The organism is Sphingomonas populi (genome assembly GCF_004208535.1).
GTDB lineage: Bacteria > Pseudomonadota > Alphaproteobacteria > Sphingomonadales > Sphingomonadaceae > Sphingomonas > Sphingomonas populi.
In genome coordinates this window covers 1-56089 of sequence record NZ_SGIS01000021.1, presented here as the reverse complement: position 1 = coordinate 56089, position 56089 = coordinate 1, and the positions used below count along the sequence as shown (strand labels likewise).

At 67.7% G+C, this 56089-nt stretch carries 54 protein-coding genes, 1 tRNA gene and 1 other RNA gene; 31 read left to right on the top strand and 25 right to left on the bottom strand.

Annotation, left to right across the window (positions count from 1 at the left end; all coding sequences use genetic code 11):
- Positions 1 to 10: 10 nt before the first annotated feature.
- On the top strand, positions 11 to 1441 hold the full coding sequence (locus EWE75_RS14340) for an LTA synthase family protein (protein ID WP_130158656.1): 1431 nt from the start codon (positions 11 to 13) through the stop codon (positions 1439 to 1441).
- 2 nt (positions 1442 to 1443) lie between these two features.
- Here EWE75_RS14340 and EWE75_RS14335 read toward each other — a convergent pair whose 3' ends face one another.
- Positions 1444 to 2214, bottom strand: a complete 771-nt coding sequence (locus EWE75_RS14335; RefSeq protein WP_130158654.1) for an SDR family NAD(P)-dependent oxidoreductase — start codon at positions 2212 to 2214, stop codon at positions 1444 to 1446.
- A 166-nt stretch (positions 2215 to 2380) separates the two neighbouring features.
- Here EWE75_RS14335 and EWE75_RS14330 point away from each other — a divergent pair, with 166 nt between their 5' ends.
- Positions 2381 to 2992 (top strand): sterol desaturase family protein, encoded by a 612-nt coding sequence (locus EWE75_RS14330; RefSeq protein ID WP_130158652.1) that lies wholly within the window; start codon positions 2381 to 2383, stop codon positions 2990 to 2992.
- 3 nt (positions 2993 to 2995) lie between these two features.
- Here the strand turns inward: EWE75_RS14330 and EWE75_RS14325 are convergent, their stop codons facing one another.
- The 5 genes from EWE75_RS14325 to EWE75_RS14305 all read right to left on the bottom strand — a co-directional run bounded on the left by EWE75_RS14325 (position 2996) and on the right by EWE75_RS14305 (position 8253).
- Positions 2996 to 4186: a glycosyltransferase family 4 protein gene (locus EWE75_RS14325; RefSeq protein WP_130158650.1), complete on the bottom strand. Its 1191-nt coding sequence runs from the start codon at positions 4184 to 4186 to the stop codon at positions 2996 to 2998.
- Positions 4183 to 5760: a capsular polysaccharide export protein, LipB/KpsS family gene (locus EWE75_RS14320; protein ID WP_130158648.1), complete on the bottom strand. Its 1578-nt coding sequence runs from the start codon at positions 5758 to 5760 to the stop codon at positions 4183 to 4185. The genes EWE75_RS14325 and EWE75_RS14320 overlap by 4 nt, the downstream gene beginning before the upstream one ends.
- 72 nt (positions 5761 to 5832) lie before the next feature.
- Positions 5833 to 6429, bottom strand: a complete 597-nt coding sequence (locus tag EWE75_RS14315) for a histidine phosphatase family protein (protein WP_130158646.1) — start codon at positions 6427 to 6429, stop codon at positions 5833 to 5835.
- Positions 6420 to 7265 carry a 3-deoxy-manno-octulosonate cytidylyltransferase gene (locus EWE75_RS14310; RefSeq protein ID WP_231708358.1) on the bottom strand — a complete coding sequence of 282 codons (846 nt, stop codon included), beginning with the start codon at positions 7263 to 7265 and terminating at the stop codon, positions 6420 to 6422. The genes EWE75_RS14315 and EWE75_RS14310 overlap by 10 nt, the downstream gene beginning before the upstream one ends.
- Positions 7258 to 8253, bottom strand: a complete 996-nt coding sequence (locus EWE75_RS14305) for a KpsF/GutQ family sugar-phosphate isomerase (protein ID WP_130158642.1) — start codon at positions 8251 to 8253, stop codon at positions 7258 to 7260. Before EWE75_RS14305 ends, EWE75_RS14310 begins: the two co-directional genes overlap by 8 nt.
- Positions 8254 to 8409: 156 nt before the next feature.
- On the opposite strand from EWE75_RS14305, the gene kdsA reads away from it, so the two are divergent.
- Positions 8410 to 9264, top strand: a complete 855-nt coding sequence (gene kdsA / locus EWE75_RS14300; RefSeq protein WP_130158640.1) for a 3-deoxy-8-phosphooctulonate synthase — start codon at positions 8410 to 8412, stop codon at positions 9262 to 9264.
- Between the two features lie 35 nt (positions 9265 to 9299).
- Positions 9300 to 9608, top strand: coding sequence for a hypothetical protein (locus EWE75_RS14295; RefSeq protein WP_130158638.1), 309 nt, complete (start codon positions 9300 to 9302; stop codon positions 9606 to 9608).
- A 94-nt stretch (positions 9609 to 9702) separates the two neighbouring features.
- Here EWE75_RS14295 and EWE75_RS14290 read toward each other — a convergent pair whose 3' ends face one another.
- Positions 9703 to 10221, bottom strand: a complete 519-nt coding sequence (locus tag EWE75_RS14290) for a phosphoribosyltransferase (RefSeq protein WP_130158636.1) — start codon at positions 10219 to 10221, stop codon at positions 9703 to 9705.
- A gap of 68 nt (positions 10222 to 10289) precedes the next feature.
- Positions 10290 to 11228: a LysR family transcriptional regulator gene (locus tag EWE75_RS14285; protein ID WP_130158634.1), complete on the bottom strand. Its 939-nt coding sequence runs from the start codon at positions 11226 to 11228 to the stop codon at positions 10290 to 10292.
- 322 nt (positions 11229 to 11550) lie between these two features.
- On the opposite strand from EWE75_RS14285, the gene EWE75_RS14280 reads away from it, so the two are divergent.
- The 8 genes from EWE75_RS14280 to EWE75_RS14245 all read left to right on the top strand — a co-directional run bounded on the left by EWE75_RS14280 (position 11551) and on the right by EWE75_RS14245 (position 19643).
- Positions 11551 to 14019 carry a TonB-dependent siderophore receptor gene (locus tag EWE75_RS14280; RefSeq protein WP_130158632.1) on the top strand — a complete coding sequence of 823 codons (2469 nt, stop codon included), beginning with the start codon at positions 11551 to 11553 and terminating at the stop codon, positions 14017 to 14019.
- Positions 14020 to 14080: 61 nt separating this feature from the next.
- On the top strand, positions 14081 to 15163 hold the full coding sequence (locus tag EWE75_RS14275) for a purine nucleoside permease (RefSeq protein ID WP_130158630.1): 1083 nt from the start codon (positions 14081 to 14083) through the stop codon (positions 15161 to 15163).
- A gap of 120 nt (positions 15164 to 15283) precedes the next feature.
- On the top strand, positions 15284 to 16645 hold the full coding sequence (locus tag EWE75_RS14270; protein WP_130158628.1) for an 8-oxoguanine deaminase: 1362 nt from the start codon (positions 15284 to 15286) through the stop codon (positions 16643 to 16645).
- A 118-nt stretch (positions 16646 to 16763) separates the two neighbouring features.
- On the top strand, positions 16764 to 18137 hold the full coding sequence (locus tag EWE75_RS14265; protein ID WP_130158626.1) for a uracil-xanthine permease family protein: 1374 nt from the start codon (positions 16764 to 16766) through the stop codon (positions 18135 to 18137).
- Positions 18138 to 18387: 250 nt separating this feature from the next.
- Positions 18388 to 18666, top strand: a complete 279-nt coding sequence (locus EWE75_RS14260) for an antitoxin of toxin-antitoxin stability system (protein ID WP_130158624.1) — start codon at positions 18388 to 18390, stop codon at positions 18664 to 18666.
- Positions 18663 to 18950 carry a type II toxin-antitoxin system RelE/ParE family toxin gene (locus EWE75_RS14255; protein ID WP_130158622.1) on the top strand — a complete coding sequence of 96 codons (288 nt, stop codon included), beginning with the start codon at positions 18663 to 18665 and terminating at the stop codon, positions 18948 to 18950. Before EWE75_RS14260 ends, EWE75_RS14255 begins: the two co-directional genes overlap by 4 nt.
- Positions 18951 to 19041: 91 nt before the next feature.
- A complete protein-coding gene (locus EWE75_RS14250; RefSeq protein ID WP_130158620.1) occupies positions 19042 to 19362 on the top strand; it encodes a type II toxin-antitoxin system RelE/ParE family toxin in 321 nt (106 codons plus the stop codon).
- Entirely contained in the window at positions 19362 to 19643 is a 282-nt protein-coding gene (locus EWE75_RS14245; RefSeq protein ID WP_130158618.1) for a helix-turn-helix domain-containing protein, read from the top strand. Before EWE75_RS14250 ends, EWE75_RS14245 begins: the two co-directional genes overlap by 1 nt.
- Positions 19644 to 19822: 179 nt before the next feature.
- On the opposite strand, the gene EWE75_RS14240 is transcribed toward EWE75_RS14245, so the two are convergent.
- The 3 genes from EWE75_RS14240 to EWE75_RS14230 form a co-directional block, all read right to left on the bottom strand.
- A complete protein-coding gene (locus EWE75_RS14240; RefSeq protein WP_130158616.1) occupies positions 19823 to 20104 on the bottom strand; it encodes a hypothetical protein in 282 nt (93 codons plus the stop codon).
- A gap of 160 nt (positions 20105 to 20264) precedes the next feature.
- Positions 20265 to 20699, bottom strand: a complete 435-nt coding sequence (locus EWE75_RS14235) for a hypothetical protein (RefSeq protein ID WP_130158614.1) — start codon at positions 20697 to 20699, stop codon at positions 20265 to 20267.
- Positions 20700 to 20753: 54 nt separating this feature from the next.
- Positions 20754 to 21224 (bottom strand): Lrp/AsnC family transcriptional regulator, encoded by a 471-nt coding sequence (locus tag EWE75_RS14230; protein ID WP_130158612.1) that lies wholly within the window; start codon positions 21222 to 21224, stop codon positions 20754 to 20756.
- A gap of 98 nt (positions 21225 to 21322) precedes the next feature.
- On the opposite strand from EWE75_RS14230, the gene putA reads away from it, so the two are divergent.
- On the top strand, positions 21323 to 24919 hold the full coding sequence (gene putA, locus EWE75_RS14225; protein ID WP_130158610.1) for a trifunctional transcriptional regulator/proline dehydrogenase/L-glutamate gamma-semialdehyde dehydrogenase: 3597 nt from the start codon (positions 21323 to 21325) through the stop codon (positions 24917 to 24919).
- A gap of 378 nt (positions 24920 to 25297) precedes the next feature.
- Entirely contained in the window at positions 25298 to 26848 is a 1551-nt protein-coding gene (locus EWE75_RS14220; protein ID WP_130158608.1) for an MDR family MFS transporter, read from the top strand.
- A gap of 93 nt (positions 26849 to 26941) precedes the next feature.
- Here the strand turns inward: EWE75_RS14220 and EWE75_RS14215 are convergent, their stop codons facing one another.
- Entirely contained in the window at positions 26942 to 27187 is a 246-nt protein-coding gene (locus EWE75_RS14215) for a DUF6894 family protein (RefSeq protein ID WP_130158606.1), read from the bottom strand.
- A 140-nt stretch (positions 27188 to 27327) separates the two neighbouring features.
- A complete protein-coding gene (locus EWE75_RS14210; protein ID WP_130158604.1) occupies positions 27328 to 27819 on the bottom strand; it encodes a MarR family transcriptional regulator in 492 nt (163 codons plus the stop codon).
- Positions 27820 to 27890: 71 nt separating this feature from the next.
- On the opposite strand from EWE75_RS14210, the gene EWE75_RS14205 reads away from it, so the two are divergent.
- On the top strand, positions 27891 to 29018 hold the full coding sequence (locus tag EWE75_RS14205) for a branched-chain amino acid aminotransferase (RefSeq protein WP_130158602.1): 1128 nt from the start codon (positions 27891 to 27893) through the stop codon (positions 29016 to 29018).
- 68 nt (positions 29019 to 29086) lie between these two features.
- A tRNA-Gln gene (locus tag EWE75_RS14200) sits at positions 29087 to 29161 on the top strand.
- A gap of 121 nt (positions 29162 to 29282) precedes the next feature.
- Here the strand turns inward: EWE75_RS14200 and EWE75_RS14195 are convergent.
- Positions 29283 to 30221, bottom strand: coding sequence for a cation diffusion facilitator family transporter (locus EWE75_RS14195; protein ID WP_130158600.1), 939 nt, complete (start codon positions 30219 to 30221; stop codon positions 29283 to 29285).
- Between the two features lie 303 nt (positions 30222 to 30524).
- On the opposite strand from EWE75_RS14195, the gene hrpB reads away from it, so the two are divergent.
- Both hrpB and EWE75_RS14185 read left to right on the top strand, forming a co-directional pair.
- Positions 30525 to 33071, top strand: coding sequence for an ATP-dependent helicase HrpB (gene hrpB / locus EWE75_RS14190; protein WP_130158598.1), 2547 nt, complete (start codon positions 30525 to 30527; stop codon positions 33069 to 33071).
- 32 nt (positions 33072 to 33103) lie between these two features.
- Complete coding sequence (locus tag EWE75_RS14185) at positions 33104 to 33385, top strand: ETC complex I subunit (protein WP_130158596.1); 282 nt, start codon at positions 33104 to 33106, stop codon at positions 33383 to 33385.
- 201 nt (positions 33386 to 33586) lie between these two features.
- Here EWE75_RS14185 and mscL read toward each other — a convergent pair whose 3' ends face one another.
- Complete coding sequence (gene mscL / locus EWE75_RS14180; RefSeq protein ID WP_130158594.1) at positions 33587 to 34027, bottom strand: large conductance mechanosensitive channel protein MscL; 441 nt, start codon at positions 34025 to 34027, stop codon at positions 33587 to 33589.
- An 81-nt stretch (positions 34028 to 34108) separates the two neighbouring features.
- Here mscL and EWE75_RS14175 point away from each other — a divergent pair, with 81 nt between their 5' ends.
- Genes EWE75_RS14175 through EWE75_RS14160 form a run of 4 tightly spaced genes read left to right on the top strand, consistent with a single transcriptional unit; the run spans position 34109 to position 36729 of the window.
- On the top strand, positions 34109 to 34687 hold the full coding sequence (locus EWE75_RS14175) for a LemA family protein (RefSeq protein ID WP_130158592.1): 579 nt from the start codon (positions 34109 to 34111) through the stop codon (positions 34685 to 34687).
- Between the two features lies 1 nt (position 34688).
- The gene (locus EWE75_RS14170; RefSeq protein WP_130158590.1) at positions 34689 to 35552 is read left to right on the top strand and encodes a TPM domain-containing protein; all 864 of its coding nucleotides are present in this window, start codon (positions 34689 to 34691) and stop codon (positions 35550 to 35552) included.
- Positions 35552 to 36217 (top strand): TPM domain-containing protein, encoded by a 666-nt coding sequence (locus tag EWE75_RS14165; RefSeq protein ID WP_130158588.1) that lies wholly within the window; start codon positions 35552 to 35554, stop codon positions 36215 to 36217. Before EWE75_RS14170 ends, EWE75_RS14165 begins: the two co-directional genes overlap by 1 nt.
- Positions 36214 to 36729, top strand: coding sequence for an NUDIX hydrolase (locus EWE75_RS14160; RefSeq protein ID WP_427915786.1), 516 nt, complete (start codon positions 36214 to 36216; stop codon positions 36727 to 36729). Before EWE75_RS14165 ends, EWE75_RS14160 begins: the two co-directional genes overlap by 4 nt.
- Before the next feature lie 154 nt (positions 36730 to 36883).
- On the opposite strand, the gene EWE75_RS14155 is transcribed toward EWE75_RS14160, so the two are convergent.
- Positions 36884 to 37315 (bottom strand): RrF2 family transcriptional regulator, encoded by a 432-nt coding sequence (locus EWE75_RS14155; RefSeq protein ID WP_130158584.1) that lies wholly within the window; start codon positions 37313 to 37315, stop codon positions 36884 to 36886.
- A 42-nt stretch (positions 37316 to 37357) separates the two neighbouring features.
- Between EWE75_RS14155 and ssrA the strand changes: the two genes are divergently transcribed.
- Positions 37358 to 37705, top strand: a transfer-messenger RNA (tmRNA) gene (gene ssrA, locus EWE75_RS14150).
- A gap of 165 nt (positions 37706 to 37870) precedes the next feature.
- Here the strand turns inward: ssrA and EWE75_RS14145 are convergent.
- From EWE75_RS14145 to EWE75_RS14120, 6 genes are all read right to left on the bottom strand, one after another.
- Entirely contained in the window at positions 37871 to 38356 is a 486-nt protein-coding gene (locus EWE75_RS14145) for a hemerythrin domain-containing protein (RefSeq protein WP_130158582.1), read from the bottom strand.
- 69 nt (positions 38357 to 38425) lie between these two features.
- Complete coding sequence (locus EWE75_RS14140) at positions 38426 to 38797, bottom strand: hypothetical protein (protein WP_130158580.1); 372 nt, start codon at positions 38795 to 38797, stop codon at positions 38426 to 38428.
- A 106-nt stretch (positions 38798 to 38903) separates the two neighbouring features.
- Positions 38904 to 42302 (bottom strand): chromosome segregation SMC family protein, encoded by a 3399-nt coding sequence (locus EWE75_RS14135; RefSeq protein ID WP_130158578.1) that lies wholly within the window; start codon positions 42300 to 42302, stop codon positions 38904 to 38906.
- A 25-nt stretch (positions 42303 to 42327) separates the two neighbouring features.
- Positions 42328 to 43074, bottom strand: coding sequence for a DsbA family protein (locus EWE75_RS14130; RefSeq protein ID WP_130158576.1), 747 nt, complete (start codon positions 43072 to 43074; stop codon positions 42328 to 42330).
- A 28-nt stretch (positions 43075 to 43102) separates the two neighbouring features.
- Positions 43103 to 43777, bottom strand: a complete 675-nt coding sequence (locus tag EWE75_RS14125) for a thioredoxin domain-containing protein (RefSeq protein ID WP_130158574.1) — start codon at positions 43775 to 43777, stop codon at positions 43103 to 43105.
- On the bottom strand, positions 43774 to 44316 hold the full coding sequence (locus tag EWE75_RS14120; protein WP_130158572.1) for a DUF721 domain-containing protein: 543 nt from the start codon (positions 44314 to 44316) through the stop codon (positions 43774 to 43776). Before EWE75_RS14120 ends, EWE75_RS14125 begins: the two co-directional genes overlap by 4 nt.
- Positions 44317 to 44357: 41 nt before the next feature.
- Here EWE75_RS14120 and EWE75_RS14115 point away from each other — a divergent pair, with 41 nt between their 5' ends.
- Genes EWE75_RS14115 through nudC form a run of 3 tightly spaced genes read left to right on the top strand, consistent with a single transcriptional unit; the run spans position 44358 to position 47583 of the window.
- Complete coding sequence (locus tag EWE75_RS14115; protein ID WP_130158570.1) at positions 44358 to 45383, top strand: A/G-specific adenine glycosylase; 1026 nt, start codon at positions 44358 to 44360, stop codon at positions 45381 to 45383.
- Positions 45380 to 46714, top strand: coding sequence for a serine hydrolase domain-containing protein (locus EWE75_RS14110; protein WP_130158568.1), 1335 nt, complete (start codon positions 45380 to 45382; stop codon positions 46712 to 46714). Before EWE75_RS14115 ends, EWE75_RS14110 begins: the two co-directional genes overlap by 4 nt.
- The gene (gene nudC, locus EWE75_RS14105) at positions 46711 to 47583 is read left to right on the top strand and encodes an NAD(+) diphosphatase (RefSeq protein WP_130158566.1); all 873 of its coding nucleotides are present in this window, start codon (positions 46711 to 46713) and stop codon (positions 47581 to 47583) included. Before EWE75_RS14110 ends, nudC begins: the two co-directional genes overlap by 4 nt.
- 185 nt (positions 47584 to 47768) lie before the next feature.
- On the opposite strand, the gene EWE75_RS14100 is transcribed toward nudC, so the two are convergent.
- On the bottom strand, positions 47769 to 48659 hold the full coding sequence (locus tag EWE75_RS14100) for a prephenate dehydratase (protein ID WP_130158564.1): 891 nt from the start codon (positions 48657 to 48659) through the stop codon (positions 47769 to 47771).
- Between the two features lie 107 nt (positions 48660 to 48766).
- Between EWE75_RS14100 and EWE75_RS14095 the strand changes: the two genes are divergently transcribed.
- Positions 48767 to 49432 carry a c-type cytochrome gene (locus EWE75_RS14095; RefSeq protein ID WP_130158562.1) on the top strand — a complete coding sequence of 222 codons (666 nt, stop codon included), beginning with the start codon at positions 48767 to 48769 and terminating at the stop codon, positions 49430 to 49432.
- Positions 49433 to 49590: 158 nt separating this feature from the next.
- On the opposite strand, the gene EWE75_RS14090 is transcribed toward EWE75_RS14095, so the two are convergent.
- Both EWE75_RS14090 and EWE75_RS14085 read right to left on the bottom strand, forming a co-directional pair.
- Positions 49591 to 50475, bottom strand: a complete 885-nt coding sequence (locus EWE75_RS14090) for an LOG family protein (RefSeq protein WP_130158560.1) — start codon at positions 50473 to 50475, stop codon at positions 49591 to 49593.
- A gap of 121 nt (positions 50476 to 50596) precedes the next feature.
- Complete coding sequence (locus EWE75_RS14085; RefSeq protein ID WP_130158558.1) at positions 50597 to 51277, bottom strand: extensin family protein; 681 nt, start codon at positions 51275 to 51277, stop codon at positions 50597 to 50599.
- 169 nt (positions 51278 to 51446) lie between these two features.
- Between EWE75_RS14085 and EWE75_RS14080 the strand changes: the two genes are divergently transcribed.
- The 4 genes from EWE75_RS14080 to EWE75_RS14065 all read left to right on the top strand — a co-directional run bounded on the left by EWE75_RS14080 (position 51447) and on the right by EWE75_RS14065 (position 55858).
- Entirely contained in the window at positions 51447 to 52607 is a 1161-nt protein-coding gene (locus tag EWE75_RS14080) for a phosphoserine transaminase (protein WP_130158556.1), read from the top strand.
- Between the two features lie 101 nt (positions 52608 to 52708).
- Positions 52709 to 54286 carry a phosphoglycerate dehydrogenase gene (gene serA, locus EWE75_RS14075; RefSeq protein ID WP_130158555.1) on the top strand — a complete coding sequence of 526 codons (1578 nt, stop codon included), beginning with the start codon at positions 52709 to 52711 and terminating at the stop codon, positions 54284 to 54286.
- A gap of 34 nt (positions 54287 to 54320) precedes the next feature.
- Positions 54321 to 54758: an endonuclease domain-containing protein gene (locus EWE75_RS14070; RefSeq protein WP_427915785.1), complete on the top strand. Its 438-nt coding sequence runs from the start codon at positions 54321 to 54323 to the stop codon at positions 54756 to 54758.
- Positions 54755 to 55858, top strand: a complete 1104-nt coding sequence (locus EWE75_RS14065) for an ATP phosphoribosyltransferase regulatory subunit (protein ID WP_130158553.1) — start codon at positions 54755 to 54757, stop codon at positions 55856 to 55858. Before EWE75_RS14070 ends, EWE75_RS14065 begins: the two co-directional genes overlap by 4 nt.
- Positions 55859 to 56089: the final 231 nt, after the last annotated feature.

The window sequence follows — 56089 nt, the reverse complement described above, 5'->3', positions numbered from 1 at the left end:
GGCAAAGGCGATGATGTATCTGCTGGCAACGCTGGTCGTGTCGCTGTTGCTTGATTCGGTCGTGAGGCCGCGCCCGGCTGGCGGGCGGCGCGGTGTCGGCGTGGCGCTGCATGTGCTGGTGATGACGGTCGCGTTCGGGGTGTTCCTGACGCTAGCGGGTAACGCCGCGGTCTCGGCGGTGCTGGTATGCGCGCTCATGGCGGTTTTGACGGTCGCCTCGAACGCCAAGCACAAGATGCTCGGCGAACCTCTGGTCTTCTCTGATCTGGCACTGCTCGCGGCGGTGGTGCGCCACCCGCGCTTCTATTTCACCGCGATCTCGGCACGGCAGCGCGTGTTGATGGCGCTCGGCGCGGTGGCGGCGCTGGTCGCCCTGCTGTTCCTGATCTCGCTCGATGCGTCTCCGCATGTAACGGGTGCGGTGATCTTGCTGGCGGCGAGCGGGGGATTGTGGCTGGCGTTGCGGAGCGGATGGGTGAACGGCGTAATGCGCGTGCCCGATCTGGAGGGCGATCTGGTGCGCTTCGGGCTGGTCGCGACGTTGCTGGTTTATTGGCGGCGCTGGCGCGAGACCGCCGATCCGCCGGCTTGCCCGCCGCGCACGGTCGCCGCCCCCGCCCCGCCCGAGCTGATCGTGATCGTGCAGTGCGAATCGTTTGCCGATCCGGTCGAGATCGGCGGCGATGCCAGCCTCGCCCTGCCCGGTCTGACACAGGCGCGTGCCAATGCGTGGCAGCATGGCGAGCTCGCGGTGAGCGGGTTCGGCGCTTATACGATGCGGACCGAATATGGCGTGCTGTTCGGCCGCAGCGAGGCGGACCTCGGCTTCCGCCGCTACGATCCGTTCCTCACCGCACATGGCGAGACGACCCTCGCGCTGTCGGCGCGGCTGGGCGTGGCCGGGTATCGCGGCACGTTTGTCCATCCGCACGATCTCGGCTTCTACGGGCGCGACCGGTTGATGCCGGCGATCGGCTTCGACAAGGTGATCGGCGAAGACGGTTTCGCGCCGGTGCCGCCGGGCGCCGGGCGTTACGTCGATGATCGTACGTTGGGTGCGAAGCTCGGCGAGCTCGTCGCGGCCGCGCGCGAGCCAGCCTTGCTCTACGCGGTGACGATGGAGAATCACGGCCCCTGGGATGCCGGACGCGTGCCGGGGTCGCCGGGTGGCCTCGATGCCTATCTCCAGCATGTCCGCAGCAGCGACGCGATGCTGACAGGTCTGATCGAGCGGCTCGCCGCCGATGGCCGGCCGGCGCTGCTCGTTTTCTTCGGCGATCATCGGCCGAGTATTCCTGGCGTCAGCATGCCCGGCGCGGCGCGGCATACGCCGTATGTGATGATGCGCTTCGCCGCTGGCGGCGTGCCGGTGCGCGGACCGGGCAGGATCGACCTGACGCCCGACGAACTCCACCACACGATCCTGCGCTGCGTGCTGTGACGTTAGCGATCCGGCGGCGTGAGGCTCAGCAACAGCCGGTCACGCAAGACAGCGGGCAATAGCCGGTCGAACCAGCGCAGCAGCGCGAACGGCCACGGCAGGATCGCATGCGCGCGCTCCTGCTGCACTGCATGCGCGATTCGCGCGGCCGCTTCGGCAGGCTGCATCAGGAACGGCTTGGGACCGGGCGTGCGCCGTCCCGCTGCGGTATCGATGAAGCCGGGCGAAACGAGCGTGACGCGGACACCGTGCGGCTTCACGCCGATCCGCAATGCCTCGGCGAAGCGCGCCAGCCCCGCCTTCGCGCCCGAATAGCCCGCCGCGAACGGCAAGGCATGGAAGGCAGCGGCCGATCCGACCAGCACGATCCCCCCGCCCCCGCGCCGCGCCATGCGGTCGGCAAGCGCCGCCGCCATCGCCGATGGCGTAACGAAATCGACAAGCCCGAGTCGCACGATCTGCGCGGCATCCTCAACCAGCGCGCCCGGTGCGCGGGTATCGCCCAGCCCCGCCGCGAAGATCGCGAGATCGATCGCGCGCGCCGCATCGTCCGTTTCCAGCGCGACGACTGCCGCCGCGCTGTCGGAAAGATCGAGCATACGGATCGCCACGGTCGCGCCGGTGGCACGGCACGCCACGGCAACCGCCTCAAGACGCGCCGCGTCTCGCCCCCACAACAGCAAGCGGCGACCCGGCGCTGCATAGTGCCGCGCCAGCGCGCTTCCGAGACCACCCGACGCGCCCGTGATGAGAATGTGGTGCGGCGGCGTCATGGACCTGTCATGCTATTGATATTGGGAAGTGTTGCTTTTGTGCATTCGGCTCTGGACCAATGCATATCGACGGGTTTTTGCTGCATCGCAACTTGACAGCGGACGCCCGGCAGTGCCCATACAATCCGAACGTGTACGCGTCGATCCGGGAAGAGCGAAACTGTCAATGATGAAGCCCGGGTCCAGTCCCCCCCGCGTCAGGCTGTTCCAGAACGATCTGCTCGAACGCTTTACGTTGATTTCGCCGCTCTCATTCGCCGCGACATGGGCCGTTTTTCTCGCGATCGCATTACGGGCGAGTTGGGGCGTGGCAAGCTTCCTTCCCTCCGTGGCACTCGTCGCGGCAGGGCTGCTGATCTGGTCGCTGTTCGAATATGCGATGCACCGCTTCATTTTCCACCTCAAGCTGCGCTCGAAATTCGGTCAGTGGCTGATCTTCCTGACCCACGGCAACCACCACATCGTCCCCAATGACGGGATGCGTAACATCATGCCGCCGATCGTCAGCGTGACGATCTCGTGCGGGGTGTGGGCGTTGCTGTACGCGGCGTTCGGACCGGCGGGATCGGTGATCTTCCTCGGCTTCGGCATCGGGTATGTGGTGTACGACAGCGTACACTACGCCTGCCATCAATTCCCGATGCGCGCGCCGGTGCTGCGCCAGTTGCGCAAGCACCATATCCGGCATCATTACGCCAAGCAGGAAGGCAATTTCGCGATCACCGCGATCTTCTGGGACCGCGTGTTCGGCACCGAGGTTCCCACCAAGAAGCGCTGACGCTTACCGTCGCAGCGCTTCGATCGCGCTGCACAGGATGGCGACATGGTCTTCCCAGGTGGGCGCCAGCCATCCCGACAGACGCTCCCGTTGTGCGGTGTGAAGCGGTCCACCGCGATAATGGTCGAGGATCGCCGCACGCCAGCCGGGGCCGTCGAGCGGATCGATGAAGTCGGGCGCATCGCCGCCGGCTTCGCGCAAGGCGGGCAGATCACTGCAGATCACCGCCGTGCCGACCGATAAAGCCTCCGTCACCGGCATGCCGAACCCTTCCGCGAATGAGGGCAGCAGCAGCGCGCGCGCGCCGCGCAGCAGATCGCGCAGGGCGCCGTCGGAACAGCCGTTACGCTCCTCGACATGGCCGACCAGCGCGGGGCAGCGTTCGAGCATGTCGATCACCTGCTCGTTCTCCCATCCGCGCCGCCCGACGATGACCAAGCGTGGCACTGCGCTCGCCGGCAGCGATTCGGCCATCGCGCGCCACAGGTTGAGCAGCAGCAGATGGTTCTTGCGCGGCTCGATCGTGCCGACGCAGAGAAAATAGGGATCGGCTGGGACGGGTTCAGGAGTCGGCGCCAACGGCATGTCATGCGTACCAAGCAGCGCGACATGCGTTGGGACATCCCGCCCCGCCTTCTCCAGCCACGGCCGCATCGATTGGCCGGTGGCGGCAGAATTGACGATGACGCCATCCGCGAGCGCGGCGATGGTCTCGATCCGGCGCTGATGGAGCGCGGCGCCGTTCGGCCGGGCATATTCGGGATAGTCGATCGGGATCAGATCATGGACGAGGCACAGGAAGCGCGCCTGTTCGCGCGTGAGGATACGCCGCACCAGATCGGGTTTGGTGAGGTGATGCGGCGAGGCCTGCACATAGACGCTACCCGGCACGGGACGCGGCGCTTCGGGCAACAGATCGACCAGTGCCGGCAGCACGCTCGCGATCGACCGCGGCTTGGCATCGCCGTCCTCAAGCGCCCAGCGCGCTTCCAGCATGTCGAGGAAGTGCAGCGCCTTGGCGTTGGGTAGCCGACCGTAGCGCCCGACCGGATGGACGATCGCGAAGCGCAGCCGGTCCCCGTACCGAGCATGCAATCCCCGCGCATAGGCCATCTCGACACGGTCGACCCCCGACGGCGTATGGTGCCGCACCCGCGACACCAGCCGCGACAGATCGAGAATCACGTCGCTCATGGCCGGCGCCTCACCAAGCGGCCCTGCACCTGCTTGAGCCGGCTGACCCAGCCGAGCCGGTTGTGCGCTACGCCGCCTTCCATGCGGCGGATCAGCACCTCGGGCGCGCAGGGCAGCCCGGTCACCGGATCAAGGTAGCGCGGATAGGCGATCAGCACGCCGGCGACGAGCGCGTCGAGCGTCAGCGCGCGACCGCGCCGGTCGGGCACGGCGGCGAGATCGCGCGTTAGGCCCCAGCCCGCGTAGAACGGTACGCCGTGGCAGGTCACCTCGCACCCGCGCAGCAGCGCCTCGAACCCGGTCAGCGAGGTGAGGACATGGACCGCATCGACCGTGTCGAGCAGCGGCGCCATGCCGCCACCGCGCACGATCCGGTCGGCGTGGAGCAGCGCATCGGTATCGCGCACGGCGCCGACACGGTGGCCGGCATCAACATCGGGGTGCGGGCGGAACCAGATTTCCGCATCGGGTTCGAGCAAGCGCGCACGCCGCAGCACTTCGAGATTGCTCGCCAGTCCCGCCCCGCCGAGCCGCACCGACATATCGTCCTCTACCTGCCCCGCCACCAGCACGAGGCGGCGGTTGCCATCGCGCTCCGGCGCGGGCTGCGCGGCGTCCTGACCATATTTGCTGATCCCGGCCCTGACGATCGTCTCGCGCAGCCGCGCCGCGCGGGCGAGCATATCGGGCGCGAAATCCGCGTTTGCGAGCAGGCTTTCGAGGTCGCTCGGATGCGCAGGATCATAATGGATGCCAATCCGGTCGACCGCGATCGAGGACGGCGGCACGAGGTTGCTGCCCAGCCCGACCGAGCGCACGAAGCCGTCCTCGACCCGCACCAGCGGCACCCCGCGCGCCGCCGCGTCCGCGACCAATGCCGCCGAAACGCGCGACGGCCACACCGCCAGCGCACCGCGCCGCCGCTCGGCATACGCCAGCGCCGCGCGTTCGGAACGGAAGAAGCGCAAGGGGTGCTCGGGCGTCCACAGGAAGCGCGCGATCTCGCGCCGCTTCCACCAACTAAAGCCGCAGCCTGCGACGATGGTGCGGTTGGCGGTGAAGATGCGCCGCCACGCACCGAGCAGCGCGATCGTCGCGTCGAGCGTGGCATCCTCGCCCGTATATGGGTCGCGGTAGCGCGTGCCCGCGAGGGTGCCGGCGACGCGGCGGCGTAGCGTCGGCAGGTCGTCGCCCGGCATGCCGAAGCGACCGGCGGAGAGAATCCGCACCTGGCATCCCGCGATGATCGCGAGCGCTAGCCATTCATCGTCGCCATGCGCGACCAGCATCGATTCCCCGTCGAGCAGCGACCACGGATCGACCGCCGCCGCCGGATCGACCAACAGCGCATCGGCCACGTCTGCCGGCGCAGCGCTGGCGCGCACGATCACCGTCTCGTCACCCCGCTCGACCGGCCGTGCCCAGAACGTCCCGCCTACGCGGGCTGCTCTTATAGCGTTGAACAGGTGGTCGATCGCTGCCGGCGTGAGCGTCTCTGGCGTCGCGGCGCCTGATCGCGTCACGGCGGCGTCGATCCCCGGAAACGGGGGCGCGCGAAGCAGCGGCGCGTCCATAAGGTCAGGCGAGACGCACGCGGATCATGACCGGCGCTTTCGGGGAAGCGCAGCGACGATGCAAGCGCCGCATCACGGTCGCCGGTCCCAATCAAGCAGATGCAGCCCGTCTGCACGGCGCACGATCACGCCGTAAGCTCCGGTGCGCAACTTGAGTGTGGGCAGCGCAGCAGCCTGCGGCCACAGCGCCGCGTCCGAGCGAAGCGCGAAGCGCGCGGCGCCGTTGCTGGTGACGATCAGCACTCGGCCCGCCCCGTGTGCCCACAGATCGCGCCACCCCGCCAGCCGGCGCTCCGCATCGACGCTCCACCCGTCGGGTACGCGCGCCTCGGCGTCCCAGGCGGCGAGCGCGTCGTGGCCGATGCGGGCGAGCACCGCATCTTCGGTCGCGCCTTCGTCGGGGCCGTGATCGATCTCTGTGAGCCAGTCGGCGTGTTCGACCACGGGCGCATCGGGCTGCGCGGCGAGGATCGCCTCGGCGGTCGCGCGCGTACGCAGCAGCGGCGCTGCCAGCGCGCGGTCGAACCCCTGCAAGGCCACGCCCAGCGCCCTCGCCTGCGCCTGCCCGCTCGCGACCAGCGGCAGATCGGTGCGCGCGCCGATCCGGCGTGGTGGCTCGCCCGGTTCGAACGTGTTGCCGTGGCGGACGATCGTGACGATCAGGTCCATGATAGCTGCGGCTCGCCATGTTCGGCGATCAGCCGCTCTGCCATCGCAACATCCTCGGGCGTGTCGATCCCCGACATCGCATGGCGCGGCGGCGCGACGGCGACGGTGAGGATATCCTCACCGGTTTCGAGGAAGCGCAACTGCTCTAGCCCCTCCAGCACTTCATAGGGGGTCGGCTTGGTCTGCTCGAAGCGTTGCAACGCCGCGAAGCGATAGGCGTAAAGGCCGATATGGCGGAACACCGGCGACACGCCGCTCGCACCACGCAGCCGTGCCTCGTCGCGGATCGCCGGAATGATGGTCTTCGAGAACCACAAGGCGCGATCGTCAGCGCGCCGCACGCAGGTCGTGCCGCTGAACGGCGACATCAGCTTGTGCGCGCGCAAAGCATCGAGCGCAGCCCAGTCGAGCTGCACGACCGGCGTCGCCACCCCGCACGGTGAGTCACGCAGCGCCGCGATCAGCGCCGCGATCATATCGGGCGCTGCGAACGGCGCATCGCCCTGCAGATTTACGACGATCGGCGGCGGCACCGTCCGTCCGCGTGCGACCGCCCAGGCACGACCCGACCCGGACGTGATCGCCGCGTCGGTCATCACCGCCGCACAGCCGAGGTCACAGGCATGGTCGAGAATGCGCGGATCGTCGGTCGCGACCACCACCTCGGCATTGCCGACGCGCGCCGCGCCCTCACGCGCGATCGCGACGACGCGGGACAACAGGGTGCGTCCGGCGATCGGCACCAACGGCTTGCCCGGCAGCCGGGTCGAGCCGTAGCGGGCGGGAATCACGATCAGGTCGGGCGGTGCGCCCTCGTCCGCACGCGTGTCAGGCAACGCCGGCCCGCAGCATGTCGTGGAGATGGACGACGCCGACCAGCCGCTCATCCTCGCAGACGAACAGCACCGAGACCGCCTTCTCGTTGAGGATGCGCAGCGCGTCCGAGCTCAGCGTCTCGGGCGTGATCACGATCGGCGTTTGAGTCATATGGTGGCGGATATCGTTGCCGAGATGTGTGTTGGCGAAGCTGCGTCGCAGATCGCCGTCAGTGAACGCGCCGATCAAACGGTCAGCCTCATCGACGACGGCGGTGCAGCCGTACCGCTTCCGGCTCATCTCGATCATCGCGTCCTGGAGCGTCGCGCCGATCCGCACCACCGGCACCTCCTCGCCACGCGCCATCAGGTGCGCGATGGTGACGAGTTGCGCGCCGAGCCGGCCGCCGGGATGAAAGGTTAGGAAATCGGACCGGGTGAACCCGCGCCGCTCAATCAGCGCGACCGCGAGCGCATCGCCCAGCACGACCTGCACGGTCGTCGAGGAGGTCGGCGCGAGCTGGTTGGGGCATGCCTCCTGCACCATCGGCAGCGCGAGACAGATGTCGGCGGCGCGCCCGGCAGTGCTGTCGGGGCGCGCGGTCGCCACGATCAGCTTGACGCCGAAGCGGCGGCAATAGGCGATGATATCGCCAAGCTCGGTGGTCTCGCCCGACCAGCTCATTGCCAGCACGATGTCGTCGTGGCCGATCGTGCCGAGATCGCCGTGGCTGGCATCGCCGGGGTGGAGGAACAGCGCCGGCGTGCCGGTGGAGGTCATCGTCGCGGCGATCTTGCGCGCGACGAGACCGCTCTTTCCCATGCCGGTGACGATCAGCCGGCCAGCATGACCGCTGATCGCGCTGACGGCGGCGATGAAACCTTGCCGGAGCGGGGCGACATGCAACGCCTCCGACAGCGCGCGAAGCGCATCCATTTCGATGCGCGTGGTGCGCAGGGCGGACAGCAGGCCGGGTTCGTCCGCTCCGCTGGTGGCAATCGCCGGCATAACATTCCCCAATGGCGGCGCTTTAAGCGTCTCGCGGTCGTCCTATAAGGCCATCGCATTGACTTCCAGCGCTTTCGCGGCGCAGGGGACCCAATACGCGACCGTCTGTTGTTCCTGAGAGACAGTTTCCCGCGTGGCAAGCCTAATGAGGTCGTGATGCGTCTGTGTGGTCAAGAAATTGGTCCGAATCAGAAGATGTTCTTCATCGCCGGCCCCTGCGTGATCGAAAGCGAGTCGTTCGCGCTTGAGACCGCAACGCGGCTGCGCGCGATCGCCGACCGGCTCGGCGTTCTGCTGATCTACAAGAGTTCGTTCGACAAGGCGAACCGCAGTTCGGGGGCGTCGTTCCGCGGCCCCGGCATCGAGGAGGGCTTGCGCATTCTCGAAAAGGTCCGCGCCGAAACCGGGTTGCCGGTGTTGACCGACGTGCATGACGAGAGCCAGGTGCCCGCCGTCGCCGAGGTGGTCGACGTGCTGCAAACCCCGGCTTTCCTCGCGCGACAGACCGATTTCATCGCTGCGGTCGCCGCTGCGGGCAAGCCGGTCAACATCAAGAAGGGGCAGTTCATGGCGCCCGGCGACATGGTGCATGTCGTCGCCAAGGCACGCGCGGCGGCCGGGAGCGCAGGCGTCGCCGCCGATTTCATGGTGTGCGAGCGTGGCGCAAGTTTCGGCTACAACAACCTCGTCTCGGACATGCGCAGCCTGGCGATCATGCGCGAGACCGGCTGCCCGGTCGTCTACGACGCGACGCATTCGGTGCAATTGCCCGGCGGACGCGGCACCACCTCGGGCGGGCAGCGCGAGCATGTGCCGGTGCTGGCGCGCGCCGCCGTCGCTGCGGGCATCTCCGGCCTGTTCATGGAAACCCATCCCGACCCCGACAATGCGATGTCGGACGGCCCGAACAGTTGGCCGCTCGACCGGCTCGAAGCGCTGCTCGCGCGGCTGCTCGCGATCGATGCCATCGTGAAAGACGGCGGCTTCGAGGAGCAGGCGCTGGTCGCCTGACCATGCGACCCTGCGCGTGCGGAGGTTAGGACAGCATGTTCGCCCATGTTCCCGTCGCGATCGGCATCCAGCTTGCGTGCTGGGCGCTGGGCCGCTGGCTCGGCGCCTCCACCAAGGCGTCGCTGTGGCTAGGCTGCTTCGCGGGCGCTGCGGTATGCATCATGCGCGAGATCACGCAGCGCGAATACCAATGGATCGAGCAATTCGGCGGTGGCCGCCGCGCCAACATGCCGGGCTATGCCGGGCTTGAGGTGTGGCAATGGAACGCGCATTCGCTGAGCGAGACGGCGGTCGCGATCGCCGCGTCGGTCGCGCTGGCGGCATTCGTCACGCGGCGGCGATAAGCCTGCCCTAAAACCGTTCGTCCCGAGCGAAGTCGAGGGACATGCCCCAAGCGCAGGTGTCTCGACTGCGCTCGACACGAACGGTTGGTGGGTGTCAGGCGAACCGCTCCGGCACCGACAGCGCTTCCTCGACGATCGTCGCGCTCATGCCGACCGCTTCCCACGGGAACACGAACCAGCGCTTGTCGCTGTCGCGGTCAATCATCTCCGCGCGGTAATCGACCCGCGCCTGCGAACGGACATTGTCCAGCACCACCGCGAAGCGCAGATTGCCGCTGTCGCAGCCGGTCTCGGCGAGCAGCTTGCGGATATAGGCGATCGTGCCGCCGCTATCGTTGATATCATCGACGAACAGCAGCCGCTCGCCGGCCGCGCTCTTCTCCGCGACCTTGCGTAGCAACTCGTCGGCGAAGCCCGGCACCTTGGAGGAATGATCGACCGACAGCATCGGCAGGTTGAGCTGGTGCGAGATGAACACCGCCGGCACCAGCCCGCCACGCCCGATGCCGATCACGAAATCGGGCTTCCAATCGTCCGCCGAAACGCGCGCCGCGACCGCGCGGACATCACCGAGGAAGGTCTCGTAAGGGATGTAATAGAGGTCCGGGCTCATGATCGGGCGAATCCAGAATGCTGGGAGAAAGCGCCCCGGATATCGTCTCGGGGCGGTCGCGGCAATCGTTACGCCTCTGAAGCAGTCGTCTGGATCGCGCCCGGATAGCCGAGCTGCGCGAAATCGTTCTCGATCTCGGCCAGCACGATGCTCGCCGCATAGGACGGCGTGCGCGCGGTCGCGGTGCCGAGCGCCAGCGTCATCGGCCGCAGGATCGAATCGGAAATGCGCGTGAAGCCGAGCAGACCGCGCTTGACCTCGGTGAACACGTCGATCGAGGTGAGGATGCCGATGCCGACCCCCTCCAGCACCAGCGATACGATCATCTGGATGTTGTCCGACGTGACGGTACGATCGAGCACGACGCCGGTGATCCCCTCCAGCACGGCGATCTGCTGGCTGACCGCGAGCGGTTCGGCGGGGACGATCAGCGCGGAGCCGGTCACCGCCGAAAAGCGGGCTTCTTTCTGCTGCCCGAGCGGGTGATCGGGCGGGGTGATCAGCCCCAGCACCACCTCGACGAAGGCGCGCACGGTGATGCCGCGATAGGATTGCGGTTCGAAGAAGATGCCGAAATCGACCTCGCCGTTCATGATCGCGGCGCGCACCTTGTCGTTCTCGATCACGCGCACGCCGATCGTGATGCCGGGATAGCGGCTCTGGAGCGACCGCACGATGCCGGGCAGATAGCCCTTCGCGAGTGCGTCGATCACGGCGATGTCGACATGGCCACGTTTGAGCCCGCGCAGATCCTCGATCTGCGCGCGCACATCGCTGAGGTTCTTCTGCCATCGCCCTCCAGCCGCCATCATGATCTCGCCCGCCGCAGTGAGGCGCAGGCCGGTCGGGAGCCGCTCGAACAGCGGCATGCCGAGATCCGCCTCGACGTTGAGGATCTGCCGGTCGATCGCCGATGCCGACACGTTGAGGACATCGGCCGCCTTGCGGATCGAACCGAGCCGGCCGACGGCCATGAAGTACCGCAGGAACCGCGAAAAAGCTGGCATCGACACCCCTCTATTTTTTGCAACGCTCCGTGGGATTCATTGCGTTTGATGGAGCTACGTCAACCCCCTACGCACCATAAATGCTGCGATGCCGCGAGCATTTGGCTTTTGAAACCGTGTGGCATGGGTCGGGTGTAACCGAATCTCATGACTTACGATTTCCGAATGAGAATAGGATTTTCTTTACAATATTGCGTTGGCGTCATTACTATGACGCACTGCAACATCCGGGGAATTGGATGGGCAGGCGGGGCAGGAACATAATCGGGTCGGCAGCGGGCGAGACAAAAGCCGCCCGCCGCGAAATGGGGGACATTCATTGATGGCACAGACTTACCTTCTTGGTTTCAGGAACGATTCCGCCGCGCGGCATCGTCGCACCTACACGTCGCTGACCGCGCTCGCGGCGGCATTGCTGTCCTGCCAGGCGGTTGCGGCGCCCGCGTGGGCGGCCGATGCGCCAGCTCCGGCACCGGCACCCGATGCGGCGCCCGACGAGGACAAGGACATCGTCGTCACCGGCGCGCTCAACGCGCTGCCGAACCAGGATGTCAGCTCGATCTTCGGCTTCAACAAGAGCGTGCTGGAAACGCCGCGTTCGGTCTCGACGATCAGTTCCGAGCAGATGGAGCGCTACGGCGTCACCGACATCTACGATCTCGTCGCGCAATCGCCGGGCACGTTCACCAACTCGTTCTTCGGGGTCGGCGGCGCGCTCGATATCCGCGGCACGCCGGGCGAAGTGTTCTTCCGCGGCATGCGCCGGCTCGACAACCCCGGCAATTACCCCACGCCGATCGCCGCTGCCGACCGCATCGACATCGTGCGCGGCCCGTCCTCGCCGATCTACGGCCCGTCCAAGACCGGCGGCTACATGAACTTCGTGCCCAAATCGGCGCGCGTGAAGGGCGGCGCGCTGCTCGATCACGCCGAGGGCCAGCTCAGCTACACCGGCGGCAGTTGGTCGTACAACGACATCAAGGCCGAACTGCGCGGTCCGTTGCGTTTCGGCGGCACCGAATTCGGCTACAGCCTGTACGGCGAGGTCGAGGATTCGGGCAGCTATTACCGCAACATGTCGACGCGCAACGTCGTGCTGCAGGCGGCATTCGACAACCAGATCACGGATAGCCTGCGCGTCGAGTTCGGCGGCATGTACCAGAAGTACGACGGCCAGCAGAACGGCGGCTGGAACCGCCTGACCCAGGCGCTGGTCGACAACGGCACGTACATCACGGGTACGCCGGTCTCGCTCGACACCAACGGCGATGGCCAGATGTCGCCGGCGGAAATCAAGGCCGCAGGCGGCACCGGCGTGTTCAACCCGTTCCGGCCATCGCCGACGATGTTCACCGACGCCAGCTTCTCGCCGCTGCTCGCGCTCACCAACCCCGGCACGACCACGCTCAGCCGCAAGGACGTGCTGACCGGGCCGAACGATTTCCTCAAGAACAAGCAGTCGACCGGGTATTTCGACATCATCTGGGATGGCGGCAACGATCTCGAGATCAAGAACCAGCTCTTCTACGACGGCACCCGCAACAAGAACAACAACGACTACGGTTTTTCGCAATTCCATCAGTCCTATGTCATCGAGGACAAGATCGTCGCGGCGAAAACCTTCAAGACCGATATCGGCAAATTCGGCCTGCAACTATCGCCGTCGATCCGCTATACGCATTTCCTGCACGGCGATGATTTCACCTACGAATATTTCCACCGTGTCGACCTTTCGCAAGGTTACACGCCGGCCTCGAACCGGTTGCTGTCGAACGAATGCGGCTGCGACTACACCAACTACATCAAGGGCCATTCCACCGATTACGGCTTCGCCGGCCTGCTCGACGCCGATTTCGACTTCGGCCTCGATGTCATCCTCGGCGGTCGGTACGACAAGGTCGATGTCACCTCGTCCTACAACCCGAGCAAAATGGAATTCGCGCCGAGCGACGCCGTGTCCGGGTCGGGCAGCAACGATGGCTGGTCGTGGAACGCCAGCGTCTCGTACAAGCTGCCGTTCGGGCTGATCCCCTACGGCACGATCTCACGCCAGACGACGATCATCGCCGGCCAGGGTTCGGAAATCGACCCCGACACCGCGATCGCCGGCACCTTCATGACCGCATCGAAGCTCTACGAAGGCGGCATCAAGGGAAGCTGGCTCGGCGGGCGGCTGTACGGTGCGCTGTCGGTCTACAATCAGGAGCGCGTCGATCACAACATCCAGTCGTCGACCGTCAACCAGTCAGTGCAGACCAAGGGCATCGAGGCGGAAATGCGCTGGTCGGTCGACAAGCATCTGCTTCTCACCGGCTCGTACACCCACCTCAAGGTCTACAACCTGACCTTCTTCGATGCCGGTTCGACCTTCAGCTTCTTCGGGGTCGGCGATCTCACCAACGTCACCAATCCGGCGCTGATCTTCGGCGGCCAGCCCGGCGGCTTCGTGTCGATCCCCGACAAGGAAGCCTCGCGGCGGCAGGGCATCCCGACCAACACCTACACCGCCACCGGCACCTACAAGTTCGACAACGGCGTCGCCTTCAATGCCAGCCTCGTCCATGTCGACTCGGTGTTCTCGGGCCAGTCGCGCACGGTCAAGCTGCCGGAATACACGCTGCTCGACATCGGCGCGTCCTACGAGACCGGACCGTTCCTGTTCCGTGTCATCGTTAAGAACGCGACCGATGCGACCTATTATCGCGCCAACTTCACCGAATTGTTCGGCGGCACGATCGTGCTTCCCGAACGGCCGCGGAGCTTCCAGGCGACGATCCAGTACAAGTTCTGATCTCTTCAGGGGCGCCGGCTGCGGTCGGCGCCCCTGTGTTTTTGATTGTGGAATGCCGCCCATGCGCCTGCTGACCCGCGCCACGCTTTTCGCCGCCGCGTTGCTCGGCCTTGGCACGCCCGCGCTTGCCGCCCCGGCGGACTGCCAGCCCGGCGGCGCCTGCGCGCATCCCCTGCCCGTCAAGGTCGTGATCGTCACGATGTTCGAGATCTGCAAGGACAGCGGCGACGTGCCCGGCGAGTTCCAGCTCTGGAAGGAGCGTCGTCACCTCGACACGCGCATCCCCTTCCCGCAATCCTATCACGATCTGTACTACAATCCCGACACCCAAACGCTCGGCATGGTCACGGGGATGGGCAGCATCCGCTCGGCGACCGCGACGCTCGCGTTGGGGCTCGACCAGCGGTTCGATCTCACCCACGCCTATTGGCTGGTCGCGGGCATCGCCGGGGTCGATCCCGCCAAGGCGTCAATCGGCTCGGCGGCATGGGCGCGCTATCTTGTCGATGGCGATCTCGCGCATGAGATCGACGCGCGCGAAATCCCCAAAGACTGGAAATCGGGCTATTTCCCGCTCCACAGCAAGGGGCCGAACGACCCCAGCCCGCCGGTCGGCCAGGGCGAGGTGTTTGAGATCAACGGTGCGTTGCGCGACTGGGCGTTCGCGCTGACCAAGGATATCGCGCTGCCCGACGAAGCTGGCCTCAAGGCCGCGCGCGCGCGCTTCACCGGCTATCCCGAAGGGCAACGCCCGCCGTTCGTGCTCAAGGGCGACAATCTCGCCGCGATGACCTTCTGGCACGGCAAGCTGATGACCGGCTGGGCTGAAGATTGGGTGAAATACTGGACGCGCGGGCAAGGCGCGTTCGTCACCTCGGCGATGGAGGAGACGGGCACGTACCAGTCGATCGAATACCTCGACACAATTGGCCGGGTCGACAAGCGGCGCTTCATGGTGCTGCGGGGTGCGAGCAATTACACGATGCCGCCGCCGGGCGTCGATGCCGCGACCTATCTGCTGCGCGAGAACGAGGGCTATGCCGGCATGCACGCGGCGCTGGAGAACCTCTACACCGTCGGCTCGAAGGTGGTGGACGAGCTGACCGCGCACTGGGATCGCTATGAGAAGAGCGTGCCGGAGTGAAGCCACACGCCGCTCTGTCCTGCATCCGCCGTTCCCCCGCGAAGGCGGGGATCCAGAGCCACGAACGCGGCGCTGCCTGGCCCTGGACTCCCGCTTTCGCGGGAGAACGGTAGCGGCGCGATGACGCTCACCGTCCTCAAGAACGCCGATGTCCTCGTCACGATGGACGACAGCCGCCGCGAAATCGCCGGCGGTGCGCTCGCGTTTCGGGGTGGCGTGATCGAAGCGGTCGGCACCACCGCCGACCTCGCACGCCTGATCGAAGAGGCCGACCATATCCTCGACGCCGCTGGCTGCGTCGTCACGCCGGGCCTCGTCAACACGCACCATCATCTGTTCCAGACGCTCACGCGCGCGCTTCCGCAGGCGGTCAACGCGTCGCTGTTCGACTGGCTCAAGGCGCTCTATCCGGTCTGGGCGCGCTACCGACCCGAGGATGTGTTCGCGGCGACGCAACTTGGACTCGCAGAACTGGCCTTGTCGGGCTGTACGCTCAGTTCGGACCACCATTATCTGTTCCCCGACGGCGTGACGCTCGATGATTCGATCGCGGCGGCGGGCGGGATCGGCATCCGCTTCCACGCCACGCGCGGGTCGATGAGCGTCGGTGTTAGCGCGGGCGGGCTGCCGCCCGACAGCGTGGTCGAGGCCGAGCCGGCGATCCTCAACGACACGATCCGCGTGATCGACCGCTATCATGACGCATCCGACGGCGCGATGCTCCGTATCGCGGTCGCGCCTTGCTCGCCCTTCTCGGTGAGTCAGGGGCTGATGCGCCATTCGGCTTTGCTCGCGCGCGATAAGGGCGTGATGCTCCACACGCATCTCGCCGAGGATGCCGATGATGTTGCCTTCTCGCTGGCGCGATTCGGCTGCCGGCCGGGCGAGTATGCCGAGGCGCTCGGCTGGACCGGGCCGGACGTGTGGCACGCGCACTGCGTCCAGCTCGACGCGCGCGAGATCGCTTCGTTCGCCCGGACCCGCACCGGCGTCGCGCATTGCCCGTGCTCGAACTGCCGGCTCGGCTCGGGGATCGCGCCGCTCAGCGCGATGCTTGCGGCGGGGGTGCCGCTCGGGCTTGGCGTCGATGGCTCGGCGTCGAACGACAGCGGCCATCTGCTGGGCGAAGCGCGGCAGGCGATGCTGCTTCAGCGCGCGATCGGCGGCGCGGGCGCGTTCGATCCACGCGACGCGCTGTACATCGCCACGCGCGGCGGCGCGGAGATGCTCGGCCGGACCGATTGCGGATCGCTCGAAGTCGGCAAGCGCGCCGACTTCGCGGTGTGGGACGTGTCCGGCCCGTCGTCGCTCGGCGCGTGGGACGCGGTCGCCGGGCTGCTGCTCGCACCGCCGCCGCAGGTGCGCGACCTGTTCGTCGAAGGCCGCGCGGTGGTGCGCGGCGGGGTGCTGGCGCAGGCGGATCAAACTGCGATCTGCCGCGCGGCGCGGGCTTCGCTCGACCGGCTGAAGGGGCTGATCTGATGCTGCCAAGCCGAAACAAATCGGACCTTCTCGTGGTCTCCCGCGAAGGCGGGAGTCCAGACTGGGCTCCCGCCTTCGCGGGAGAACATCTCAGCGAACACGGCGGAGTTGCCTCGACATGACCGGCTCCGTCTCCATCATGACGCCCGAACATGCGCGCGATCCCGACTATTTCCCGGGCTTCGGCGTCGCGATTCCGCTCGGCATCCAGCATGTGCTGGCGATGTTCGTCAGCAATCTGACGCCACCGATCATCGTTGCCGGGGCGGCGGGGTTCGGGTTCGGCTCGCCCGATCCGAGCGCGCTGATCTACATGATCCAGATGTCGATGGTGTTCGCCGGCGTCGCGACGTTGCTCCAGACGATCGGCTTCGGCCCTGTCGGCGCGCGGTTGCCGATCGTGCAGGGGACGAGCTTCGCGTTCCTGCCGGTGATGATCCCGATCGTCGCCGGGCACGGCGTCGCGGCGATGGCGGAGCTGACCACGGCGGCGCTGATCGGCGGGCTGCTCCACGCGGGTCTCGGCTTCTTCGTCGGGCGAATCCGCTTCGCGCTGCCGCCGCTGGTGACGGGCCTCGTCGTGGTGATGATCGGCCTGTCGCTGATGCGGATCGGCGTGCAATATTCGGCGGGCGGCGTCGCCGCGATCGGCACTCCGGCGTATGGCGCGGGATCGAGCTGGCTGCTCGCCGGCGTCGTCGTGGTGGTGACGCTGGCGCTTAGCTTCTTCGCGCGCGGCATCTGGGCGAGTGCGGCGGTGCTGCTCGGGCTGATCGCGGGCTATGCGGTCGGCGCGGCGATGGGCAAGGTGTCGCTCGCCGCCGTATCGAGCGCGGGCTGGGTGATGCTGCCCGCGCCGTTCCACTTCGGCTTCGCGGTGTCGGCGGCGGCGATCCTCGGCTTCTGCCTGATGGGCTTCATCTCCGACATCGAATCGATCGGCGGCGTCTCGGCGATCTGCGAGAACACCGCCGGCCGCCCCGCCACCGACCGCGAACTGGTCGGCGCGACCACGGCGGACGGGGTCGGCACCGCGCTGGCGGCGGTGTTCGGGGCGATGCCCAACACCTCGTTCAGCCAGAACGTCGGGCTGATCGCGATCACCGGCATCATGAGCCGCCATGTCGTCACGCTCGGCGCGGTGTTCCTGATCGTGTGCGGGCTGCTCCCCAAGATCGGCGCGCTGATCACCACGATCCCGATCGAGGTGCTCGGCGGCGGAGTGATCGTGATGTTCGGCATGGTCGCCTCGGCGGCGGTATCGATCCTGTCGGGGGTGACGTGGACGCAGCGCAACATGCTGATCTTCGGGGTGGCGCTGTCAATCAGCGTCGGGCTGGAACTGGAGCCGACGTCGGTCGCGCATCTGCCCGAGACGCTCCGCATCCTCGCGACCTCGGGCGTGCTGCCGGCGGCGGTGATCGCGGTGGTGCTCAATCTGGTCGTGCCGGGGCGGCTTGGCGAGCGTGCGGCGGCGGTGACGGTACACTGACGCGCGCGGCGGCGAACGTGGCTAAGGTTGTCCATTGGAGACACGGTGCGGGCGGTGTCACTTTTGGGCATGGCTGATCGGCGGGCACCGCGCGCATGGGGTGGCCGTTGACGGTGGCGCTGACGGTTTCAAAGAGCGTTGGCGCGAGTTTGGCATAGGCGGCGGGTGTAGGACAGCGGGCGGTGGCACAGTCGCGTTGCTTGTCTTCGGACATTAGTATATACTTTGTCAGTATCGATACGAGGATAGCATGTCGAAAGCCGCCGTGTTCACGATGAAGCTGGAGCCTGACCTGCGAGCCGAGTTCATGGCCGCCGCCGAAGCCTGCCACCGACCGGCATCGCAGGTGGTACGCGAGTTGATGCGCGAGTTCGTCCAGCGCCAGCAGGATCAGCGCGACCATAAAGCCTTCCTGCACGCCAAGGTCGCAGCGGCGCGCGCCTCGGTCGATAAGGGGTTGGGCCGTCCCGACGCGGCGGTCGAGGCCGATTTCGCCGCACGTCGCGCCCGGATACCTAACCGGGCGTGAAGGTCCGATGGACGCCGGAAGCGGAACAGGACCGCACGGCGATCTGGGAGTATCTCGAAGCGCGTGATCCTGACGCGGCGCTTCGGATCGATCTCCTGTTCAGCGAAGCCGCTGCCGGGCTGGCCGACTTCCCCATGATCGGACACGAGGGGGAAGTGCCAGGTACGCGCGAGCTTACCCCGCACCGAAGCTATCGGCTCGTGTATCAAATCATCGACGACACGGTCTGGATACTCGTGCTGATCCACACTGCCCGGCAATGGCCTTCGCTCCGGCCCTCCTGAAAATGATTGGGACTTGGGAATGACCGCGCTTTGTGGAAAGCGCCCAAACCGCCCCCTTGCCACAGTGTATCGATTTTGATACATAGCTCTTGTGAAACCGATAGCGTTCCTCGGCGACAGCCTCGACCGGCTGCGTGATTTTCCGGACGATGCGCGATCGGACACCGGCCACCAGCTCAAAGAGGTTCAGAACGGCAACGATCCCGACGATTGGAAGCCACTGAAAACGGTAGGTCCGGGCGTCCGGGAAATCAGGATCAGGGAGGATTCCGGGGCGTTTCGGATCATCTACCTGGCGACACTACCGGACGCGGTACTGGTCCTGCATGCTTTTCAGAAAAAGACGCAGGCAACGCCGCAACGCGATATCGATCTGGCGGCAAGCCGCCTGCGGGCATGGAGGCAAAAGTGATGGACGTTCAGACCTTCGATAACGTGTTCGACGCACTGGCGGATACCCCGGCCGAGGCCGCGAACCTCAAGGCACGCTCCGAGTTACTGTCGGCGCTGAAAGCGCGCGTGCGGGCTTGGGACCTGTCGCAGGAGGTTGCGGCCAGCCGTCTCGGTATCACCCGCCCGCGTCTCAACGACCTGTTGCAAGGCAAGATGGCGAAGTTTTCGCTTGATGCACTGGTGAACCTCGCGACTGCCTCCGGTCTGGTGGTGCATATCCACGTTGCGGAAGCCGCCTGACGCTACCCGTAGCGACTTGCGATGATGATCGCGCGGAACTGCGAAAAGGGGCTGTTCCGGCTTGAGTGCTTGAGACGGATCGATGTGGGACGCGCAGGCTCTGTGAGACGGCAACCAAACCCGGCGCGGTGGACGCATAATGCTGCTCGGACGGCTCACGATTGGCGAAAAGTGGGTGGTTAACGGACACTCATCAGATCAGTCGCGCTGTAGTCTATCTCGGGGCCCTTAGCGGTCTTTTTGCGCGCGAGCGTTGATGGTCGCAGATCAGCTTGCGGGAAAGTTTTCATAACGCAGTCTGTCACCATCGGGATATTCTGATTCACTTCAAAGTAAGCAGCCTCGCCGCCATCGGTGATTCCGCCACTGAAGCCAAGGAAGTGCCCACCGCACCTCCTTACGGCCTTAGGAACCACTTTAGTGTCGTTCGGGATGTAGTCAGTTGCCAAAACACCAATCATAGGTACGTACCGCGTTGTTCCATATGCCAGTTCGAACTTATGGCTAAGCAGCGGCGTTGCTGAGCAAGCCGTCAAGGCCGCTGCTGCCGAGGCCAAAGTCAAATGCGTCCGTACCATACCTCATGTATGATCTTGGCCAGGAATATCTGCAAGTGGGACGTCAACCGACATCACCCGAACCCTGAAGAACAGCGCTCCCGGTGCGATTGTGCATCATGCGCTCAATCTCCTCCCGAAACTCGCTAAGGGATGGATAGTCGGTTTCAAAACGCGTACTGCATCGGTTCTCTGGCTCGTAGTAATTTGCGAGCGTGACGTTGATGATAAGCCCTCCGGTAGAACCTTTCGGGGCGATACCGATCTTGGTAATTTCCGTATATTGTCCTTGTTCTCCAAAGCCCCACTCGCCGAGGACCGGACTATCAGCGTTGATAGGATAGGCGGAAAGCGAAGCGGCGAAGTCTCCGACAGCCTGCCACTGAACCCACATGCCGTTACGGCCACCGAACTGTGGGGTCTGCACCTTCGCGATTAGCCACCCAAAATCGTCACCGTCGGGGCTAAATTCATATTCCAAGACCAACTTGCTGTTCATTTACCGATGGTGGCACGGCCCGGTGAGCGTCGGCAAGTGGTGACAACCACCCCCTCACCCGCCCCGCTCCTTCACCGTCTCCATCGCCACGAACGTCGAGGTGCTCTCGACATGCGGCAGGCTCGAGATCTTTTCCCCCAGCACGATGCGGTAGCGGCGGATGTCGGCGGTGCGGACCTTCAGCAGATAGTCGAAGCTGCTCGCGATCATGTGGCATTCCTCGACTTCGGGGATGCGGCGCACCGCCGCGTTGAAATCGCGCAGGGCCGCCTCGCGGGTGTCGGACAGTTTGACCTCGGCGAAGGCGACGTGATCGAGGCCGAGCCGCGCCGGATCGACGATCGCGCGGAAGCCGCGGATCACGCGCGTCGCGATCAGCCGGCGTAGCCGTGCTTGCGTGGGCGACTTGGACAGGCCGATGCGCTGGGCGAGATCGGTGACGGTCATCCGCCCGTCCTCGACAAGCGCCGCGACGATGCGGTGATCGAACTCGTCCAGATCGACTGACACGGGCGGTTTTTCCATCTGTTTCGCCTGCCACGGCGCCTAACAAAAGTCGATCCGGCACGATCCTGCCGCGAAATCGGTCGAAATCCCGCGCCCGCCTTTGCTACATTTGCGTCATGACGACGCCCCCGCCCTTCGCCGCCTTCGCGCCCCCGATCCGCCCGGCCACGCCGCTGCGCGCCGCGATCACCGCCGCCTATCGCCGCGACGAGGCCGAGGCGCTCGCGCCCCTGCTCGCCGCCGCCACGCTCGACGACGCGACGCGCGCAGCGGTGCGCGAAACCGCGCGCACGCTCGTCGCCACGCTCCGCGCGCAGAAGCGTGGCAGCGGGGTCGAGGGGCTGGTGCAGGAATATGCGCTGTCGAGCCAGGAGGGCGTCGCTTTGATGTGCCTCGCCGAAGCGCTGCTGCGCATCCCCGATGACGCGACGCGCGACGCGCTGATCCGCGACAAGATCGCCGATGGCGATTGGGGCGCGCATCTCGGCGGGGGCAAATCGCTGTTCGTCAACGCGGCGACCTGGGGGCTGGTCGTCACCGGCAGACTAGTCGGCAGCGTCGATGATCGCGGGCTCGGCGCGGCGCTGGCGCGGCTGGTGGCGCGCGCGGGCGAGCCGGTGATCCGGCGCGGGGTCGATCTGGCGATGCGGATGATGGGCGAGCAGTTCGTCACCGGCGAGACGATCGACGAGGCGTTGCGCCGCGCGCGGACGATGGAGGCGAAGGGCTTCGGCTACAGCTACGATATGCTCGGCGAGGCGGCGACCACCGCCGCCGATGCGGCGCGCTATTTCACCGATTACGAGCGCGCGATCCATGCGATCGGCACCGCCTCGGCGGGGCGCGGCGTGTATGGCGGGCCGGGCATCTCGATCAAGCTGTCGGCGCTGCACCCGCGCTACGTGCGCGCGCAGGCCGGGCGCGTGATGGCCGAACTGCTGCCGCGCGTGACCGATCTCGCGCGGCTCGCCAAGCGCTACGACATCGGTTTCAACATCGATGCGGAGGAGGCTGACCGGCTGGAGCTGTCGCTCGATCTGCTCGAAAGCCTTGCGCTCGATCCCGATCTGGCGGGCTGGAACGGGCTGGGTTTCGTCGTGCAGGGCTATGGCAAGCGCTGCCCGTTCGTGATCGACTGGATCGTCGATCTGGCGCGGCGCAGCGGACGGCGGATCATGGTGCGGCTGGTCAAGGGCGCCTATTGGGATGCCGAGATCAAGCGCGCGCACGTCGATGGGCTGGCGGATTTCCCGGTCTATACGCGCAAGGTGCATACTGACGTCGCGTATATCGCCTGTGCGCGGAAGTTGCTGGCGGCGCGCGATGCGGTGTTCCCGCAATTCGCCACGCACAATGCGCAGACCTTGGCGACGATCTACCATCTGGCCGGGCCGGATTTCGTGACGGGCGATTACGAGTTCCAGTGCCTGCACGGCATGGGCGAGCCGCTGTATGAGCAGGTGGTTGGCGCGGACAAACTGGCGCGACCGTGCCGGATCTATGCGCCGGTCGGTACGCACGAGACGTTGCTGGCGTATCTGGTGCGACGGTTGCTGGAGAATGGCGCCAATTCGTCGTTCGTCAACCGGATCAACGATGCTTCGGTGCCGATCGCGGAGATGATCGCTGATCCGGTCGAGGTGGTGCGGGCGATGCTGCAGCCGGGGGCGCGCCACGACCAGATCGCTTTGCCGTCCGCGCTCTATCCTGATCGCGCCAATTCGTGCGGGGTGGATCTCAGCGACGAACGCGCGCTTACCACGCTTGAAGCGGCGCTGTTGGAAAGTGCCGCGACCGGCTGGATCGCCGCGCCGCCAGGTGGTGAGGGTGTGGCGCGCCCGGTATACAACCCCGCTGACGCGCGCGACGTGGTCGGCACGGTGTTCGAACCGTCGGTCGCGCAGGCCGAGACCGCAGCCGCGCGGGCTGCCGGTTCGACGTGGGGCGCGGTGCCGGTCGACGAGCGTGCCGCGATCCTTGAACGCGCCGCCGAAGCGCTTCAGGCGCGGATGCCGGTGCTGCTCGGGCTGATCGTGCGCGAGGCGGGCAAGTCGCTCCCCAATGCGATCGCCGAGGTGCGGGAGGCGATCGACTTCCTCCACTATTACGCCGCGCGGGCGCGCGCGACGTTTGGCGCGGAGCAGGTGCCACTCGGGCCAATGGTGTGCATCAGCCCGTGGAATTTCCCGCTGGCGATCTTCACAGGCCAAGTCGCCGCCGCGCTCGCTGCGGGCAATCCGGTGCTCGCCAAGCCCGCCGAGGAAACCCCGCTGATCGCGGCCGAGGCGGTGCGGCTGCTCCACGCGGCGGGCGTGCCGGGCGATGCGCTGCAAGTGCTCCCGGGCGACGGTGCGATCGGCGCGGCTTTGGTCGCCGCGCCTGAGACGGCGGGCGTGGTGTTCACCGGCTCTACCGATGTGGCGCGGCTGATCCAGCGCCAGCTTGCCACGCGGCTGTCGCCGTCGGGCAAGCCGATCCCGCTGATCGCCGAGACCGGCGGGCAGAATGCGATGATCGTCGATTCGTCCGCGCTCGCCGAGCAGGTGGTGGCGGATGTGCTCGCCTCTGCGTTCGACAGCGCGGGGCAGCGGTGCTCGGCGTTGCGCATCCTGTGCTTGCAGGAGGAGGTCGCCGATCGCACGCTGGCGATGCTCAAGGGTGCGCTTGCGGAGTTGAGTCTGGGGCGGACCGACCGGCTCGCGGTCGATATCGGCCCGGTCATTACTGCCGAGGCGCGGGGCGCGATCACCGCGCATATCGAGGCGACGCGCGCGCGCGGCCATGCCGTCACGCAGGCGCCGCTGCCCACATCGACCGCGCACGGCACGTTCGTCGCGCCGACGATCATCGAGATCGACCGCATCGGTGATGTCGAGCGTGAAGTGTTCGGCCCGGTGCTGCATGTGCTGCGCTACCGGCGCGAGCGGTTGGGCGATCTGGTCGAGGCGATCAACGCGACCGGCTATGGCCTGACCTTCGGGCTGCACACGCGGCTCGACGCGACCGTCGCCGAAGTGACGGCACGGGTGCAGGCGGGCAATCTGTATGTGAACCGCAACGTCATCGGCGCGGTGGTCGGCGTGCAGCCGTTCGGCGGGCGTGGGCTGTCGGGGACGGGACCGAAGGCGGGCGGGCCGCTGTATCTCGGGCGGCTGGTGCAGGTCGCGCCGGACGTGGCCGAGCATAGCGGGCAGATTCCGGCGGCTTTGCGCGACTTCGCCGACTGGCTGGCGGCGCGTGGCGATGCGCGCGGTGCGGCCAAGGCGCTACGCTATGGCGCGGCCTCGGCGCTTGGCGTCGAGCGCGTGCTGCCGGGGCCGGTTGGCGAGCGCAACCTTTACGCGTTGCACCCGCGCGGGAGCGTGCTGCTCAGGCCGGCGAGCGACGCCGGGCTGATCGAGCAGATGGCGGCGGTGCTGGCGACGGGCAATCGCGGCGTGGTCGAGGGGATGGCGCTTCCCGCCGGGCTGCCGGCGAGCGTGGCGGCGGCGTTTGATGCGGGGGATGCGGGCTATGCGGTTGCGCTGGTCGAGGGCGATCCCGGCGAGACGCTCGCACGGGTCGCGGCACTGCCGGGGGCGATCGTGCCGGTCCACCGTGCCGATCCGTCGCGACCGCTCGCATATGATCCGGTGTGGCTGGTCGAGGAGGTTTCGACCTCGATCAACACGACGGCGGCTGGCGGCAATGCGAGTTTGATGGCGATCGGCTGAGAGCCCGTCGCCCCGGCGGAGCCTGTCCTGAGCGGCTGGCTTGCCAGCCAGCCGAAGGGGCCGGGGCCGCTGCGTAGTTTGGCGGGCCGGGTGCCACGAACCCAGCGGCCCCGGCCTTCGCCGGGGCGACGGCGGTGGCATTCGCCCGCGCCTCTTCGTCACCCCAGCGCAAGCTGGGGTCTTGTGCGGCTCTCGCACGCCCTCCCCACGAAGACCCCAGCTTGCGCTGGGGTGACGATTGGGAGACCGTCGATTTTCCCTCCGACGGTTCCCTTTTCCTCCACCTGCACCCATATACACCCGGCCGGTACGCCCGCGTGACAGACGGACGGCCTTTCGCGGGAGAGCCGATCCTCGTCCGTTCAATGCAGTAGCCTTATGTCCCTTCTCCCCTTTTCCGGTCAGCCGGCGCAGCGCCCACGGCGGCGCGGAGTCGCCTCGGTCAATGCCGAGGTGCGCGACGGCATCGTTCCGGCGGCGGGGTCGCTCGCCAAGACGCAGGATATCGGCCCCGCCGTATCGGGGCAGAATTACCGGCTGGTCGCGCTCATCATCGCCAGCGCGTTGTTCATGGAGTTCGTCGACGCGACCGTGCTTGCCACCGCGCTGCCGACGATGGCGCGCGATTTCGGGGTGCGCGCGCCCGAGATGAGCATCGCGCTCACCTCATATTTGCTCGCGCTGGCGATCTTCATCCCGGCCTCGGGCGTGCTGGCGGATCGCTACGGATCGCGCACCGTGTTCCGCACCGCGATCCTGCTGTTCATGGCGGGCAGCCTCGCCTGCGGACAGTCGCGCACGCTCGAGATGATCGTGGTGTCGCGCTTCGTGCAGGGCATCGGCGGGGCGATGATGATCCCGGTCGGGCGGCTGGTGCTGCTGCGCTCGGTCGCCAAGCAGGACATGGTCAACGCGATGTCGTGGCTGCTGGTGCCGGCGCTGATCGGCCCGATCGTCGGCCCGCCGCTGGGCGGGTTCATCGTCACCTATCTCGACTGGCGGTGGATCTTCTACATCAACCTGCCGGTCGGCGTGCTCGGCGTGTGGCTGGTCGGGCGCTTCATCGCCAACATCAAGGAGGACGAGCCGGCGCCATTCGACGTGCGCGGTTTCGTGCTGAGCGGGCTGTCGCTCGGCTGCCTGCTGTTCGGGTTCGAGATGGTCAGCCGCCCCGGCGAGGGCGGCAGCGCGGCGGTGCTGGTCGCGATCGGCGTGGTGGCGGGGGTGCTCTACATTCGCCATGCGCGCGGTCGCGAGGGCGCGATCCTCGACCTCTCGCTTATGCGCGATCCGACCTTCCGTCTCTCCGTCATAGCCGGATCGATCACGCGAATCACGCAGGGCGCACAGCCGTTCCTGCTGCCGCTGATGATGCAGGTCGGCTTCGGCTTCTCCGCCGCGCGCAGCGGCACGATCACGGTGGCGACAGCGATCGGCTCGCTCGCGATGAAGAGCCTCGCGCAGCGCGTGCTGCGCTGGCTCGGCTTCCGCCGCGCGCTGATCTGGAACGGCGTGCTGGCGACCGCAGGCTATGCGGTGTGCGGGCTGTTCCGGCCGAGCTGGCCGGTGTGGGCGATGTTCGGGATGCTCGGCATCTCGGGGTTCTTCATGTCGTTCCAGTTCACCGCCTACAACACGATCGCCTATGACGGCGTCGACAAGCGCCACATGAGCAGCGCGACGGCGTTTTACTCGACCTTCCAGCAACTGATGCTGTCGCTCGGCATCTGCGTCGCGGCGATTGCGCTGCATCTCGCGATGCTGGTGAACGGCCATGTGGCGCCGGCACTCGACGATTTCTCGGCGGCGTTCTGGGTGGTGACGTCGATCTCGCTGAGCGCGACTTTGTGGAACGTGCGTTTCGCGCGCGATGCTGGCGCGGAGATCAGCGGGCATGTCGAGCCTGCACCCGAAAAGGTCGCAGCCTGAAGCCCCCGAGCATCACACGGACACAGGAATCCGCTCTCTCTCAGCGCGGTCGAAAGGCAAGCCACAAGCCCGTGGAGAAACCCGATCGGGCTATCACGCCGCTTTGGGAAGGGGCGCTGTCTCAGCAACGAACTTGAGCGTGAAAAGCGGTTGCCGATGCTGATCGAACACGGACATCAACCATGCCTCGCAGTGCCAGAAGCGTTCGGGCATCTCTTTGAGGACTTCGGCTGCATATCGCACCGCCTCGACGCGGGCGGCGTTAAGGTCCGGCCACTCCGACCCTTCCGCGTCCGGAAAATCCTGACCGTCTTTTATATCGAAATAATACCGGGGCATAGCCGTCTCCAACCTTCAGGCGGGAGTACGGGGTCTCTCAGCCGCTAGCCCGGATATCAAAAAGCGCGATATATATCAAAATGCTATGCCCTAACCTGCGCCATTTCGGGGGCGTTTGTCAGCTACGTAATCGCCGAATTTCACTCGCCGCCGAGCATACCGATCCGCTTGCGGTCCTCGGCCGGAATCAGCCCTTCGAGCACCGCCCAGAAGCCGCCGACCGCCGCCTGCCCCGCGCTTGCATACGCGGCGGAGAGCCGCTCGCGCAGCGCGTCGAACAATTCGGTTTCGAGCCGGCGTCCGGTCTCGCTCAGCCGGAGGAGGCGCTGGCGGCGGTCGCGTTCGCCGGGGCGCATCTCGACCAGTTCGCGCTCGATCAGTTCGTTGAGCACGCGGCCGAGCGATTGCTTGGTGATCGCCAGCAGGCCGAGCAACTGACTCACGGTCAGGTCGGGCTGGCGGGCGATGAAATACAGCGCGCGATGGTGCGCCCGCCCCAGCCCCTGGTCGGCCAATCCCTGATCGATGGTGCGCGTCAGGTGGCTGTTTCCGAAGTACAAAAGCTCGAGTCCGCGCCGAAGCTCGGGTTCGCGCAGGAAAAGCGGCGACGCGGCGGTGTTCTGGCCAGCCATGTTGACCGGATTTGACCGCAACCCTATCAGGGTTCAACCCCCAAGTTGTATCAAATTGTACGAAGGTTGCGATGACCGATCTGACTCTCGACACTGCCGATCGGACCACCGCCGACGCGCCGCCCTTCGCCTTTGAACGCAACGCCAGCCCGATCGCGGCGAACGAACGCGCCCGGCTGCTGGAGAACCCCGGCTTCGGGCGCGTCTTCACCGATCATATGGTGCTGATCCGCTACACTGAGGAAAAGGGCTGGCACGACGCCAAGATCGTGCCGCGCGCGCCGTTCCAGATGGATGGCGCGTCGTCGGTGCTGCATTACGCGCAGGAAATCTTCGAAGGCATGAAGGCCTATCGCCTTGCCGATGGCAGCACCGCGCTGTTCCGGCCCGAGGCGAACGCGCGCCGCTTCCGCGATTCCGCGATCCGCATGGCGATGGAGCCGTTGCCCGAGGAGCTGTTCCTCGCTTCCGTGCGCGAACTCGTCAAAATCGAGCAGGACTGGATTCCCGAGGCCGAGGGCGGATCGCTGTATCTGCGCCCGTTCATGATCGCGAGCGAGGTGTTCCTCGGCGTGAAGCCGTCGTCGGAATATCTCTATGCGGTGATCGCCTCGTCGGTCGGCGCCTATTTCAAGGCCGGCGCGGGCGCCGTCTCGCTGTGGGTGTCGCAGGACTATACGCGCGCGGCGCCGGGCGGCACGGGTGCGGCCAAGTGCGGCGGCAATTACGCCTCCAGTCTGGTCGCGCAGGCCGAGGCGACGCGCAAGGGCTGCGACCAGGTGCTGTTCCTCGACGCGGTCGAGCGCCGCTGGATCGAGGAACTCGGCGGCATGAACATCTTCTTCGTGTTCGACGATGGCGGCCTCGCCACGCCGCCGCTGACCGGCACGATCCTGCCCGGCATCACCCGCGATTCGATCCTCACGATGGCGCGGGACATGGGGCTGACCGTGCGTGAGGAGCCCTATGCGATCGACCAGTGCCGCGCCGATGCCGAGAGCGGCCGGCTGCGCGAGGCGTTCGCCTGCGGCACCGCCGCCGTGGTCGCGCCGATCGGCCACATGAAGATGGCCGATGGCGACTTCACGATCGGCAGCGGCGGCCCCGGCCAGACGACGATGCGCATCCGCGACGCGCTGACCAGCGTGCAGCGCGGCAAGCTGCCTGACCCGCACGGCTGGGTCGAACGGATCGCCTGATCGGACGACCCTTCACAAAAGGGTCTTTTCACCGGCGGAGGCTGCGCCTAAAGGCCTGCCTTCGCTGTTGGGGCGTAGCCAAGTGGTAAGGCAGCGGCTTTTGATGCCGCGTACCGCAGGTTCGAATCCTGCCGCCCCAGCCAAGCATCATTCCGCCACCACCGCCTGCGCGCGCGCTTCCTCGGCGAAGTGGCGCAGCGTGGTGGAAAGGGCGCCGCGACGGTAGGCGGTCGCCATGCGCGCGATCCGGGCTAATTCCGCTTTCTAACAATCCACCGCGCATTCGCTTGTTTCGACCTGCACGGTCGCGTGGCCGATGCCGAAGCGCGCGCGCAGCATCGCCTGGGTTTCCATCAGGAAGGCGTCGCCGGGGTGGCCGGCGGGCATCAGCAGGTGCGTGGTCAGCACGGTCTCGGTGGTGCTCATCGGCCAGATGTGGAGATCGTGGATGCGCGTCACGCCCGGCAACGCCTGCAGCGCGGCGCCGACCGCGTCGTAATCGATCGCGCGCGGCACCGCCGCCAGCGACATCTCGACCGATTCGCGCAGCAAGCCCCACGTCTGCCAGACGATCAGCAGCGCGATGACGATGCTCACCGCCGGATCGAGCCAGGTGATGCCGGTCAGCAGGATCACCAAGCCGACGATCACCACGCCAGCCGACACCGCAGCATCGGCGGCCATGTGGAGGAAGGCGCCGCGGATGTTGATGTCATCCTTGCGGCCGCGCGCGAACAGCAACGCGGTGGCGAGGTTGATGACGATGCCTACGCCCGCGACGATCGACACGGTCGCCCCGGCGACCGGCGCGGGCGCGGCGAGCCGCTGCGCCGCCTCAAGGATGATCGCGCCGAGCGCGACGAGCAGGAACAGCGCATTGAGCAGCGCGGCGAGGATCGTCGAGCCCTTGAGGCCATAGGTGAAGCGCTTGGTCGCCGCGCGCCGCGCGAGCGTCGCGCCGCCCCAGGCGATGGCGAGGCCGAGCACGTCGGACAAATTGTGTCCGGCGTCGGCGAGCAAAGCGACCGAGTGCGCGATGAAGCCGAAGCCGGCCTCCACCCCGACGAAGATGATGTTGAGCGCGATGCCGATCGCGAAGGCACGGTCGAACGTGGCGGGCGCGTGGGCATGGCCGTGGCCGTGGCTGTGCCCGGCGCGTGAGTGGCCGGCGTGATCGTGCGAATGGTTGTGATGGCCGGCCAAGGGAGAACTCCGCGTATCGCTTTCGCGTGCCGTAGCACCCCCGGCGCAGGTGATACTAGGACGCGGGTTTGGCATAAACCCGTTCGTGCTGTTGGGGGAGGGCAGTGGATTAACTCTTGCAGCATGTCTTCTCCCCTCCCGTTTGCGGGAGGGGTCGGGGGAGGGCCTGTCGAGAGGACGCGACCTTGGACAAGCCCTCCCCTAGCCCCTCCCGCAAGCGGGAGGGGAATGCGTATCTCAGCAGGCAGACAACCTGCCACCACCGGGGCTGGCGTTTCGCGCGTCGGCGCGTAGAACGCCGCCGTGGCCGATCCCGCCCTCCCCGTCCTTGCCGTGTTGCCGGACCTGCTCGCCGCCTTGCGCGGCGGGGCGAACGCGGTGCTGGTCGCGCCGCCGGGTGCGGGCAAGACGACGGCGGTTGCCCCCGCCTTGCTCGGCGAGGACTGGTGTAGCGGCGAAGTGCTACTCCTCTCGCCGCGCCGGCTCGCGGCGCGTGCCGCCGCCGAGCGGATGGCGGTGCTGGCGGGGGAGCCGGTCGGGCGGACCTTCGGCTATGCGACGCGGATGGACAGCAAGCGCTCCGCCGCGACGCGGGTGACGGTGTTGACCGAGGGCATCTTCGTCAACCGCATCCAGGCCGATCCCGAACTGGCCGGCGTATCGGCAGTGCTGTTCGACGAAGTGCATGAGCGCAGCCTCGACAGCGACTTCGGGTTGGCGCTGGCGCTCGATGCGCAAGGGGGGCTGCGGCCCGATCTGCGGCTGGTGGCGATGTCGGCGACGCTCGATGGCGGGCGGTTCTCGGCATTGATGGGCGGGGCACCCGTCATCGAGAGCGCCGGGCGGATGTTCCCGCTGACGCTGCGCCATCTTGGCCGCGCGGCCGAAGCGCGGATCGAGGATTCGGTCGCGGCTGCGGTGCGGACGGCGCTCCGCGAGGAGGGCGGCGGCATCCTCGCCTTCCTGCCCGGCGTCGGCGAGATCGAGCGCACCGCCGAGCGGCTCGACGGGCTGGGTGACGGCATCACGCTGCATCGGCTGCACGGCAATCTTGATCCGGGCGCGCAACGCGCCGCGATTGCGCCAGACCCGCACGGGCGGCGCAAGATCGTGCTGGCGACCTCGATCGCCGAGACCAGCCTAACGCTCGACGGCATTTCGGTGGTGGTCGATTCGGGGCTGGCGCGGCGGCCACGTCATGACCGCGCGGCGGGGATGACGCGGCTCGTCACCGAACGCGCGAGCCAGGCGGCGGTGACGCAGCGCGCCGGCCGCGCCGCGCGCCAGCGGCCGGGCGTGGCGTATCGCTTGTGGGAGGAGGCGGCGACCGCGGGGCTGCCGCGTTTTGACCCGCCCGAGATCCTCGAAGCCGATCTGTCGGCGCTGACGCTCGATTGCGCTTTGTGGGGGGTGAGCGACCCGCGCGCGCTGGCGTGGCTCGATCCGCCGCCTGAGGCCGCCGTCAGCGAGGCGCGTGCGCGGCTGACGACGCTGGAAGCGATCGACGGCGACGGGCGGCCGACCCCGCATGGCTCGGCAATCGCCAAGCTGCCGCTGCCGCCCCGGCTTGGGCATATGCTGGTGCGGGCCGGCGAGATCGGGCTGGGTACGGTGGCGGCCGAGGTAGCGGTGCTTCTGGGCGAGCGCGGGCTGGGCGGGACCGACGCCGATCTGGAGATGCGGCTGCGGCGCTGGCGCAGCGAGCGCGGGATGCGGGCTGAAGGGGCAAGGCGGCTGGCGGGGCGGTGGGCTTCGTTGATAAAGTCCTCTCCCCTCCGGGGAGAGGATTTAGGAGAGGGGCAGTCCAGCAGCGCTGCGTATCGGACTGCCCCTCTCCCCGGCCCTCTCCCCGCAAGCGGGGAGAGGGAGATTGCGGTTCCGATCGCCCTCGCCTTTCCCGATCGGATCGCGCGGCGGCGCGATGCCAGTGGCGAGACCTGGGCTTCGGTCGGTGGACGCGGGTTCCGGCTCGACCCCGCCTCGGCGCTCGCCCGCGCGGAGTGGCTCGCGGTGGCCGAGACGCAGGGGATGGCGGCGGGCGCGCGAATCCTGTCGGCCGCGCCGATCGAGCAGGCGAGCGTCGAGGCGCTGTTCGGCGACCGCATCGCCACGCATCGCACCGTAACGTTCGATCCTGCCACCGGCGGGGTGCGCGCGACGCGCGAGCGGCGGCTCGGCGCGATCCGGCTGTCGAGCGGTCCCGATGTCGACGCCGATCCGCAGGCGATTGCCGAAGCGTTGCTTGCCGGCGTGCGGAGTGGCGGGTTGCGGCTGTTGCCGTGGAGCGAGGCGGCGCAGGCGCTGCTCGCGCGCGTGGCGTTCCTGCGCGGCGAAGGGCGTCCGGTCGAGGCGATCGACGAGGCCGCGTTGCTGGATCGCGCCGACGAATGGCTTACACCGTTGCTCGCGGGCAAGCGTCGGCTCGACGCGATCGACCCCGGTGCGCTTGCGGATGCGCTTCGCGGCGTGATCGGCTGGGACACGCTGCGGCTGCTCGATGCCGAGGCGCCGACGCATTTCCAATCGCCCGCCGGCAGCAGCCATCCGGTCGATTATGCCGCCGAGGGTGGCCCGCGCGTCGATCTGCGCCCGCAGGCGCTGTTCGGTCTCGCCGCGCATCCGATGATCGCGGGCGGGCGCGTGCCGCTGGTGCTGAGCCTCACCTCCCCCGCCGGTCGGCCCATCCAGACGACGCGCGACCTGCCCGGTTTCTGGGCGGGAAGCTGGGCCGATGTCGCGCGCGAAATGCGCGGCCGCTACCCGCGCCACCCCTGGCCCGACGATCCCGCAGCGGCGAATCCGACCACGCGCACGAAAAACGCGGATGCAAGGGCGCGCGGGGCGCGTTAAGGGGAAAGGGTAAAGAGGGAATCTTTGACGTTATGGCCACCGCCCGAATCTACCAGAGCCCGAAGAACGCGATGCAATCGGGCCGCGCCCGCACCAAGAGCTGGGTACTCGATTTCGCGCCGGCCGAAGCCAAGCGCGCCGATCCGCTCACGGGCTGGGCCGGATCGGGCGACACGCAGGAGCAGCTTCGCCTCGGCTTCCCCTCGCAGGAGGCTGCGGTCGCCTATGCCGAACGCGAGGGGCTGGCCTATACCGTCCTGGCCGCGCCGGCGCGCACGCTCAAGCTGCAGGCCTATGCGGATAATTTCCGGTAACGGCGACTTCGTTCCTGCGGGGTGGCGAGTGTAGCCGGAAGGCCGATACACCCTTGGGCCTGCCCGGTTTATCGCACCGCCCCCTACCCCGTTCGCACTGAGCCTGTCGAAGTGCGTGCCCCGAGCGCTGCGTTTGGGGCACATCCTTCGACTTCGCTCAGGACGAACGGATTTTAGCTGTCGGGGCAGCCCCGGCAGCCATCACACCGTCGGCCGCTTCTTCAGCTCGTCACGAATCTCGCGCAGCAGCGCGATGTCGGCGGGTTCGGGCGGGGCTTCGGCGGCGGGTTCCTGGGGTTTGTCCATCAGTTTGTGGACGCTGCGCACCAGCAGGAAGATGATGAAGGCGAGGATCATGAAATTGACCGCCGCGGTGATGAACGCGCCGTAGCCGAACACCGCGACGCCGGCCTTCTTCAACGCCGCGTAATCGGTCGATCCGGCGAGGTTCGCCGGCACCGCGCCCATCACCACGAAATGGCTCGAAAAATCGAGACCGCCGGTGATCTTGCCGATCACGGGCATGATGATGTCGTCAGTGAGGGACGACACGATCTTGCCGAACGCCGCGCCGATGATGACGGCGACGGCCAGATCGAGCACGTTGCCGCGCGCGATGAATGCCTTGAACTCCTTGAACACGCGAGACCTCCAACCGATTTTACTTCCGCGCGACCATGCTAGTCGGGTAAGACGCTCGCGCCAAGTCGAAGGAAAACACGCATGACGTTTCGTGCCATTCTCACGCTCGCCGCCGCTGCGATGCTGTCCGCCTGCGGATTGAACAGCGTGCCGACCGCCGAGGAGAACGCCAAGGCGAAATGGGGCGAGGTGCAGAACCAGTATCAGCGCCGCTCGGATTTGATCCCCAATCTCGTCGCCACCGTGAAGGCGGCGGGCGCGCAGGAGAAGGCGATCCTCGTCGAAGTGACTCAGGCGCGCGCTGCGGCGAACACCGTCAAGGTATCGGGCGACGATTTGAAAGACCCGGCCAAGGTCCAGCAGTTCGCGCAGGTTCAGGGTGCGCTCGGCCTGTCGTTGCAGCGCTTGCAGGAGGCGTATCCCGAGCTGAAATCGCAGGATAATTACGCGACGCTGATGACCCAGCTCGAAGGCACCGAGAACCGGATCACCAACGCGCGGCGCGATTACAATACGGCGGTCCAGTCGTACAATGTGACGATCCGCACCTTCCCCGACGCGATCGGCGCGAAAATCTTCTACGGGGCCAAGCCGATGGTGCCGTTCCAGGCGGTAACGCCGGGCGCGGAGACCGCGCCGAAGGTCGTTTTCGGTAGTTAAGATGCCGCTGCTGCGGTTCCTGCTTCTGCTCCTCGCCGGCCTGCTGATCGGCACGCCGGCGGGCGCGCAAACCTATCCCAAGTTCACCGGCCTCGTCGTCGATGCGGCGAACGTGCTGCCGGCGGCGACGCGCGCCGATCTCGAAACCAAGCTGGAGGCGCTTCAGAAGGACACGCACCGTCAGCTCGTCGTCGCGACGATCCCCGATTTGCAAGGCAATAGCCTCGAGGATTATGGCATCGGCCTGCTGCGGACCTGGGGGCCGGGCCTAAAGGACGTCAACAACGGCGCGATCCTGTTCATCGCGCCCAACGAGCCGGCCGGGCATCGCGGGCCGCGTATCGAAGTCGGCTATGGGCTTGAACCGATTCTGACCGATGCCTTTTCGGGCGTGACGATCCGCCAGCAGATGATGCCCAAGCTGCGCGCGGGCGACGTGCCCGGCGCGATGGAAGCGGGCACCGACGCGCTGATCGCGCAACTGCGCGCCTCGCCCGACGAGGCCAAGGCGCAGACCGATGCGGCGATCAAGGACTTCGACAAGACGCACCAGCGTCAGGGCTCGGGCAGCGGCGGCGGCATTCCGTTCGGGCTGATCTTCTGGGGGTTCATCATCCTGTTCGTCGCCCTCTCGTGGTTCCGGCGCGCGAGCGGCAACCGCTATGTCGGGCGAAGCGGCGGCAGTTCGTGGCCGGTGATCCTATGGGGTATCGGCAACGAGATCGGGCGCGAGTCTTCGGGCGGTGGTTGGAGCAGCGGCGATTCCGGTAGCTCCGGCGGCAGCAGCGGCGGCTGGGGTGATGGCGGGTTCAGCGGCGGCGGCGGTGGGTCTGGTGGAGGCGGTGGCGCCTCGGGGGATTGGTGATGGCACGATTCGCGCTCACACCCGCCGACCGGGACCGGGTGACGGCGGCGGTCGCCGCAGGCGAACGCGGCACCGATGGCGAGATCGTCACGATCGTCGCGGAGCAATCGGACAGCTATCATGACGTGCCGCTCCAGTTCGGATTGCTGGCGGCGCTGCTCGTCACCGCGCTGGCTGCGCTCGACACGCGCTGGCTGGAGATCGGGCTCGATCCGTGGGGCGAGGCCGATCTCGGCCATGTCCTGCTCATTCTGCTGATCGCGCAGACGGCGGTGTTCCTTGGCGTGCGCTATCTGGTCGGCTGGTCGCGGTTGCGTTTCGCGGTCACTCCGCGCGCGACCAAGCGGCGGCGGGTGCGGCGGCGGGCTTTGCAATATTTCCATGTCGGCGCCGAGAACCGCACACAGGCGAAGGTCGGCATATTGCTCTACCTCTCGACGCACGAACGCATGGCCGAGATTATCGCCGACGAAGCGATCCACCGCGCGGTTCCGGCCGAACGCTGGGGCGATGCGATGGCGGCTCTGGTCGCCGAGGTCCGCGAGGGTCGCGCGGGCGACGGCATGGCGGCGGCGGTGACGGCGATCGGCGCGATCCTGGCCGAGACTTTCCCCAAGACGGAGACTGATGTGAACGAACTTCCCGACCGGGTGATCGAATTGTGAGTGAGTCGGTGGAAACCGTCTGGCAGGGCAAGTTCATCACCGTCCGCAAGCAGGGGACGTGGGAATATGTCGGCCGCGCCCGCAACATCCAGGCGGCGGTGATCCTCGCGGTCGAGGCGGGCGAGGTGCTGCTGGTCGAGCAATATCGCGTGCCGCTCGGGCGCGCCTGCATCGAACTTCCCGCCGGTCTCGTCGGCGACGAGACCGAGGGCGAGGCCGTCACCGTCTCAGCCGCGCGCGAGCTTGAGGAGGAGACCGGCTACCGCCCGGCGCAGATCGAGGTGATCGGCGAATTCTGCTCGTCGCCGGGGATGGTGTCGGAGAGCTTCACCCTCGTCCGCGCGACCGGGCTGACCAGGGTGAGCGACGGCGGCGGCGTGCCGGGCGAGAACATCACCGTCCACCGCGTCGCGCTGGCGACGCTGCCCGAGTTCATCGCCGCCAAGCGCGCCGAGGGGCTGGCGGTGGATGTGAAGCTGCTGCTGTTACTGGCCGCTTCGATTCTGGGCTGAAGCGCCAAATCGCTTTCAAAACCGTTCGTGTCGAGCCCTTCGACTGGCTGGCAAGCCAGCCGCTCAGGATAAACTTCGGCCCAAGGGACCGAAGTCGAGACACCTGCGCCCCGGTTTGTCCCTCGACTTCGCTCGGGACGAACGGTGAGAGAGTTTACGCCGCCGCCAGCACCTTCGCCGTCGTATCGGCGAGGCTGGTGCCGTCGAGGATGCGCGCGGTTTCGTCGCGGACGCGGAGCATCGCGTGGCGAATCGCGCAGGCCGCTTCGTCCTTGCAATCGGTGCAGGATCGGTACGCGGTGCGGCTGACGCAGGGCACCAAGGCAAGCGGCCCCTCGATCACGCGGATGATCTCGCCGAGCGAGATCAGGTGTGTCGGGCGCGCGAGCAGATAGCCGCCCATCTTGCCACGGTGGCTGTGGAGGAACCCGGCCTCGCGCAGATCGGCGAGGATCAGTTCGAGGAACTTGCGCGGCACGTTCGCCTCGGTCGCGATGCGGTTCATCGGAATGGGCGGGCTACCGGCGGGGGCTTCGGCTAGGAAGATCATCGCGCGGAGCGCGTATCGGGAACGCTGCGTCAACATAGTATAGAAGCTATGGACCGATAATGTGGCGAGCGAAAGGCGCCCCTTTGCATTCATTTGCGCGCGGCCTATATAGACCGGGTAGGCCGGTTCGTCCGGTGACTATGGCGATAAAGTGCGGCGTGAAATAGATGCAGCGGACCCGGGGGCAGTACCCGGCGACTCCACCACAGCCTGTCTTTCAGGCGGGCTTTGATGGGGTCGAACTAGGATCGACGTGTATTGAAAGGCGCTGTTTTTGCCCGGGCTGAGTAACCCGTTCAAGGCTCAAAACCACAAGTGCTAACGATAACGAAGCACTCGCGATTGCCGCGTAACTGATGGCCTAACGGCCTAAGTTACGACGCATAAACGCGGTTCGGGCCGCACCGGGCAACAGAAGCGGACACCGGCGGTACGGGGGGCACCGAGCAACAGAAGCTCCCCACTTCCTTCAAATACGCTCGCGGCGAAATCCCCCCACCCTTTCGTGCCGAGCCCTTCGCTCCGGGCCGGTCCCTCGACTTCGCTCGGGACGAACGGGGGGCTTCGTCGCTCGGGACGAACGGGGGCGGATTACTCCCGGTCGTCGCTGCTCGGCGGGTTGGCCTTGGCCTCGGCGCTTTCCAGCGGTTTGCGCTCCTCATAGACCTTGGCGAGCTTCGCTTCGGTCGCGTCGGAGAGCTCCTCGGCGGCGGCGGGGAACATCTCTTCTTCCTCTTCGGTGATGTGATGCTCGTAGCGGCGGCGCATGTGGAAGAATTTCTCGCTCCACGCATCGGAGCCGAATTCGAGATCGTGCATCTCGCCGAGCAGATCATCGACTTCCTTGTGTTCGGCGACCGAGTGGCGCGCGTCGTCGCGCAGTTCGGGGTCGCCGAGCATCGTCGCGTAGAGCGATTCCTCCTCGGCGGCGGCATGGCCCTGCAACTCGATGCGGAACGCCTCGAACAAGGTCTTGCGCTCTTTGGACGCGCCGGTCAGCTCGCCGAGTTGCCTGAGCATGTCGCGCTGCTTGTCGTGATCGCGCTTGAGGTCTTTGTAGATTTGCGCCGTCGCCATATGGTGTCTCCTGCCGCTTCGGCACGCTCAACCATCGGGATGGCGAGACGGTTCAATCCGCGACGCGATTCAACACGATCCGTCGCCGGCGGCGACCCGCATGCCGCCCCACAGCAGATGCTCCTGCGTGACGTCCTGCTTGCTGCCGCATAGGCGCACGGCCTTGCCGCGCTCGCATTCGACGCGCGCGGTGATCCGAATCCAGCGATCGACTCCGACCGCCGACCAGATCAGCGCATCGACCGAGAAGCCGGTCCCGTCGAGGATCGCCCGGGTGCGCAGGCACTCCATCTCGGCGCGCGAATCGCGATCGTAATGCGCCGCTGCCGTCGCGCGATCGACCGGCGAACCGCGCGGCAGATCGAACAGGTCATACACGCCGTCGCTCCAGACCAGCCGCTGCGTGGCGAGATCGCATTCCCAAGCCCCGGCCCGGGGCATAGCCGCGCCTGAACACGGTGTAGGGAGGCGGGACATGGCGTTTTCCTTGTGAGCGGCGACGACCGTTACGCGCCCTCGCACAGAAGCGGTTAACGTCGTGTAACGCTCATGCCGCGAGCAGCCCGGCGGCACCGCCGAGATCGACCGAGACGAGCCGGCTCACGCCCTGTTCGATCATCGTCACGCCGAACAGCCGGTGCATCCGGCTCATCGTCACGGCATTGTGCGTGACGATCAGGTAGCGCGTCAGCGTCTCGCGGCTCATCGCGTCGAGCAGATCGCAGAAGCGTTCGATATTGGCGTCGTCGAGCGGCGCATCGACTTCGTCGAGCACGCAGATCGGCGCGGGGTTGGTGAGGAACAGCCCGAAGATCAGCGCGACGGCGGTCAGCGCCTGCTCGCCACCCGACAGCAAGGTGAGCGATTGCAGTCTCTTGCCCGGCGGTTGCGCCATGATCTCGAGCCCCGCTTCGAGCGGATCGTCCGAATCGACCAGTTCGAGATGCGCCTGCCCGCCGTTGAACAGCGTCGTAAACAACCGCCGGAAATGCGTGTCGACCGCCTCGAACGCGGCGAGCAGCCGCTGGCGACCCTCACGGTTGAGCGTGCCGATCGAGCCGCGCAGACGGTTGACCGCGAGCCCGAGTTCCTCGCGCTCGGCGGCGTTGCCGGCGCTTGAGGCTTCGAGTTCGGCGAGTTCGGTTTCGGCGACGAGGTTGACCGGGCCGATCCGCTCGCGATCGACGCTCAGCTTGTCATGGGCGGCGGATTCCTCGGCCGGCGCGCGCACCGTGTCGCCGTCGAAACCGACGCGTTCGGGGAGCAGCACCGAGGGGCATTGGAAACGCTCGCCCGACAGGCGGTTCATCTCGACGCGGCGCGCTTCGTGGTTTTCGGCGCGCGCGGCGGCGCCGGCGCGGGCTTCGCGCGCCTCGGCCAGCGCCTCGGCGGCGGCGTTGGCGCGGGCTTCCGCCTCACGCAAAGCGATGTCGGCGGCGCGCTCGGCTTGCGCGGCGGTGTCGGCGGCAGCGCGCGCTTCGGCGTGGGCGGCTTCGCGCGCGGCGATCTCGGCGGCGAGCGCGGCGGGGCGATCGGCGAGCGTGGCGGCTTCGGTGGCGAGATCGAGCGCGCGCTTGTCCATCTCGGTGATGCGTTTGGCGGCCTCGCCCGCGCGCGAGCGCCAGCCCTTCGCCTCGGCGGTGCCGGCAGCGAGCCGCTCGCGCGCGTCGCCGATCGCGCGGTCTAGCCCGGTACGCTCGGCGCGGACGGTGGCGATGGCGGTGCGCTTGGCATCGGCATCGGCGGAGAAGCCGGCGACGCGGGCGCGGGTTCCGCTGCCGTCGGGGAGCGCGGCGCGGGCGGCGGCGGTGCGATCGACCTCGGCGCTGGCTTCGGCATGTTCGCCGCGCACGCGCTCGGCACGGGTGGCGAGATCGGCACGTTGCGCTTCGAGGCGTTCGAGCGCGGTGGCGGCGCGGTCCTCGGCGCGGCCAGCTTCGCGCGCGGTGGCCTCGGACGAATCGAGCAGCCGGCGCGCATCGGCGGCGGCGCGGCGCGCTTCGCCGATCGCAGCGTCGATGCGGCGCAATTCGGCATCGGCGGTTTCGACCGCGCGGACCAGTTCAGGACGCAGGCCCTCGATCGCGCGGAGGCGGTTGAGCCGTTCGAGCCGCTCGGCCGCCGCCGCGCCGCCGCTGCGCGCGACATACCCGTCCCAGCGGCGCAGCCCACCGCCGAGCGTGACGAGGCGCTGGCCGACGGCGAGCGGCGCGCCGTCATCAGCTTGCGCGACGAAGATCTGGGCGAGGCGGCGCGCGAGCGCATCGGGCGCGGCGACATGCGCGGCGAGCGGTGCGGTGCCGGGCGGCGCGACGGGATCACCGGGCTGCACCCCTGCCCCGGCCCAATGCCGCTCCGCCGCCGGGTCGAGCCCGGCTTCGAGATCGTCGCCGAGTGCTGCGGCGAGCGCGCGTTCGTAGCCGGGATCAGGGCGGACTTGGTCGAGCAGGCGGTCGCGACCGTCGCGCCGAGTCGCCTTGGTGAGCGCCGCTGCCTCGCTGTCGAGCGCGGCGAGTTCGGCGTGCGCGGCGGAGCGTTGCGACTGGGCGTGGTCGCGCCCGCCGATCGCGGCGCGTTCGGCGGCATCGGCGCCAGCCAGCGCCTGACGCGCCGCCTCGGCATGGCGCAGCGCTTGCGCGCGCGCTTCGCCTGCGCGGGTGCGTTCGGCGAGCAGCGGCGCTGAGTCGGCGAGCGCGGCGGCTTCGGCGGTGACGCGGGCGAGATCGCGCGCGGCACGGTCGAGCCGGGCGCGCGCCGCCGAAAGCGCGGCATCGGCGACGCGGACATCGGCGATCTCGCTCGCCTGCGCGGCGAGCGCCTGCGCCAACGCGACTTCGGCATCGCGGCCGGCGCGTTCGGCTTCGGCGACGGCGGAGTCGAGTTCGGGAAGCCGCGCGGTCGCCGCCGCCAGCCGCGCCTCGATGGTCTTGGCGTCCTCGGCGAGCCGGGCGATCGCCTCGGCGGCGTCGCTGGCGAGCGCGCCTTCGCGGGCGCGGTCAGCAGCGAGGCGGGTCTTGCTGTCCTCAAGCTCCTTGATCCGGCGCAGCACGGCGGCGTGATCGGCGCGGAGGCCCGCAAGCGCGTGGCCGGCTTCGCTCGCCGCGTCGCGTGCTGTCTGCGCGGCGGCACGGGCCTGCGCGACAGTCTCGGTCGCTTGCGTGCTATAGGCGGCGGCGGCGCGCTGCGCCTCGGCGGCGGTGGCGACGCGCGCCTCACACGCGGTCGCCTCTGCCTTGGCGGCGTCCGAGGCGGCCTGCGCCTCGCGCCAGCGCGCGAAGATCACGCGCGCCTCGGCGATGCGGATCTGGTCGGAGAGCGCACGGTAGCGTTCGGCCTGGCGCGCTTGCCGGCGCAGCGCGGCGGCGCGCGCGTCCTGATCGGAGATCAGTTCGTCGAGCTTGGCGAGATTGGCTTCGGTCGCGCGCAGCCGCGCTTCGGCGTCACGGCGGCGGACGTGCAGCCCGGCGATGCCGGCGGCTTCCTCCAGCATCGCGCGGCGCTCGGCGGGTTTGGCGGCGATCACCGCGCTGATCCGGCCTTGGCTGACCAAGGCGGGCGAATGCGCGCCGGTGGCGGCATCGGCGAACAGCAGCGACACGTCCTTCGCGCGGACATCGCGACCGTCGATCCGGTAGGCGGAACCGGCGCCGCGCTCGATGCGGCGGACGATCTCGGTCTCGGTGCCGTCGATCTCGGTGAGCATCGCGACCTCGGCGAAATCGCGCGCCGGGCGGGTGGAGGTGCCCGCGAAGATCACGTCCTCCATCCCCGCCCCGCGCAGCGATCTCGCGGACGTTTCGCCCATCGTCCAGCGCAACGCTTCGAGCAGGTTCGATTTGCCGCAGCCGTTGGGGCCGACGATGCCGGTCAGGCCGGGTTCGATGCGCAGATCGGCTGGATCGACGAAGCTCTTGAAGCCCGACAATCGCAGCCGTGTGATCTGCACGATTCAGCCCCCGGCCTCTGGCGCGTTACAGCGCGCCGGCGGCCTTCAGCGCGGGTTCGAGCTGCTCATAGGCGGCAGCGTTCGGCACGACCTTGCCGTTGACGATGAAGGTCGGCGTGCCGGTGATGTTGTACTTCTGGTTGGCGGTATCGGTCTGCTTGGCGATCGCCTCCAGCGCCTTGCCGTCGGCGAGGCACGCCTGCGCCTTGGCCTCGGGCACGCCGCGCTGCTTCACGAAATCGACATAGCCGTAGAATTTGGCGAGATAGGCGATGACCTGCGCGGGCGTCGCGGTGTTGAGCTTGGCCTGTTCGTCGGCGGGGATCTGGTCCTTGCGGTAGATCAGCGATTCCTGGTTGGCGAACATCTGGTCGAGCATCGGGAAGAACTGCGCCGGCTCGACGCACTGGCCGAGCAGGATCGGGCCGAGATCGAGCTGGTTGTGGACCGGATAATCGTGGAATTCGTAGGACAGCTTGCCCGCCGCAATCGGCCCGGCCTTGAGCTTGGGCAGACCCTCGGCATCGAACACGCCGCAATGCGGGCAGGTGCGCGAGCCATATTCGATCAGCTTCACCGGCGCATCGGGGTTGCCCATGCGGTAGCCGCCGTCATCGGTCTTGGCGACGGTATCGACCCAGTTCTGACCGGCTGGCGCCGGCTTAGCCGCGACCGGGGCAGACGCTGCGCCCGTGCCACCGGCATCGGCGGCGGGCTTGCAGGCGGCAAGGGTGATCGCCGCGACGATCGCGACCGACAAACGCATGGTCATTCTGAGTCAGCTCCTGGGAGAAAAAAGATCAGTGGGCGCCGGCGGCGCGCAGCGCCGTTTCGAGATCAGGCCAGCTCTTGTACTCATAGGGCTTGCCGTTGAGCACGAAGGACGGGGTGCCATGCACCGCCTTCCACGATGCGTCGCTGAGCGTCGCGATGGCGGCGATGCCGGCTTCGTCGGTGAAGCACGCGGCGAATGCGGCGTCGCTCATGCCGCGCCCGCGCATCAGCGCGTCCAGCCCGGCGCCGGTGGCGATCTTCTTCAACTGCGCGCCGATCGGATAGCCCGCCAGCCGCGCGGCGTTGATCTGGTCATAGTCGAACGCGCGCGGCAGCCAGTCCTGCTGCTGCGCGAAGATCGCCTCGGTCGCGCCCGAGAAGCCCGCCGGGCCGGCGCAGCGCGCGAGTTGCGCGGCGGCGAGATCGACGCGGTCCCGCACGGCGTTGCGCACTTCGATGCTGGTCGAGCCGGATTTCACGAACTTGCCCTTGAGCGTCGCGGCTGACTCCACGCTGAACGCCGCGCAATGCGGGCAGGTGTAGCTGAGATATTCGACCAGCTTTACCTTTGCCTTGGGGTTGCCGATCACAAAAGCACCGCTTGCGGCCTTGGTCGCCACCGTCGTCCAGTCCGGCGCGGCGCGCGCGGGAAGCGCCGAGAAACCCAGAATCAGTAATACGACGGCCAGCCAACGCTTCATTCTTCACCCTTCCCCACCACCGGCGCACCGCGCGTCGCGGCGACGCCCGCCGCCAAGGCTTCCAGCACCGCCTTCAATTCCGGGTCGGCGATCATGCGCAAGCTCGCGCCAAGCTCGACCGGCACGGGCTTGAGCGACGGCGGCGCCGCGCGCGGGCGCGGCGCGGGCACGTCGCCCTGGCGGATCAGCACGCGCGCGACCGCTTCGTAGCCGAAGAAGCGATTGACCCGCTCGACGATCTCGGGCGCGATATGCTGCATCATCGTCGCATGCGCGCCGCGCACGACGAGGTTGAGCGTGCCGCCGGTGCGCTCGCCCATCGGAAATTTGATCGATTCGGGCGCGGACACGCCGGCATAGCGGCTGCCGACGATCTCGCCCCAACGCGTCACCACTGCGCTCTGCACGAAGCCGAATCGGCGGAATGCCGTGCGCGTCGCATCGGGCAACAGTTCAGACACCGCACGCGCGCTGCCGCCGCGACGCGGCGCGGGCGCCGGTTCGGTGGGAGGGCGACGTTTGCTCATGGCGCAGTCCATGCCATAGCCGGGGCGTGCGCGCCAAGCTTACATCCAAAATCATGGGCAACATCGCCCGGCCTTTGCTCGACTGGTACGACGCGCATGCCCGCGCCTTGCCGTGGCGCAGCCCGCCGGGACACCCGCGTGCCGACCCGTACCGGGTGTGGCTGTCCGAGATCATGCTCCAGCAGACCACCGTCGCGGCGGTGCGGCCCAGGTTCGAGATGTTCGTCGAGCGCTGGCCGAGCGTGGCGGCGCTGGCGGCGGCGGACGAGGCCGAACTGATGGCGGCATGGGCGGGGCTCGGTTACTATGCGCGGGCGCGCAATCTGATCGCCTGCGCCCGCGTCGTCGCCCAGACGGGCGCGTTTCCCGAGACCGAGGCGGGCCTACGCGGCCTGCCCGGCGTGGGCGCCTATACCGCCGCCGCGATCGCCGCGATCGCGTTCGGGGAGCGCGCGGCGGTGGTCGACGCCAATGTCGCGCGGGTGGTGGCGCGGCTGTTCGCGATTGCCGCGCCGTTGCCGGGCGCGATGGAGACGATCCGCGCCGCCACCGACACGATCACCCCCGCCGACCGGCCGGGCGATTTCGCGCAGGCGATGATGGACCTCGGATCGAGCGTCTGTACGCCGCGCAGACCCGCCTGCCTCGCCTGTCCGCTCAATACCGCGTGCATGGCCTATGCGGCGGGCATGGCGGAGGCGTATCCGATCAAACCCGCCAAGGCCGCGAAGCCGCAGCGCTATGGCACGATCTTCTGGCTGGAGGATGCCGGCAAGGTGTTGCTGGTGCGCCGCCCGCCCAAGGGTCTGCTCGGCGGGATGCGCGCGCTGCCGACCGGGCCGTGGGCCGCCGCGCCGCCAGTGCTGGAGGAGGCGCCGGTGCGATCGAATTGGGAGATGCTGCCGGGCACCGTGGGCCACGTCTTCACGCACTTCCGCCTCGAACTCGCGCTTGCGATCGGGCAGGCGCGCGGGCATGCGGTGGCCGGCGAATGGTGGCCCGTCGCCGACCTCGAATCGGCCGGACTACCGACCGTCTTCGCCAAGGCCGCGGCTGAAATCAGAAGGGTGAGCGCATGATCCGACAGATCGCAACCGGGGCCGCGCTGGCCGCAGTGCTGGTGAGCGGCGCGCTCGCTGGTCAGGCGCTGCCGGTGTCGCCGTCCGCTCCGGCGTCCGCGCCGGCCGCCAAAACCAGCCCGCTGCCCGACACGCAAGCGCTGTTCGACTCCTACGTCCAGAGCGACAAGATGCCCGGCATCGTCGGGGCGTTCGGTGCGGGCGACCTGCCGACGGTGTTCGTCTCGGCGGGCCGGATCGACGATGCCGCGACCGCCCCCGCCGCCGGCCCCGACAGCCTTTGGCGGGTCTATTCGATGACCAAGCCGATCACCGCGCTCGCCGCGATGATGCTGATCGAACAGGGCAAGATCAAACTCGACCAGCCGGTGTCGGACTTCATTCCCGCGTTCAAGACGATGCGCGTGCAGATCAGCCCCGATTCGCTGGCGAGCAAACCCGCCGCCAGCCCGATCACGATTCGCGAGTTGCTGACGCACACCGCTGGCCTCGGCTATACGATCGTGACGCGCGGGCCGCTGCTCGATGCGTATGAGAAGGCCGGCATCACCCCCTTCACCGCCGACGCCAAGAGCGAGGCGAAGATGCGGCTGACTCGCCCCAAGACGCTCGAAGACTTCGCCAACAAGGTCGCGACGCTGCCGCTGATCGCCGAGCCGGGCACCAAATGGAGCTATTCGATCGGCCTCGACGTGATGGGCCGCGTGATCGAGGTGGCGAGCGGAATGCCGTTCGACCGCTTCCTGCAGACGCGCATCTTCACCCCGCTCGGCATGACCTCGACCTATTTCACCGTGCCGGCGAGCGAGGCCAAGCGGCTGGCGACCGGCTATGTCTGGATCGGCGACGGGCGCATCCCGCTCGACCGGGGCGAAAGCTCGGTGTTCCTCCAGCCGCCGAGCTTTCCGTATGGCGGCGCCGGGCTGGTGACGTCGGCGCGCGATTACGACCGCTTCACGCATCTGTTGCAGGATGGCGGCGCGCTGGGCGGGGTGCGGCTGATCAAGCCCGAGACGGCGGCGCTGATGATGTCCAACCTGCTGCCGCCGGGCGTGACCTATCGCGACGCCCCGGCCGGTTCGGGCGGCACGTCGGGCGGCCCAGCGACGGTCGGCTTCGGCGCGGGCGGCTCGGTCAATCTCGTCGATGTGCCGGGGCACGCCGGCAAAGGCACCTACGCCTGGGGCGGTGCGGCGGGGACGATCTTCTGGGTCGATCCGGCGCGGCATTTTCGCGGAACCGTGATGGTCAACTACCTGCCCAACGACAAATGGCCGATCCGCAGCGATGTCGCCAAGGCGCTGCGCGCCGATCTGGCGCGCTACCGGTGATCGCACCCGGCTTCACCGGCGGGCTGCTCGACCGATCGGACCTGCTGCGCCACGATCCCGAAGGCTTCGCCGCCGCCGCCCGTAATCCGGCCGCGCGGCTGCTCAGGCTCGACGGCTATGAGCCGGATGTGGATGGCGACGGCCGGCTGATGTGGACCGGCATGGCGGACGCGCCCGACGATGCCGAGTTGGTGCTGCTCGGGCTAAGCGACGGCGTGCCGTATTTCGCCGCGTTTTCGGCGGCGGGGGCGGCGCCGTCACGGCGCTCGGCGCGGTTGATGGGGCTGCTCGACCAGTTCGCGCCGGGCGAGGCGGCGACCTATGCTGCGGCGCGCAGCGTGCTCGACTGGCACGCACGGCACCGCTTCTGCGCCAATTGCGGCACGCCGACGGCGACCTTCCGCGCCGGCTGGGCGCGGACCTGCCCGAACTGCCATGCCGAGCATTTCCCGCGCGTCGACCCGGTCGTCATCATGATCGCCGAACATGACGGGCGCGCCTTGCTCGGGCGGCAACCGGCGTTCCCGCCGGGGCGCTATTCGGCGCTGGCGGGGTTTCTCGAACCCGGCGAGAGCATCGAGGAAGCGGTCGCGCGTGAGATTGCGGAGGAAGCCGGCGTGCGGGTGCGCGACGTGCGCTATATCGCCAGCCAGCCGTGGCCGTTCCCGTCCTCGCTGATGATCGCATGCGTTGGCTATGCCGACGACGATCGCATCACGCTCGACACCAACGAGCTTGAGGACGCGATGTGGGTGTCGCGCGCGGACGTGCGCCGGGTGCTGGCGGGCGAACCGGGTGCGTTCCTGCCGCCGCCGCACTATGCGATTGCCAATACGCTGTTGCATGCGTGGGCGGAGGATGCCGCTTAGCCCCCCCGTTCGTCCCGAGCGAAGTCGAGGGACCGCAACGAAGCGCAGGTGTCTCGACTTCGCTCGACACGAACGGTTGGGAATGAAGTTCTCCCGCGAAAGCAGGAGCCCAGGGCCACGAACGCCAGCGCTGCTTGACACTGGACTCCCGCTTTCGCGGGAGAACCGCTGTGGATGCGGCAGCCTCAGCCCCGCGCCCGCGCCCTTGGATATGCCCCGAGCACGCGCATCGATTTCGTGTGGAAGCCCAGTTCCTCCAGCGCGCGATCGACGTTGGCGTCGCCGGGGCGGCCTTCGATGTCGCAGTAGAATTCGGTCGCGGCGAAGGTGCCGCCCTGCTGGTAGCTTTCCAGCTTGGTCATGTTGACGCCGTTGGTCGCGAACCCGCCCATCGCCTTGTAGAGCGCGGCGGGGACGTTCTTCACCTTGAAGATCAACGTGGTCATGAACGGGCCGTCGCCGACCGGCGGGTGCCCGGCGCGGGCCAGCACGACGAAGCGGGTGGTGTTGTGATCGGCATCGGCGATGTCGCTCGCCAGCGTTTCCAACCCGTAGATCTTGGCGGCGCCCGGCGGTGCCAGCGCGGCGGTGGCGGGGTCGCCGAGTTCGACCACCATCGCCGCCGCCCCCGCCGTGTCGGGATAGCTCACCGGGGCGATGCCGTGCTCCCGCAGCCAGTGGCGGCACTGGCCGAGTGCCTGCGGGTGGCTCATCGCGTCGCGCACGCCGCTGACCGGCCCCAGCCCCATCAGCGCGTAGCGGATCGGCAGGAAATGCTCGCCGGTGATGGTCAGCCCTGATTCGGGAAGCAGGAAGTGGATGTCGGCGACGCGGCCGTGGAGCGAATTCTCGATCGGGATGATCGCGCAATCGGCGAGACCGTCGCGCACTGCGTCGATCGCGTCGGAGAAATCGAAACAGGGCAGCGGCAGACAGTCTGGAAACGCTTCCAGCGCGGCGATGTGCGAGTTGGCGCCGGGCGCGCCCTGAAACGCGACCGCACGCTGCGGGGCGGTGGCGGCTTGTTCGATCATGCGCGCGACGATCGGCCGCGCGGGTGCTGCGAAGTTTTCCATGATCGGCGAGGCCCTAACGATGGTGCCCGCCGCGCACAAGCTTGGCTTGCCGTGGCGTGCCAGCGAATCTAAGGGTGGGGATAATACCGGAGAGGGGCCACGCAACGATGGACAGCCGTACAAACACGATCGCGGGTTGGACGCTGGGCGCATGTGCCGCCGCTTTGGCGCTCACCATCGCGAGCACGACCATGTTTTCCGCCGAAAAACCCGAGAAGGCCGGCTATCCGGTCGAGGGCGTTTCCGCCGATGCCGGCGGCGGCGCGGCCGAGGAGCCGATCGCCAACCTGCTCGCCAAGGCGGACGCAGCGCATGGGGCCGAGGTGTTCAAGAAATGCGCGGCCTGCCACACGATCAACCAGGGCGGCGCCAATGGCATCGGCCCGAACCTGTGGGGGACGGTCGGCGAGGCCAAGGGCCAGGGCAAGGCGGGCTTCGCCTTCTCCGACGCGCTGAAGGGCAAGGGCGGCAATTGGGATTTCGATTCGCTCAACCAGTGGCTCGCCAGCCCGCGCAAATATGTGCCGGGCACCAAGATGACCTTCGCGGGGCTTTCGGCGGGCAAGGATCGCGCCGACGTGATCCTCTATCTCAACCAGCAGGGTTCGAACCTGCCGCTCCCCGCCCCGCAGGCCGGCGCGCCGACCGCGACCGACGCCAAGGCGCCTCCCGGCGCGGCGCCGGCGACACCGGGCGAGGAAGCCAAGCCGAGCGCGGAAGGGCTGTCGAATGTCGCCACGCCGGCGAATGCGGCGGCGCCTGCGGAGAAGTAACGCGGTTTCGTCACCCCAGCGAAAGCTGGGGTCTCGCGCGGTGACGCGATCGGCCCGCCCGGATCGCGTTCGGGCGAGCGGTTCGCGTTTCTGTGGAAGATGCCAGCTTGCGCTGGCATGACGGGTAAGGGTGCGAACGGGTTTGAGAGAGCGCGGCGTTACTCCGCCGGGAACACCGTCGGATCGGCGTCGCGGTAGAAATCGCGGACGACGTCCCAGCCTTCCTGCGCGGTCTCGACGAACTTGAAGATGTTGAGGTCGCGGCGCGAGACCACGCCTTCCTCGACCAGCGCGTCGAAATTGACGACGCGGGTCCAGAACTCGCGACCGTAGAGCAGCACCGGGATCGGCGAAATCTTGCCGGTCTGGATCAGGGTGAGCAGCTCGAACAGCTCGTCGAACGTGCCGAACCCGCCGGGGAACGCCGCCAGCGCGCGCGCGTGGAGCAGGAAGTGCATTTTCCGTAGCGCGAAATAGTGGAACTGCATCGACAGCGATGGCGTGACATAGGGGTTCGGCGCCTGTTCGTGCGGCAGCACGATGTTGAGGCCGATCGATTCGTGACCCGCCTCGGCGGCGCCGCGATTGGCGGCTTCCATGATCGAGGGGCCACCGCCCGAGCAGACGACGAAGTGGCGCTTGTCGTTCTCATCGTTGGGGAAACGGCTGGCGAGGCCGGCGAGCTCGCGCGCGACATCGTAATAATGCGATTTGGCGACCAGCCGCTCGGCGATCAGCCGGGCTTCGTCGCCCTGCGCGAGATCGAGCATCGCTTGCGCCTTGGCCGGCTCGGGGATGCGCGCCGAGCCGTAGAACACGAAGGTCGAGGCGATATTGGCTTCTTCGAGAATCAGCTCGGGCTTGAGCAATTCGAGCTGGAACCGCACCGGGCGTAGATCCTCGCGCAGCAGGAAATCCATGTCCTGAAAGGCGAGGCGATACGCGGGGGTTTCGGTTTGCGGGGTGCTGACGCCGGTCTTGGCTTTTTCGGCATCCTGGCGAGCGCGCGGAAACACGCGCGACGGTACATGGGGATCATTCATTCTCGACTATGTAGGGTATAGTGGCGCGCGTTTGAACCCTCGCCACCTGCGTTTGGGGCACATCCCTCGACTTCGCTCGGGACGAACGGCTGGAAGGTGGCGAGCGAAGTCCAGCGCCCGCCTACCGGCAGAAGCTCTTGTGATCGTCCTCAAGGTGAAGATGGTTGTGATGCACCGCGTTGTAATCGGGGCTGAGCACCGTGCCGAAGCGCTTGCACGCCGAATCGTGGACCGTGCGCAGGAACGCGCGGACCTGTGGGTCGCTTGACTGCCAGCCGTTGAGCACGCTGATCCGCCGCCCGTCCTCCAGCACGAACGCGCCGACATCGACCGCGTTGGCGATGGCGTGGCCGGACAGCATCGGGCGCGCCGTGCCGATCGTGTTGCGGCAGGCGTAAGTGCCCATGCTCTCGACCCGGACCAGATCGCTGCCGAGCATCTGGCGCGCCGCCGGAACCGCCGCGTGGCGCACCCACCCGGCGAAGCTTCGCGCGAGGCCGCAGCGCATCGCGGTCAGGTTGGTGACGGGCACGCCAATGTCGATCAACTGCACCGCGCCGGTGACGCGGCAACCGCCGCCGTAATCGCGGTCGGCGAGCGGGCTGAAGCGCACGTCCTCGCGCGACAGATCGGTATAGCACGCCTGCGTCTCTCGGCTGGTCGGGATGGCGAGGGTGATCGGTTTCGATCCGCGCGGGCGCGGTGGCGGCCTGTTGCTGCCGCACGCCGACAGGACGAGGCAGGCGAACACCACCAGCCACTGCGCCGCGCCACCGGCGCTTCGGCATCCACGTTTACGCATACTCGCCACGCCCCACTCTTGCTGCACGGGGGATGCCGGAACAAGCCCGGCGCGGCGTTTTGCGCCAAAGCGAACGCTGCGTCGGTTGACACCCGGCCAATCGCCGTTAGACGCGGCGCCGGGCCACGCGGTCCCAACGCCGCGCGTGCTCTCTGTGAGGAGAGACTACATGACTGATTTACCCGCCCCCGTGCGCGATGCGCACGATCTATCGGCGCCGGCGACGAAGCCTGCGCGTCCTTTCTTCAGCTCCGGCCCCTGCGCCAAGCCTCCGGGCTGGTCCGCCGCCGAGCTCGCCACCGAATCGCTCGGCCGTTCGCACCGCTCGAAGATCGGCAAGACCCGCCTCGCCTATTGCATCGATCTGATGCGCGAGCTGCTCAACCTGCCCGACACCCACCGCATCGGCATCGTCCCCGGTTCCGACACCGGCGCATTCGAAATGGCGATGTGGACGATGCTCGGCGCGCGCGGCGTCACCACGCTCGCCTGGGAAAGCTTCGGCGAAGGCTGGGTGACCGACGCGGTCAAGCAGCTCAAGCTCGATCCCACCGTTATCCGTGCCGATTACGGCCAGTTGCCCGATCTGACGACCGTCGACTGGTCGACCGACGTGCTGTTCACCTGGAACGGCACCACCTCGGGCGTGCGCGTGCCGAATGGCGACTGGATTCCCGACGACCGCGAAGGCCTCAGCTTCGCCGACGCGACCAGCGCGGTGTTCGCTTACCCGCTGCCGTGGGACAAGATCGATGTCGCCACCTTCTCCTGGCAGAAGGTGCTGGGCGGTGAAGGCGGCCACGGCGTGCTGATCCTCGGCCCGCGCGCGGTCGAACGGCTGGAAAGCTACACCCCGGCCTGGCCGCTGCCGAAGGTGTTCCGCCTGATCGCCAAGGGCAAGCTCGCCGAGGGCGTGTTCAAGGGCGAGACGATCAACACCCCGTCGATGCTCGCAGTCGAGGATGCGATCTTCGCGCTCGAATGGGGCAAACAGATCGGCGGCGCCGCCGGGCTGATCGCGCGGAGCGACGCCAATGCCGCCGCGCTCGACAAGATCGTGGCGGAGCGCGACTGGCTCGGCCATCTCGCTGCGGACGAAGCTTCGCGCTCGAAGACCAGCGTGTGCCTGACGGTGGCGGGCGCGGACGAAGCGTTCATCAAGACGTTCGCAGGGTTGCTCGAAAAGCAAGGCGCCGCCTTTGACGTCGCCGGCTATCGCGATGCGCCGGCCGGTCTGCGGATCTGGTGCGGTGCGACGGTCGATACCGCCGATATCGAGGCGCTCGGGCCTTGGCTCGACTGGGCTTACGCGACGGCCAAGGCGGCCTGACATCACGTCGCCCCGGCGAAGGCCGGGGCCGCTGCGTGGCGAAGCGCAGCATTCCCAAACATAGCGGCCCCGGCCTGCGCCGGGGCGACGGAGTATATCCCATGCCAAAAGTCCTCATTTCCGACAAAATGGACCCCAAAGCCGCGCAAATCTTCCGCGAGCGCGGCGTCGAGGTCGACGAGATCACCGGCAAGACCCCTGAAGAGCTGATCGCGATCATCGGCGCGTATGATGGCCTCGCCATCCGCAGCTCGACCAAGGTGACCAAGGCGATCCTCGCCGCGGCGACCAACCTCAAGGTGGTCGGCCGCGCTGGCATCGGTGTCGATAACGTCGACATCCCCTCGGCATCCGCCGCCGGCGTGGTGGTGATGAACACCCCGTTCGGCAATTCGATCACCACCGCCGAACATGCCATCGCGCTGATGTTCGCGCTCGCCCGCGATCTGCCCGAGGCCGACAAGTCGACTCAGGCCGGCAAGTGGGAGAAGAACCGCTTCATGGGCGTCGAAGTGACCGGCAAGACGCTCGGGCTGATCGGCGCTGGCAATATCGGCTCGATCGTCGCCGATCGCGCGCTCGGCCTGCGCATGAAGGTGGTCGCGTTCGATCCGTTCCTGTCGCCCGAACGCGCGATCGAACTCGGCGTCGAGAAGGTCGAGCTCGACGAGCTGCTCGCGCGCGCCGATTTCATCACGCTGCATACCCCCCTCACCGACCAGACCCGCAACATCCTGTCGGCCGAGAATCTCGCCAAGACCAAGAAGGGCGTGCGGATCATCAATTGCGCGCGCGGCGGACTGATCGACGAGGCGGCCCTCAAGGCCGGGCTCGATTCGGGCCATATCGGCGGCGCCGCGCTCGACGTGTTCGTGACCGAGCCGGCCAAGGACTCGCCCTTGTTCGGCACGCCCAACTTCATCTCGACGCCGCACCTCGGCGCATCGACCAGCGAAGCGCAGGTCAACGTCGCGATCCAGGTCGCCGAGCAGATGGCCGATTATCTCGTCTCGGGCGGGATCACCAACGCGCTCAACGTGCCGTCGCTGTCGGCGGAAGAAGCACCGCGTCTGAAGCCGTACATGGCGCTCGCCGAGAAGCTCGGTAGCCTCGTCGGCCAGCTCACGCGTGGCGCGGTGCCGCGCATCTCGATCCATACCGAAGGTGCCGCGACCGAGCTCAACCAGAAGCCGATGGTCTCCGCCGTGCTGCACGGCTTCCTGCGCACCCAGACCGACACGGTCAACATGGTCAACGCGCCGCTGCTCGCCAAGGAGCGCGGCATGGAAGTGCGCGAAGTGAAGACCGAGCGTGAGGGCGATTACCACACGTTGCTGCGCGTCTCGGTCAAGACCGATGCGGGTGAGCGGTCGGTCGCGGGCACGCTGTTCGGCGATGCCGCGCCGCGCGTGGTCGAGCTGTTCGGCATCAAGGTCGAGGCCGATCTCGCCGGGCCGATGCTGTATGTCGTCAACGAGGATGCGCCCGGCTTCATCGGCCGGCTCGGCTCGCTGCTTGGCGAATCGGGCGTCAACATCGGCACCTTCCACCTCGGCCGCCGTTCGGCGGGCGGCGAAGCGGTGCTGCTGCTGTCGGTCGATGAGCCGGTGACGGCGGAACTGATCGCCAAGGTGCGCGAGCTGGCGGGCGTGAAGACCGCGATGGCGCTGGCGTTCTGATACCAGTCTCCCTCTCCCCGCATGCGGGGAGAGGGTGGCCGAGCGAAGCGAGGTCGGGAGAGGGGCGGTGCCGCGAACCAGAACGCAGGGGCCGACACTCGACCACGCCAAGGCCATGCGCCGCGAACCCACCGCAGCCGAAGCCCGGCTCTGGTATCACCTCCGCGCCAAACGGCTGAACGGCGTAAAGTTCAGCCAACAGGTCGTCATCGGCCCTTTCATCGCCGATTTCGCCGCACGCGCACACAGACTCGCGATCGAACTTGACGGCGACACGCATGTGGACGAGGCGCGCGATGCGCGGCGAACGGCCGCGATTGAAACTCTGGGGTATCGGGTGATGCGTTTCACCAACAGCGATGTGATGCGGAACGAGGCGGCGGTTCTTGGAGCCATTGTCGCAGCGCTCGCGACTGCCCCTCTCCCCGGCCCTCTCCCCGTAAACGGGGAGAGGGAGAAAGATGATCTATGACCTCTCTCCTCCCCCAAGGTTTCCGGGATCGCCTGCCGCCCGTCGCCGATGCGACCGCGCGGCTTGAGCAGGCCGTGCTCGGCGCGGCGTTCCAGCATGGTTATGAGCGCGCCGATCCGGCGCTCGCCGAATTCGAGCAGGGCCTTGCCGGGCGGCTCAAGTCGGCGACCGCGCAGGATGCGGTGCGCTTCGTCGATCCGGTGTCGCAGCGCACGCTGGCGATCCGGCCCGACATCACCGCGCAGATCGGCCGAATCGCGGCGACGCGGATGGGGCATCACCCGCGCCCGGTTCGCTTGTCCTATGCGGGGCCGGTGCTGCGGCTGCGCGCGTCGCAGCTTAGCCCCGAGCGCGAACTGCTCCAGATGGGCTGCGAGCTGATCGGGCTCGATACGGTCGCGGCGGCGGCGGAGATCGTCGGCGTCGCGGTCGAGGCGCTCGAAGCGGCTGGCGTGCGCGACATCTCGATCGACTTCACCTTGCCCGATCTGGTCGGCATCCTCGCCAATGGCCCACTGCCGATCGACCCGGCGCAGATCGCCGCGCTCAGCGAGCGGCTCGACGCCAAGGATGCCGGCGGCGTGGCGGAGATCGCCCGCGCGTATCTGCCGCTGGTCGAGGCCGCTGGGCCGTTCGAGGCGGCGCATCACCGGCTCTGCGCGTTCGACGCCGGCGGGGCGCTCACCTCGCGGCTCGACGGGCTATGGGCGATCGCGGAAGGGCTGAAGGGCCGCGTCGGACTGACGCTCGATCCGACCGAGCGGCACGGCTTCGAATATCAAAGCTGGCTCGGTTTCTCGATCTTCGCGAGCGGCGTGCGCGGCGAGATCGGGCGCGGCGGCACCTATACGATCGTCCATGAGGATGGCGCGGAAGAGGCGGCGGTCGGCTTCTCGCTCTACGCCGACGCGATCGTCGCGGCGGGGCTGGGCGAGATCGACCGGCGGCGGCTGTTCGTACCGCTCGGCACAGATCCGGCGCTGGCGGCGGCGATGCGTGCGGCGGGCTGGGTCACGGTCGCGGCGCTGGAGGCGGGCGATACGCCCGAGGCGCAGCTTTGCACGCATCTGCTGGCGGAGGGCGAGGCGCGAGCGCTGTAAGAGCGCCCGCTTTTTACACCGTTCGTCCTGAGCGAAGTCGAGGGACACGTCCACGCGCTCCGCCATGTGTCTCGACTTCGCTTGTGTGTTGGAAATGTGCATAATGGCGATTGCCGGGACGGGGTGGCCACCCCGTCCCGGCGGCGGATGTGAGGCCGTTCGACTTCGCGATCTTGCAAGATCGTTGCTGAGCAGGGCCGCATCCGTCTTCCCAAACCCCGAACAGTTGCT

Bases quoted from the DNA above. Each gene is read 5' to 3' on its own strand.
- EWE75_RS14340 (WP_130158656.1), top strand. From the start codon at position 11: ATGATGTATCTGCTGGCAACGCTGGTCGTGTCGCTGTTGCTTGATTCG.
- EWE75_RS14335 (WP_130158654.1), bottom strand. From the start codon at position 2,214: ATGACGCCGCCGCACCACATTCTCATCACGGGCGCGTCGGGTGGTCTC.
- EWE75_RS14330 (WP_130158652.1), top strand. From the start codon at position 2,381: ATGATGAAGCCCGGGTCCAGTCCCCCCCGCGTCAGGCTGTTCCAGAAC.
- EWE75_RS14325 (WP_130158650.1), bottom strand. From the start codon at position 4,186: ATGAGCGACGTGATTCTCGATCTGTCGCGGCTGGTGTCGCGGGTGCGG.
- EWE75_RS14320 (WP_130158648.1), bottom strand. From the start codon at position 5,760: ATGGACGCGCCGCTGCTTCGCGCGCCCCCGTTTCCGGGGATCGACGCC.
- EWE75_RS14315 (WP_130158646.1), bottom strand. From the start codon at position 6,429: ATGGACCTGATCGTCACGATCGTCCGCCACGGCAACACGTTCGAACCG.
- EWE75_RS14305 (WP_130158642.1), bottom strand. From the start codon at position 8,253: ATGCCGGCGATTGCCACCAGCGGAGCGGACGAACCCGGCCTGCTGTCC.
- kdsA (WP_130158640.1), top strand. From the start codon at position 8,410: ATGCGTCTGTGTGGTCAAGAAATTGGTCCGAATCAGAAGATGTTCTTC.
- EWE75_RS14295 (WP_130158638.1), top strand. From the start codon at position 9,300: ATGTTCGCCCATGTTCCCGTCGCGATCGGCATCCAGCTTGCGTGCTGG.
- EWE75_RS14290 (WP_130158636.1), bottom strand. From the start codon at position 10,221: ATGAGCCCGGACCTCTATTACATCCCTTACGAGACCTTCCTCGGTGAT.
- EWE75_RS14285 (WP_130158634.1), bottom strand. From the start codon at position 11,228: ATGCCAGCTTTTTCGCGGTTCCTGCGGTACTTCATGGCCGTCGGCCGG.
- EWE75_RS14280 (WP_130158632.1), top strand. From the start codon at position 11,551: ATGGCACAGACTTACCTTCTTGGTTTCAGGAACGATTCCGCCGCGCGG.
- EWE75_RS14275 (WP_130158630.1), top strand. From the start codon at position 14,081: ATGCGCCTGCTGACCCGCGCCACGCTTTTCGCCGCCGCGTTGCTCGGC.
- EWE75_RS14270 (WP_130158628.1), top strand. From the start codon at position 15,284: ATGACGCTCACCGTCCTCAAGAACGCCGATGTCCTCGTCACGATGGAC.
- EWE75_RS14265 (WP_130158626.1), top strand. From the start codon at position 16,764: ATGACCGGCTCCGTCTCCATCATGACGCCCGAACATGCGCGCGATCCC.
- EWE75_RS14260 (WP_130158624.1), top strand. From the start codon at position 18,388: ATGTCGAAAGCCGCCGTGTTCACGATGAAGCTGGAGCCTGACCTGCGA.
- EWE75_RS14245 (WP_130158618.1), top strand. From the start codon at position 19,362: ATGGACGTTCAGACCTTCGATAACGTGTTCGACGCACTGGCGGATACC.
- EWE75_RS14240 (WP_130158616.1), bottom strand. From the start codon at position 20,104: ATGATTGGTGTTTTGGCAACTGACTACATCCCGAACGACACTAAAGTG.
- EWE75_RS14235 (WP_130158614.1), bottom strand. From the start codon at position 20,699: ATGAACAGCAAGTTGGTCTTGGAATATGAATTTAGCCCCGACGGTGAC.
- EWE75_RS14230 (WP_130158612.1), bottom strand. From the start codon at position 21,224: ATGGAAAAACCGCCCGTGTCAGTCGATCTGGACGAGTTCGATCACCGC.
- putA (WP_130158610.1), top strand. From the start codon at position 21,323: ATGACGACGCCCCCGCCCTTCGCCGCCTTCGCGCCCCCGATCCGCCCG.
- EWE75_RS14220 (WP_130158608.1), top strand. From the start codon at position 25,298: ATGTCCCTTCTCCCCTTTTCCGGTCAGCCGGCGCAGCGCCCACGGCGG.
- EWE75_RS14215 (WP_130158606.1), bottom strand. From the start codon at position 27,187: ATGCCCCGGTATTATTTCGATATAAAAGACGGTCAGGATTTTCCGGAC.
- EWE75_RS14210 (WP_130158604.1), bottom strand. From the start codon at position 27,819: ATGGCTGGCCAGAACACCGCCGCGTCGCCGCTTTTCCTGCGCGAACCC.
- EWE75_RS14205 (WP_130158602.1), top strand. From the start codon at position 27,891: ATGACCGATCTGACTCTCGACACTGCCGATCGGACCACCGCCGACGCG.
- EWE75_RS14185 (WP_130158596.1), top strand. From the start codon at position 33,104: ATGGCCACCGCCCGAATCTACCAGAGCCCGAAGAACGCGATGCAATCG.
- EWE75_RS14175 (WP_130158592.1), top strand. From the start codon at position 34,109: ATGACGTTTCGTGCCATTCTCACGCTCGCCGCCGCTGCGATGCTGTCC.
- EWE75_RS14170 (WP_130158590.1), top strand. From the start codon at position 34,689: ATGCCGCTGCTGCGGTTCCTGCTTCTGCTCCTCGCCGGCCTGCTGATC.
- EWE75_RS14165 (WP_130158588.1), top strand. From the start codon at position 35,552: ATGGCACGATTCGCGCTCACACCCGCCGACCGGGACCGGGTGACGGCG.
- EWE75_RS14155 (WP_130158584.1), bottom strand. From the start codon at position 37,315: ATGTTGACGCAGCGTTCCCGATACGCGCTCCGCGCGATGATCTTCCTA.
- EWE75_RS14145 (WP_130158582.1), bottom strand. From the start codon at position 38,356: ATGGCGACGGCGCAAATCTACAAAGACCTCAAGCGCGATCACGACAAG.
- EWE75_RS14140 (WP_130158580.1), bottom strand. From the start codon at position 38,797: ATGCCCCGGGCCGGGGCTTGGGAATGCGATCTCGCCACGCAGCGGCTG.
- EWE75_RS14130 (WP_130158576.1), bottom strand. From the start codon at position 43,074: ATGACCATGCGTTTGTCGGTCGCGATCGTCGCGGCGATCACCCTTGCC.
- EWE75_RS14125 (WP_130158574.1), bottom strand. From the start codon at position 43,777: ATGAAGCGTTGGCTGGCCGTCGTATTACTGATTCTGGGTTTCTCGGCG.
- EWE75_RS14120 (WP_130158572.1), bottom strand. From the start codon at position 44,316: ATGGACTGCGCCATGAGCAAACGTCGCCCTCCCACCGAACCGGCGCCC.
- EWE75_RS14115 (WP_130158570.1), top strand. From the start codon at position 44,358: ATGGGCAACATCGCCCGGCCTTTGCTCGACTGGTACGACGCGCATGCC.
- EWE75_RS14110 (WP_130158568.1), top strand. From the start codon at position 45,380: ATGATCCGACAGATCGCAACCGGGGCCGCGCTGGCCGCAGTGCTGGTG.
- EWE75_RS14100 (WP_130158564.1), bottom strand. From the start codon at position 48,659: ATGGAAAACTTCGCAGCACCCGCGCGGCCGATCGTCGCGCGCATGATC.
- EWE75_RS14095 (WP_130158562.1), top strand. From the start codon at position 48,767: ATGGACAGCCGTACAAACACGATCGCGGGTTGGACGCTGGGCGCATGT.
- EWE75_RS14090 (WP_130158560.1), bottom strand. From the start codon at position 50,475: ATGAATGATCCCCATGTACCGTCGCGCGTGTTTCCGCGCGCTCGCCAG.
- EWE75_RS14085 (WP_130158558.1), bottom strand. From the start codon at position 51,277: ATGCGTAAACGTGGATGCCGAAGCGCCGGTGGCGCGGCGCAGTGGCTG.
- EWE75_RS14080 (WP_130158556.1), top strand. From the start codon at position 51,447: ATGACTGATTTACCCGCCCCCGTGCGCGATGCGCACGATCTATCGGCG.
- serA (WP_130158555.1), top strand. From the start codon at position 52,709: ATGCCAAAAGTCCTCATTTCCGACAAAATGGACCCCAAAGCCGCGCAA.
- EWE75_RS14065 (WP_130158553.1), top strand. From the start codon at position 54,755: ATGACCTCTCTCCTCCCCCAAGGTTTCCGGGATCGCCTGCCGCCCGTC.